Origin of the sequence: Affinundibacterium macrobrachii (assembly GCF_014652415.1) — a bacterium.
Taxonomy (GTDB): domain Bacteria; phylum Pseudomonadota; class Gammaproteobacteria; order Burkholderiales; family Burkholderiaceae_D; genus Undibacterium; species Undibacterium macrobrachii.
Map to the genome: position 1 here is coordinate 173014 of NZ_BMYT01000001.1, position 57671 is coordinate 230684.

Here is a 57671-nt window from a genome sequence, read left to right on the forward strand (position 1 = left end):
TTGAAAATTTAGATTGAGTTGAGTTTCTAATTCTGGAGTATTCATGAATTTTAAGGCGACGCCAAAAATTGGTTTGCGCTATTTTGACAGAGAAGCCAAGTTCATGTTGAAACGGCGGCAGATCGAATGATCAGCCGCCGTTGTTGATTTTACTGCTAGGATTTTGCGTTAGCTGCTCAGTCGTTCTACCACTTTGCAGCCATCGAGCAAGAACGACAAACTAATCACCAAGACGAGTTCGCCTTCAGCTGAGCGCGCAGTTCCGGATATTCCGGGTGTTGAAATGCAGGTCAAAGGTTTAATTACCAAGTCGGAAGTGCCATCAACTGAATCCACAGAAATGATGTAGGGATTCGGTGCCGCAATCACAATGCCGACGCGTTCCGTGCTCTTTTCATAGCCCAATACTTGTCCAAGTGAACGGATAGGTAGAGGGCGACCGAGATCGCGCAATACTGGTTGGCCACCAACACTTTCGAAGGTTTCTGGCAACTCGACTACGCGTTGTACGGTTGACATAGGCAAAGCAAGCGAGGCACCTGCGGTACGCACTAACATCGTTGGAACAATCGATAACTCGATCGGCAAGCGAATAATAAAGGTCGTTCCTTTACCAAGCTGCGAGTTAATACGAATAGCTCCGCGATGTCTCTCGACCGCCGTCTTGACCACGTCCATGCCGACACCACGGCCAGAAACACTAGAAGCAACTTCCTTGGTGGAGAATCCAGGCAAGAATACTAATTGAAACGCTTCATCGTCGCTGCGCGCTTCGTGTGCATTGATTAAGCCTTTAGAGATGGCTTTCTCGCGCAAACGATTAGCATCCATGCCTTTGCCGTCATCGGTCACTTCGATCATGACGCTACTAGCTTCTTGCCATGCTTTGAGTAAAATTTTGGCACGAGCTGGTTTGCTTGTTTGCGCACGTTCTTCGCTTGATTCAATACCGTGATCAAGTGAATTACGTAACATGTGCACTAAAGGATCATACAAACTATCGACGACCACGCGATCAACTTCAGTTTCAGCACCAGAAATTTCCAAATCGACTTCTTTGCCGAGATCTTTTGCAAGTTCGCGAATTAAACGAGGGAATTTTTGGAATAAGCGACCAACTGGTTGCATTCGAGTTGCTAAGGTCGCTCGTTGCAATTCGGTGGAGTAGCGAGAAGCTCGATTTAACGTCTCTGTGAGCGCGGTCATCAAAGGCGCTGCATCTCCATCAAATGAAAACTGCGATAATTTCTCTAATAATACGGCTGCTTGATTTGCTGCTTGCACCGATTCACCCGCAACTTCGAGCAAAACATCGAGCTTAACTGCATCAATACGAATACTTTCTTCTTTAACTGGCGCGTTCTGCTTGATTTCATTGCTTGCCAAAGAAGACTTAACTGCTTCTTGCTCTTGCTTGATGACGGGATTAACCACCACCGGTTCAGGCAAGGTGCCTGCTGGAGTGACGGCGCGGTAATAAGCCTCCCAAGGCACTTCGCCTTCCGCTACTTCAACTTGCGCGGCCGGCGCGGCAACCGCACTGCTTACCTTAGGCTCAGTCGTTTTGCTTGATGGCGCATTTGAAGTTGACTTACCTTCAATTGCGTCATTCAGCAATTGCTCCAGTGCGGCGGGCATGGTTGATAGCTGATCAGGATCTGTGCCATTTGAGAGAGCAGTTAATTGATCAGAAACGAAACCGCTTGCCTCTAACGCGGCTTCAATCGCAATCGGCGTGACAGGCGACTTGCCAGTGCGTAATGCATCAAACAAATTTTCCGTTAAATGGCAGGCTGAAACCATTGCCGTCAGGTTCATAAAACCTGCGCCACCTTTGATTGTGTGAAAAGATCTAAATACCGCGTTGAGCGTATTCATATCCTCTGGATTTCTCTGCAAAGAAAGCAAATGCTCCTCTACATTGACGGCCAGATCTAATGCCTCAACGACAAATTCTTTGAGCATGTCATCCATTTAGAAACCCAAACTATCAAGTAGGTTGTCTACATCGTCCTGCTCGAGTGCCGCATTTGGAACGGACGGGCCTTCCATCAATTCAATGGCTTTTTCTTTCAATTCAGTTGGTGCATTATCGAGCAAGATTTGCGCTAGTTCGCGTTCAACTGCTTGCGTAATGATTAATACTTTTTTAATCAACTGACCAGTTAAATCTTGGAAGTCTTGCGCCATCATAATGTCGAGCAGGCGCGCTTTTTCTGCATCGGTCGATGCCAAGACTTTGTTGGCAAAAGATTTAGAATCAGAGGCCAATAACTTAAAGTCATCAACACTCATTTTGCCGCTGAAGAGGGCGGCCCAACGCTCATCGATATCTTTAGCATTTTTTGCTAAGCCATCTTGTTCGGGAATGCCAGCATCGGTTGCATTTAAGACTTTGTTTGCAGCTTGCTCGGTAAGTGTGGCTACGTATTCTAAGCGTCCTTGCGCGTCTGAGATTTGTGAAGCGACATCGGAGAGTGAGCGATCGTATCCCAGTTCACGCATGGAATCATGCATCATACGAACTAAGTTCCCAAGGCGATCAAACATGGGTTTCCCAGCTTCTCCGCCAGCTAAGTCCAGTGATAACTTGTTGTGAGACGCATCATGTGCTGGCGCCTCAGGTTCTGGCGCAGGAGTAGGTGGGGCACTTGTATCTCTCTGACTGGACATCTCTTCAAATAATGCATCTAGATCATCTGCTGAATCTGTCATAATCTTTTTCTCTCCTAAATGCCAATCGTGGGGTGCAAAATACGCGTGAAAGCCTTTTGTTTTTGCTCATCGAAATTGCATCAAAATCAATCCCTAGGCATAGATGCTGCCTAATCAGAATCATTCGACAATATTTATCGATGGCAAGCTGACTTATGTGTTGTAAGGATAACCCCGAGCAACAAAATTTGTCATCACTTTATTGTGTATTTAATGAAATTAGTTACGAAACTTGCGCTTTTGCAACTAGCCTCGCAACAAATTTTTCAGGCGTTTCAATAATGAATAGATTCAAGTTCTGTATTTTTCGAGCAAGCTTTAACAAAGCCTTGTCTTTTGTAACCAAAACCTGCGCGCCAGCATCTCTGCAAGTTTCTAGAAATTTTTGGTCGTCTTTGTCGCTACATACAGGAAGCTTGATTTCCTTTGTTGGATTTTCTTCCACGCAAATCAATTCATCAAAACTTGATACAATTTGCGCGCGATTGTCGTCGTTGACTGGTAAATGTTGGTAATGCAAAACTGCCAGCCACTCATCTCTGCAATCTTGACGAGTAATTGCTGTCAGGTTGTGGCTATTTAATTCGTCTAATATTTTTTGCCAACGCGGGTCTTTGAATACAAATAAGTCTAAACAGACGTTGGTATCCAGCACGATTTTAAATGACATGATTTTTATCCTGTTTTGATTGTGCAAGCTTTGAGCTTGTGCGCAATGATTGCCCTGTACGATTTGATACGCTTGAAAGTGTTTTTTAGTAATGTTGAATTTATTAGCCGTTTGTACTTAATCTTCTAATTTTTGATTTATGTTGATACTGCTGTCCCCCGCAAAAAGCCTTGATTTTGATTCACCAAGCATCGTAAAAACTTCTAGCGAAATACAATTCCCAAATGAGGTAAATTACTTAGCAGATATTGCTTCGCAATTGTCTGCGTCAGATTTACAAACTTTGATGAAAATATCGCCAAGCCTAGCCAATTTAAATGTGGAGCGTTTTACAAATCTGGTTGATAGCGAAGCGCCAAAACTGACAAGACAAGCGGTATTTGCTTTTGATGGTGATGTCTACTCTGGCTTGCAAGCGCGATCTTTGGCAAAGAAAGAAATTAATTATTTGCAAAAGAATCTGCGGATTCTATCAGGCTTGTATGGTTTGCTAAGACCTTTAGATCTTATTCAAGCTTATCGCTTGGAGATGGGAACTGCATTAAAAAATGTGGCTGGCAATAATTTATATGCATACTGGTCAGAAAAATTAACTGCGCATTTAAATGCGGAGATCGAAACGCTAGGCGCAAAATTTCTAGTTAATTTGGCTTCGGAAGAATATGCAAAAGCGATTGAGCTCAAAGCTTTAAGCATCCCCGTTATTCATCCAATTTTTCAAGATTATTCTAGTGGACGATACAAGGTCATATCGTTCTTTGCAAAAAGAGCACGTGGCAGCATGGTGAGATTTTGTGCTGTCAATCAAATTAAAAGCGCCGCAAAGCTGAAAGATTTTGCGGAGGATGGCTACCAATTCGTAGAGGAAGAATCTACTGCGTTGCAGTATGTTTTCCGTCGTAAAGAAGCCCTTTAAAAAAATAAAGCCTCAAAATAATTTGAGGCTTTATTAGTAGGTGTATCTATTTTCTTTGAATCCAATTTAGCTCACTGAGTTTTAGCTCACTGAGTTAGCTCCAAAATTTCCACCAAGCTTTTTTGCTGCCATAGGTTTCTAAAAGCGTACTTTTCGGGAAGTTGCTGGTAAACACGCGTTTCGCATCATCGCGCAATTCGACCATTCCCATTCCATCATAGGCTTTAATTAATACAACTAAAGCTTCTTCAACCGCTGGCGCATCTGGATATTCTTTGATCGCAGATTGCGCGCGGTTTGCTGCGGCAACGAAGGCATTTCTACGCAAATAGTATTTTGCTACGTGTAAGTCATATTGCGCCAATGCATTTACCAAATACTTCATGCGTGCGATCGCATCTGGCGTATACTTACTATTTGGAAATCTGACTGCTAATTCTTTAAACGCATCAAATGAATCGCGCGTCGCTTTTGGATCACGTTCGGTTACATCTTGATTGGCGATAAAGCTAAAAAAGCCCATATCGTCATTAAAATTGATTAATCCACGTAGATAGTACATGTAATCAACGTTGGCGTGATTGGGGTGTAATTTAATGAAACGATCAACTGCCGCTAAAGCTTGTGCTTGATCGCCTTGTTTATAGTGTGCATAAGCGATTTCTAATTGTGCTTGCTGAGCGTAAGCGCCAAAAGGAAAGCGGGATTCGAGTTTTTCGAATAATTGTACTGAGCGATCGTAAGATCCGGATGCTAATTCATCCTTTGCTTCAGCGTATAATTTCTCAGCGGTCCAATTCTTACTTTCCTCTACTTTGTCACCGAAAATACCGCAACCTGCCAGTGAAAAAGATAGGGCCAAACCTAACAATTTTATATATTTAATGTGCATAAACTTTGCATGTGCATGAGAATAATTTACGGATTATAGCCGATGGTAAATAATGTTATACCAAAAGACCAAATGATTTTAACCGATACTGAACTAGAACTTGATGAAATTGATCAGGAAGAATCAATTAAGTCAGATCAAGGGAATGATCCGATTAGTTTAATCTTGCCTGATAGTATTTGTGGTGATCGTTTAGATAAAGTCTTGTCAAAGTTGGTTCCACAATTTTCTCGTGGACGCCTGCAACAATGGATTGAAGACGGACACGTACAAGTTGATGGCAAAACATCGAAGATCAAAACGACGATGCTCGGTGGCGAGTTAATCACAATTCAACCGCAGCTTGCGGCTGAAGATAATGCTTTTGTGCCGGAAGATATCCCGTTAACTATTGTTTATGAAGATGATGCAATTCTGGTTATTAATAAGCCAGCAGGTTTAGTTGTGCATCCTGGGGCAGGGAACTGGTCTGGTACCTTGCTGAACGGATTATTGTTTCATCGACCAGCGCTAGCCAGTGTGCCGCGTGCCGGCATTGTGCATCGACTTGATAAGGACACCTCAGGTTTGATGGTGGTTGGTAAAACTATCATGGCGCAAACCGAATTGGTGCGTCAGTTGCAAGCACGTACGGTAAAGCGCGAGTACGCTGCTTTAGTTTGGGGAACACCTAACGCTTCGGGAACCATTGACGCGGCGATGACGAGACACTCCAGAGATCGCTTGAAGATGGCTGTTTCTCAAAGTGTTTTAGCCAAGCCAGCCATAACGCATTTTCAAAGATTGGCGACTGGCATGCTGGAAAAATTTCCGGTTTGCTTGCTTGCATGTCATTTAGAAACGGGACGTACGCACCAAATTCGTGTACATATGTCCTCGTCCGGATTTCCTTTGGTTGGCGACACTTTGTATGGCAAGCAGCATCTAGCTCGATTTTTCCCGCGCCAAGCACTACAAGCACGTAAATTAGGATTGGTTCATCCAGTAACCCATCAGACGATTGAGTGGGTGATACCTTTAGAGTCCGATTTCATTGAATTGTTAAGCCGTGCAGGAATGTCTGAATCATGGCTATGATTTTAGATGACGACACAGGCTTGATGCTAATTAAGCCTGATTGGCCCGATTGTCCAACAAATGTGCAGGCTTTTTCTAGTACGCGAGTTGGTGGGGTGAGCCTAGCACCTTATGGTGATGTGAGTGGTGATGCTGGCCTTAATCTGGGTGATCATGTTGGCGACTTAGACGAATCAGTTCAATTAAATCGCGCATGTATTGCCGAATATATGCCGCAGCCTGTCATCTTCTTATCACAAATTCATGGCAACATGGCAGTCAATCTTGCGCAACATTCGCATACGAATCCTGTGCAGGCGGATGCTTGTTATACCAATTTGCCGAATCAGACCTGTGCAGTACTAACAGCGGATTGCTTACCCATTTTGCTTGCTTCTTTAGATGGCAAATATGTTGCGGCGATTCATGCGGGTTGGCGTGGCTTAGCCAATGGAGTCATCCAAAATACTTTGCAAGAGTTACGCGTGAAAACGGATGCTGAATTTACTGCTTGGTTTGGTCCTGCAATTGGATCGAACGCGTTTGAGGTTGGTCAAGAGGTATTTGATCAATTCGTTCAACAATCGAATGAGCATCGTGCTAGCTTTAAACCAGCAAAATCAAGCGGTAAATTTTTGGCAGACATTTATGGATTAGCGCGTCATATCTTACACGGTTGTGGCGTTCAACGAATACATGGAGGCCAGTACTGTACTTATGAAGAAGAGACACTTTTTTACTCTTACCGGCGCGATGGAATCACTGGTCGTATGGCAAGTTGGATTTGGCTTGAGTAGCGTGTGCTATTGATTGTTCTCATGTCGTTGTCGCTCTTCCAAAGCAGCGCGCTCACGTTCTTTGATCTGACGTTTACGCGCAGGAGAACTGAGAATATAAAGAACTAAGCCTAGTGGTATAACGCAATAAAAAATAAAAGTCATGACCCCAGCGATAAACGAGGATTCCGCTAAAGACATCAAGAGTACGACATAAATCCACGCGATTGCGATAAGATATAAGAAAGCCATAGTTGTTCTATTAGATGTTTCGTTTTAAATGTTCGGTTTTAAATGGTCGATCGATTGTCGAAAGCATCGACAATACTCTATAACGAGGAAAATTGCATAATGAGTGACACTTCTCAGTCGATGTACATGAATTGGATGCAGGAATTAATCAAGCATAGCCCTATGCAAGAGTGGATGAAAAATGCGGGTGTGGGAGTGCAAAATCCTTTTGCGCCAGACTCATCAATTCTCGCTAGTTTAAAAGAATACGGTGCTGAAATCGATCCTGCTGTTCTCAGTCGATTGCAATCCGAGTACTTCATTGAACTTGGTAATCTTTGGAAAGATTTTATCGCTGCCAAGTTGCCACAATTTGATGATCGACGTTTTTCCGCCAGCAATTGGCATGAGCAAACAAATCATGCTTATAACGTCGCAATTTACTTATTGAATGCGCGTTTTCTCAGTTTGCTGGCTGAATCAGTGCAAGCACCAGAAAAGAAAAAACAAAAAATACGATTCGCTGTACAGCAAATGGTTGACGCGATGTCGCCAGCTAATTTTCTCGCCACCAATCCCGAAGCGCAAGCCAAGCTGATTGAAACGAAAGGCGAAAGTTTAATGTCGGGCATTGCGCTGATGCTGGAAGATTTGCAAAAGGGACGCATCTCATTGACTGATGAGTCTGCCTTCGAAGTTGGCAAAAATGTGGCGACGACGGAAGGCGCAGTCGTCTTTGAAAATCGCTTGTTCCAATTGATTCAATATAAGCCTTTAACAAAAACCGTGCATCAGCGCCCCCTGTTGATGGTGCCGCCATGTATTAACAAGTTCTACATTTTAGATCTGCAACCAGAGAATTCATTGGTGCGTTATGCCGTAGAACAAGGGCACACGGTGTTTTTGGTTTCTTGGGCTAATCCTGATCAAACTATGTCAGACCTTACGTGGGATGACTATATCGAACAAGGCGCAATCAAGGCGATTGAAGTCGCGCAAGGAATTAGTAAGCAAGACAAATTGAATGTGTTTGGTTTTTGCGTTGGCGGCACCATCGTATCAACCGCGTTGTCAGTATTAGCAGATCGGGGTATTCATCCAGCGAGCAGTTTAACTTTGTTAACGACTTTGTTAGATTTTTCCAATACTGGTGTGCTTGATGTGTTTGTCGATGAGCTACAGGTAAGCATGCGTGAACAGACACTAGGACACGGCGGCTTGATGCCAGGACGCGATTTGGCAAGTACGTTTTCTAGTTTGCGGCCAAACGATTTGGTGTGGAACTACGTTCAATCCAATTATTTGAAAGGACAAAAACCACCTGCATTTGATCTCTTGTATTGGAACTCTGACAGCACTAATTTGCCTGGGCCTATGTTTTGCTGGTACTTGCGCAACACCTATCTTGAAAATAGCCTCAAAGTTCCGGGTAAATTAACCGTGGCAGGTAATAAAGTTGATTTGTCTAAGATTGATGCCCCAGTTTTCATTTATGGCTCTAAAGAAGATCATATTGTTCCTTGGCAGGCGGCTTTCGCCTCGATGAGCTTATTAAATCCGAAGAAAAAAGCTCGAAATCGTTTTGTATTAGGTGCATCGGGTCATATCGCTGGAGTTATCAATCCAGCTTCAAAAAATAAACGCAATTACTGGATTAATGATCAATCCGCAGTCGATGCGCAATCTTGGTTGGATGCAGCTACAGAGTGTCCCGGTAGCTGGTGGCCACAATGGGCAACATTTTTAAAAGAAAATGCAGGGAAAATGGTAAAAGCGCCCGCGAAACTAGGGGCGGTAGGGTATAGTGAGTTAGAGTCCGCACCAGGACGATATGTCAAAGTACGTGCAGATTAATTGATCTGGTAAATTTGTTTACCGATTCGTGTAGTAGTGCCTTTTATAAAAACTCTGGAGATTAAGTATGTCAAAGCGAATTGCTTATGTAACAGGTGGTATGGGCGGTATTGGGACGCCAATTTGTAAACGTTTATGTAAAGATGGTTATACAGTCGTCGCAGGATGCGGTCCAAACTCTCCACGTAAAGATAAATGGTTAGCCGACATGCGTGCTGAAGGTTTTGATGTGCATGCGTCTGAAGGTAATGTGTCAGATTGGGAATCAACGCGTGCAGCTTTTGAAAAAGTACGTGCTGAAATTGGTGAAATTGATGTGTTAGTAAATAACGCAGGCATTACCCGTGATGGTCAGTTCCGTAAGATGAGCAAGGCCGATTGGGATGCCGTTATCGACACTAATTTGAATTCCTTGTTCAATGTCACGAAACAAGTAATCGAAAGCATGGTTGATCGTGGCTGGGGGCGTATCATTAATATTTCTTCTGTGAATGGGCAGAAGGGACAGTTTGGACAAACCAATTACTCCACGGCTAAAGCTGGTATCCATGGTTTTACGATGGCGTTGGCACAAGAAGTAGCGACCAAAGGAGTTACGGTTAATACAGTTTCACCAGGTTACGTTGGTACCGATATGGTTCGCGCAATTCGCCCAGACGTGTTGGAGAAAATTGTTGCGGGAATTCCTGTCAAACGATTAGCAGAACCTGAAGAGATCGCGTCGATTGTTGCGTGGATTGCATCGGATGAAGGCGGCTATGCTACCGGTTCTGACTTCTCAATTAACGGCGGTTTGCATATGGGATAAGCATTCGGCATTGGTCGAATGAACTATTTCTAAGAATTTTGCACTAAGTATAATGCTGCAAGTTAGTACATAGCTTTGCGCGAAATTCACCCAAGATGCTTATGATGAAGTGGGGATTCATAAGCATCTCAGTTTTATTCTTTAATGCAGTTTTTGAACGAGAATGCAATGAATAGTACAAAAAAAATAAGCAAGCATTTGATTAAGAAATATCCAAACCGCCGCTTATACGATACCCAAACCAGCAGCTACATCACCTTGGTCGATGTAAAGCAATTTGTGATGGAAAATGATGATTTTGCAGTAGTTGACGCAAAAACTGGTGAGGATTTGACGCGTAGTATTTTATTGCAAATCATCTTGGAAGCAGAGGCGGGCGGTGCGCCGATGTTTTCTAGTGTCGCTTTAGCGCAGATTATTCGTTATTACGGACATGCGATGCAGGGGATGATGGGTTCCTATTTGGAAAAAAACATCCAAGCGTTTATCGATATTCAAAATAAACTCACCGAAGGTGCTGCTAGTGGATTGGATGGAAAACCGTTCAGCCCTGAAATGTGGACGCAATTTATGAATGTGCAAGGGCCGATGATGCAAGGCATGATGGGCAACTACATTGATCAAAGTAAAAATCTTTTTGTACAAATGCAAGAGCAGATGCAAAATCAATCGAAGAATATGTTTGGATTTCCATTTGTTCCTGATGATAAGAAAAAGTAATGGATTCAAGCGCTTGCAGTTCATTTAGTGATGCATGTGCTGTAGTAAGTGACTCAGAAAGGGTACAATAGCGAATTGCTTTGTATCCTTTTTTTATTATGTCTAACGAAACATTCTCTTCCGCACCTCAAGCCACAGCACCAAAGGTTGGCTTTGTTTCCCTCGGGTGCCCGAAAGCCTTGGTCGACTCGGAACAAATTCTGACCCAATTGCGAGCCGAAGGCTATGAAACTGCGAAATCGTATGATGGCGCGGACTTAGTCGTCGTCAATACCTGCGGTTTCATTGATGCGGCGGTTCAAGAGTCATTGGATGCGATCGCGGAAGCGCTCAATGAAAATGGTAAGGTCATTGTGACAGGATGTTTAGGTGCAAAGAAGGATGCGGATGGTAATGATTTAATCAAAAGTGTACATCCGAAGGTATTGGCGGTTACAGGTCCCCATGCTTTGACCGAAGTGATGACGGCGGTGCACGAATATCTGCCTAAACCGCATGAGCCGTTCATTGATTTAGTGCCTGCGCAAGGTGTCAAGCTAACACCAAAGCATTTTGCTTATTTGAAAATCTCTGAAGGTTGTAATCATCGCTGTAGTTTCTGCATCATTCCATCAATGCGAGGTGACTTGGTATCGCGCCCAATTGGCGAAGTGATGGCTGAGGCGGAAAATTTATTTAAGGCTGGCGTTAAAGAACTTCTCGTTATTTCGCAAGATACAAGTGCTTATGGTGTCGATGTGAAATTCCGCACTGGATTCTGGGATGGAAAACCTGTCAAGACGCATATGACGCAATTGGTTGAGGCTTTAGGCGAACTTGCTAGGCGTTATGACGCGTGGGTGCGTCTTCATTACGTTTACCCTTATCCGCATGTCGATCAAATTATTCCGTTCATGAACAATGGACACGTACTTCCTTATCTCGATGTTCCCTTGCAACACGCACATCCTGACGTGCTTAAGCGTATGAAACGCCCAGCAAGCGGTGAGAAAAATATTGAAAGGATCAAAGCTTGGCGTGAAATGTGTCCAGAAATCACGATACGTTCGACATTCATTGCAGGATTTCCTGGAGAAACCGAGGAAGAGTTTGAATACCTACTGGACTTCTTAAAAGAAGCTGAAATTGATCGTTTAGGTTGTTTTGCTTATTCTCCAGTGGAAGGCGCTACCGCAAACGAATTAGCAGACCAATTACCAGATGAAGTGCGTGAAGATCGTCGTCGTCGCGTCATGGAGTTACAAGAATCTATTTCGAAGAAACGTTTGCAAGCTAAGGTCGGTAAAACCATGCGTGTTTTGATCGATAGTTTGGATCGCAGCGGCGGTGTGGGACGAAGTGCGGCTGACGCGCCTGAAATTGATGGTGTGGTTTATGTAAAGCCGCCATTTGAACCGCATCGCAAACTAAAAGTTGGCGAATTTGTTGAAGTGAAGATCACAGCAGCAGATGCGCATGATCTGTGGGGCGAAGCTATTTAAGTTAGAAATGAACAGAACAATAGGGGCGTAATCGCCCCTATTTTTTATCTGCGTTATATTTTTTGAGAACAGTATTATGACGAATAAACAGCAAGGTCAAAACACAAGCATTGTGCATCCTGAATATCGGGCTCCGGAAGGCTTCGCATCTTTTCCTATGGCGATTCATCATGCGTCAACTGTGCTATTTAAAGATGTTGAGGCAATGCGTTCGCGCAGTTGGTTGAACAAGTCAGCTTATACCTATGGATTACATGGCACTCCAACCAGCTTTCAACTTGAAGGTGAAATCGCACATATCGAAGGCGGAAAACATTGTGTATTAGCACCGAGTGGATTGTCAGCGATTAGTTTGGTGAGTCTGACATTTTTAAGTTCTGGCGATGATGTTCTCATTCCTGATAACGCCTATGGCCCGAACAAAGAATTTGGCATGTGGTTGAAAAATAGCTTTGGGATCAGCGTACGATTTTATGATCCTATGATCGGCAGCGCGATTGGTGAATTAATTTTGCCAAACACCCGATTGATTTGGGCAGAAACACCCGGCTCAGTTTCGATGGAAGTCGCGGATATTCCTGCAATCTGCGCTGCAGCACATAGTCGAGGTGTGCTGGTAGCAGTGGACAATACTTGGTCTGCAGGCTTGGCGTTTAAACCGTTTGAACATGGCGCAGATATTTCCATGCAGGCTTTGACGAAATATCAAAGCGGCGGCTCAGACGTGTTAATGGGAGCAGTTATCACGCGTGATTCTGAGTTGAATAACCGTATATTGATGACACACATGCGTCTCGGTTTGGGTGTCGGCATGGATGACGTGTATTTGGTACTGCGCGGATTGCAAAGTATGAAGTTACGATTCGAAGCGCATGATATTGCAGCACGCAAGATAGCAGTATGGTTAAAGACACGTCCAGAAATCACAAAGGTTCTACATCCGGCATGGGAAGATTGTCCAGGTCATACGATATGGAAACGCGATTTCACTGGCGCAGGAGGGCTATTTTCTGTTCTGTTTGATGAGAAGTTTTCAGAAGCGCAAACCGATCAATTCATAAATCAATTAAAGCTTTTTAAAATTGGTTTTAGCTGGGGTGGCTCACATAGCCTATGCGTACCCTACCGAATTGAAACGATGCGTGAAAATTGGCAAGACAAAGGAATTTTAGTGCGTTTCAATATAGGTCTAGAAGACGTCGATGATTTAATTGCGGATATCGAACAGTCATTGAACTTACTGTAAACATTTGAGAAAAAAAGGGGCATGTTTTGACAATTACTATTCGTAAAGCAGTCGCGTCAGATGCGGCGAGCATACATGGATTTATCGTCGAGTTGGCGATTTACGAGGAAGCCGAGCACGAGGTCAAAGCGAATATAGCAGACATTGAGAGCAGTATTTTTTCTGCAGAGTCACCAGCGAAGGCCTTGATTTGCGAATCGAACGGAGTCCCGATTGGTTTTGCGGTGTATTTCTATAATTACTCTACATGGCAAGGAAAAAAAGGTTTATATCTCGAAGATTTATATATTTCACCGAAACATCGTGGCTTGGGAGCAGGAAAACTATTGCTCCGTCATTTAGCGCAATTGGCGGTGGAAGAGGGCTGTGGACGTTTTGAGTGGAGTGTGCTTGATTGGAATCAGCCTGCAATTGACTTTTACCAATCTGTCGGTGCCAAGCCGCAATCTGAGTGGGTGAAGTATCGTTTAGCAGGGGATGATTTATTGAATTTTGCGAAAGCCTGAGCGCCGTCGATATGTAACAAATATCCAAAAATGATGAAGCCTGCGTTTTATACTGAACGCAGGCTTTTTTTACATAGGTCAAACTAAATACTGATTTGATTCAAATTAGATTTAATTTGATTATTTGCTTGCAGCAGATGCGCTTGCTTCCATTGTTGGCGTTGGTGCAGATGCAGGAGCCGAAGCAGTTGAGGCCGCAGCGTCGGCCGTTGGTGCTGGCACACTTGCTGCAGAAGCTGCTGCTGATGCAGAAGCTACATGTTCAGACGCTGCACCTGTATGAGCACCTGCCTCACCTTGCATGTCCATTTTGTCGCCAGATGTAAAGATAAAATATAAAGCGATTGCTGCAAAAACTAAAAATCCTACTAGTGCCTTCCACATATTGCTCTCCTTGTTATTGAATAATACTGAAAATACTTTGTTTGGGACTTAGAAAAAAGGGAATGTGCCACTTGCAGTCACATTCCCTTTTATTTAACGCACTCGCGCTACACGCGCTTAATTAAGCAGCCAATAATTGACGCAACACGAATGGCAAGATACCGCCATGCTTGTAATAGTCAACTTCGATTGGTGTATCGATACGCAACAAGACTTTTACCTCTTGTTTGCTGCCATCAGCGCGATTGATCACCAAAGTCACTTGTTGCTGTGGCTTGATGTCGTTCTCGATACCTTTCAAATCGAAAGATTCATTGCCTGTGATGCCCAATGAATCAACGCTGTCGCTGCCTAAGAATTGCAATGGCAAGACCCCCATACCAACCAAGTTGGAGCGGTGGATGCGTTCGAAAGATTTTGTAATAACTGCTTTTACGCCCAACAATTGTGTACCTTTAGCTGCCCAGTCGCGTGAAGAGCCTGTACCGTATTCTTCGCCACCGAAGATCATGGTTGGCGTGCCTTCAGCAACGTATTTCATCGCTGCATCGTAGATCGCCATTTGTTCGCCGGTTGGTTGGAACAATGTTTCGCCGCCTTCAACGCGTGAGCCGTCTGGTTTCGCAGGAATCATCAAGTTCTTAATACGTACGTTGGCAAACGTACCGCGCATCATGATCTCGTGATTACCACGACGTGAACCGTAAGAGTTAAAGTCTGCCTTCAATACTCCGTTTTCTTTCAACCATTTACCAGCTGGGCTAGATTCTTTGATCGAGCCAGCAGGGGAGATGTGGTCAGTCGTGATGGAGTCACCAAACACGCCTAAAGCACGTGCGCCAGTAATGCCAGTTGCTGCAGCCTTAGGCTCCATCGTGAAGTCAGCGAAGAACGGAGGTTCAGCGATGTAAGTGGAGCTTGGCCAGTTGTAGACTTCACCTTCTGCCACGCCTTTGATGTCTTCCCACAATTTACCTGGCGCACCTTTAACGTCCGCATAGTTCTCTTTGAATGTTTTGGAATTCATCGCGAACTTCATCAACTTGTTGATTTCTGCACTGGTTGGCCAGATATCGCCCAAGAAAATGTCTTTACCTTTGACGCGACCAACAGGCTCTGTCATCAAATCTTTAGTAACGTTGCCGGCGATTGCGTATGCAACAACCAATGGTGGAGATGCTAAGAAGTTAGAACGAATGTTTGGATGAATACGTGCTTCAAAGTTACGGTTGCCAGACAGAACCGCCGCAGCAACGATATCGTTTGCAACGATGGCTTCGTTCATCGCAGGTGTCAAATCACCAGCATTACCGATACAGGTGGTACAGCCGTAGGCAGTAACGCCGAAGCCGAGTTTTTCCAAGTATGGCAACAGACCAGCTGCTTCGAGGTATTTAGTGACCACGCGAGATCCTGGCGCCAAGGACGTCTTGATATGCGCTGGCACTTTCAAGCCTGCTTCAACTGCTTTTTTCGCCAACAAACCAGCTGCCAACAATACGCTTGGGTTTGAAGTATTCGTGCAAGAAGTGATCGCAGCGATTAAGACGTCACCGTTTTTGACTTTTACGCCATCTGCATTGGTGTAGGTCGCGCCCAAATCTTCTGCTTTTTTATTGAAACCATTTTCAGAAGTTGGCTTGCTGAACAAGTCTGCGAAAGTGGATTTTACATTGCCGATTTCGATACGATCTTGTGGGCGTTTTGGACCTGCCAAAGATGGTGCAACTGTCGACAAGTCAAGGTTCAACTCAGTGGTGTAATCGATCTCGCCTTTTTTCGGAATACCGAACATTTTCTGCGCTTTGAAATAGCCTTCGAATGCGTCGATTTCTGCTTTGGTACGACCTGTACCTTTGAAGTAGTCGATCGTTGCTTCATCCACTGGGAAGAAGCCCATCGTTGCGCCGTATTCTGGTGCCATATTGGCGATCGTTGCGCGGTCTGTCAAAGACAATGAGCGTGTACCTTCGCCGAAGAATTCGACAAATTTGCCAACCACTTTTGCCTTACGCAGCATTTCTGTGATGGTCAAAACTAAGTCGGTCGCCGTGCAGCCTTCGCGCAATGCGCCAGTCAAGTTCACACCGACTACGTCAGGTGTCAAGAAATAAACTGGTTGACCGAGCATACCAGCTTCTGCTTCGATACCACCAACACCCCAACCAACTACACCGATACCATTGATCATGGTGGTGTGGGAATCAGTACCAACCAAAGTATCTGGATAGTAAACATCGTTTTTCTTCGCATCATTTACTTTGTGCACGCCGCGTGCCAAGTATTCCAAGTTAACTTGGTGAACGATACCAAAGCCTGGAGGAACCACGCCGAAAGTATCAAATGCTTGCATACCCCATTTCATGAACTGATAACGCTCATTATTGCGTTGGAACTCCAATTTCATGTTGAGGTCGAGTGCTTTCTTTTCACGGAAGTGATCGATTTGAACAGAGTGATCAACTACCAAATCCACTGGAACCAAAGGTTCGATGTTTTTTGGATTTTTACCTTGTTTCGATGCGACATTACGCATTGCTGCCAAGTCCGCCAATAATGGAACGCCAGTAAAGTCTTGCAAAACTACGCGTGACACGACGAATGGAATTTCGTCTGTACGAGCTGCAGTTGCGCCCCAATTCGCCAATTGCTTGACGTGTTCTTCGGTCACTTTTTTGCCGTCGCAATTGCGCAAAACGGATTCTAGAACGATACGAATTGACACTGGTAAACGTGAAATTTTTACACCGAGATTTTTTTCCAATGCAGGTAGGGAGAAAAACTTACCTTTCTTGGTATCGGTGATTTTAAAATCTTTCAGCGTTTTAAACGCGTCCTGATAGTTAGCTTGGCTCATGGCTGTTCCTTATTTTCGATGATGAACAATGAAGTGAGGTGATACGGATATAAAAATAAAACGGAAAACTAAAAAATAATCTTTGATATAACTTGCAGATACTTATTTCACTACAGTGTCTGTTGTTTCTAAACTGGCGATCTTGGTACTTTTGCATTCGTTCGCTAGTTGATGCCCACGACGAGAATCGAGCAGCATGCCTTTAGAGGGAATATTGATCCACACTAAACCAATTTTTTCGTTTTCAAAACGATGTGCACCGGTTGAAGTCTCGACACGCGTCAGTTTGTACAAGCGATTTTTCCAACGCATCGCCAAACTTTTGTTGTCTTCTGGATGGGCATACATTACCAATGAATTGCCGAGTTCGCACTTGTATTCTGTATCAGAACTTTGATCGATATTTGGTTCTGGTTCGCTTGCGTCAATCTCGGCACTTTTATTACTAGCCTTGGCGACTTTTACTGGTTTTGCTTTGACTGTCTTTTTTGCTGTGCTCGTACTATTTGAAATATCATTTGCGGCTGCAGATGTCATGAGACCAGCTGCCAGCAAAGCTATAGTAGCTTTGAAAAATAATTGTAGAGAATGAGAGCTTGAATTTTTCATGATGTTTCTTCTTTGATTCGATTGCTTTATGGAGTTCTTCGGGCTTGTTCGTGTTACCGACGTTTTAAACTAAGTATTGTGCACCTTCGGGTAGATTGACGCCACTGATACTTGCTTTTTTTAAGACGGTCCAATAATAGCGATAACTGGCTCTGTCATGCAGTCGACCATGAACTTCAATTGGACCCCATTGATTTTCCTGAGCGGTACTTAAAATATGGATCGCTTCTTTAATTTCTGTGCTACGTGGTGCCATCGCCTTGATGATTGGTTTTATTTGATTGGGATGGATACTCCACATTCTCGTATAAGCGAATTCTAGCGCTGCTCTTGTGGCATCACTTAGTGTAATTGATGGATCTTTAAAGTCAGTGGAAACATTATGTGATGGAACCTTGCCGTGTAAATGACAGGCTGCTGCGATTTCTAGTTTTGCTCTCGTTACCAAAGGGTGAGTAAATTGACCAGGTGAGCGCATAGCACTTGCAGGTATCGCTCCCCAATGGGATGAAACAAAATCCATAATTCCAAAAGACAGGCATTCAACTTGAGGAACTGCTGCGAGTTCGCCTACATTGGCGAGTCCTGCTTGGCTTTCAATCAGAATATGGATAGGGATAGAAGTACGACCTTGTTGTGCCGCAATTTCATTAATGAAGTGAATCGATGTGTTCACTTCCGAAACGGTATCTACTTTTGGTAAAACTAAGTAGGCTATTTTCTTGCACACATCGGCTTGACTCAACAAGACTTCAATATCTTGTCGAAAGCATGGATGTGCGAGGTGGTGGACACGAACGCCGATTCGATTAAATTGATTATCACTAGAGGCAATAATCTTCGACAGCATGCGTATGTGTTCTAGCTCGTTACCAACTGCCGCACCATCTTCACAATCAAACGTGATATCAAACACAGGTCCTAGTTCGTTTTGTAGGCTCAATGATTTCAGCATCAACTTTTCAGAGCCTGCATAGTGATCGCATACCGGCAGAAAAATTGGCGCAGCCTGTTCTTGAAATAATGCCTGAGATGGATGCATCAGCGGTTTGAATGATAAGAATTTGCGAATAAATCTGAATACTTTTTTATCAAATTTGCGTGAATAGTGTTATCCAATAATTCAATGCAAAAAATAATAATTTTGAAATCATATAAAACAAGTGGGCCCAACTAACAAGTCAGGCCCAAATCAAATTAGCCTACCAAATGCTTCACGCCATCACGCTCTTCTTGCAATTCTTTGAGCGTCACGTTGATACGTTCACGTGAGAATTCATCGATTTCCAAACCTTGAACAATCGTGTACTCGCCGTTCTCTGTCGTTACTGGGAAGCCAAACATCGTGCCTTCTGGGATGCCATAAGAACCATCGGATGGAATACCCATAGTTGTCCATTTGCCGTTTGTACCGAGTACCCAGTCACGTACGTGATCAATCGCCGCATTCGCTGCAGACGCTGCAGAAGACAAACCGCGTGCTTCAATGATCGCTGCGCCGCGTTTACCAACTGTCGGCAAGAACACGTCTTTGTTCCATTCTTGATCATTGATCATATCTTTGACTGATTGACCAGCAACAGTTGCGAAACGGTAATCAGCGTACATAGTTGGAGAGTGATTGCCCCAAACGCAGAGTTTTTCGATATCAGCAACGGCTTTACCTGTTTTCGCAGCAACTTGTGACAATGCACGGTTATGATCCAAACGTAACATCGCTGTGAAGTTTTTCGCTGGCAAGTTCGGTGCAGATTTCATTGCGATGTAAGCGTTTGTGTTAGCTGGATTACCAACTACCAACACTTTGACGTTACGCGATGCAACTGCATCCAAGGCTTTACCTTGTACCGTGAAAATTTGTGCATTTGCTTCTAGCAAGTCTTTACGCTCCATGCCTGGACCGCGTGGACGTGCACCTACCAACAAGGCAACGTCGATATCTTTGAATGCAGTCATCGGATCACTGTGCGCGGTCATACCTGCGAGCAATGGGAATGCGCAATCATCGATTTCCATCATCACGCCCTTGAGTGCTTTTTGTGCTTTCTCATCAGGGATTTCTAATAATTGCAAAATGACTGGTTGATCTTTGCCCAGCATGTCGCCGTTAGCGATTCTGAATAAGAGGGAATAGCCGATTTGGCCAGCTGCGCCAGTAACTGCAACGCGCATTGGGGATTTAGACATGGTATTTCTCCGCAGTGGTGTAAAAATAATATTGTAATGCTTTAATCCAAGAATTACATTGAAGCAAATCTTGGATTGTCGAATTCATTCATGCTTGCAAACAATCGAAAATAAATGAAAACAGCGGCTGAAATAATAACGCTGAATCCTTGATCATTGCGATTGAATTTACAATTATGCTGCCTAACACGCGTTGAATTTGTCAAAAATTGTGATCAACATTGAGCTAGATCAGTCTAATCTACCGAAGTTTATTGCTCCCCTATGATTGTGTCAATCGATATCTTATGTCTTATATAAGACATGTTAAGTTTTTTAGTTTTCTCTAGACTTGTTGGCGGTTTTTGTGGTGAAATTGCGGACTATGAATCCAACTGTGCCATCAACTATGCCACCCAATGAATCGAAAAGTATGACAGCTTCCGATACGGATTCGTATGCTTCTGTGGCGCCGACTTTTAGTCCTTTGTATCAACAAATCAAGGGCTTAATCACACAAAGTCTACAATCTGGCGAGTGGAAGCCGGGTGAGTTAATTCCAAGTGAAATTGAATTGGCTGCGCGCTTTAAGGTCAGTCAGGGAACTGTGCGCAAAGCAATTGATGAGTTATCCGCTGAAAATCTCGTCGTTCGCAGGCAAGGTAAGGGCACGTTTGTGGCAACCCATCACGAGGCCCGTTCTCAGTTTCGCTTCTTAAGATTAGTGCCAGACAATGGCGAGAGATCTTATCCTGAAAATAAAATTATTGAAGTAAAACGATTGCGCGCGCCAGCTGAAGTTGCGCGACTTTTAGAGATGAAGTCAGGTGAATCTGTCGTTTTTCTAAAGCGTGTACAATCATTTTCTGGTGTGCCGACCATCTTAGAAGAGTTGTGGCTGCCGGGTTCCATCTTTAAGGGCTTAACGATGGAGCGATTGAATGAGTACAAAGGCCCGATGTATGCCTTGTTTGAGTCTGAGTTTGGTACACACATGATTCGAGCGCAAGAACAAATTCGAGCCGTGTGCGCTGAGGAGGAGGAGGCAGAGTTATTGAAAGTTGCGTTGGGTGTTCCGCTATTGAGTGTAGAGCGAATTTCTTTCACTTATGGTGATCGTGCGGTTGAATTGCGTCGCGGTTTGTATCTAACCAATGCGCATCACTATCGCAATGAGTTGAGTTGAACCGAGTGTGTGAAGGCAATTGACCCAACTTATTTGCTTAATCCTTGATCAAATTTAAGAATAATTTTCAGAAAACCATCAAATCTGTTGGTGCAATGCATCAAAATAGGCGAAAATTATAAAGTTGTAGTGCTGAGTCATTTTGAGGGAGTTTATTTATGTCTGAAGTTGTTAAAAATAAGAAGCGTTACGGTGTAATGCGCTTAACTGATGCACTCGGTTATCGCTTGCCCTTGGCTGGCTTCGTATCCATTTTGCATCGTGCAAGTGGGCTATTGATGTTTCTTTTGTTGCCGTTCGTTCTGTATTTGTTGGAGCAAAGTCTGCAATCAGAAGTTTCATTTGCGATGATGCATATTTTTGCTTCCTCGGTCATCGTTAAGATAGTGCTATTAGCTCTGGTTTGGGCTTATTTGCATCACTTCAGTGCTGGTGTTCGCCACTTATTCATGGATTTCCATGTCGGGGTTGATAAAGATTCTGGTCGTCGTTCAGCAGTCGCAGTTTTGTTGATTAGTTTGGGTTTGACGGCCTTAGTTGCATTGAAATTATTTGGAGTATTTTAAATGGCAAACAACAATATCGGACCTAAACGCCTAGTTGTTGGCGCTGGCTATGGCTTGCGCGATTGGATGGCGCAGCGTGTTACTGCCATTTTAATGGCGATCTATACGCTGGTTATTTTGGCTTTGTTTTTGACGGGTACCCGCTTCACGTATGAAGCTTGGGTTGGCGTATTTTCTATGCAATGGTTTAAATTATTTACCTTTGCCGTAATCGTCGCTTTGCTATATCACGCTTGGGTTGGTGTGCGTGATATTTGGATGGATTATGTAACACATTCAGTCGTGTTGCGTTTGATTTTACAGGTCGCTACTATTGTGTGGCTGATCGCTTGTGCTGGTTATGCAGCGCAAATTTTGTGGAGAGTGTAACCGTGGCTGCGATTAAATCAGCAATTCCTTCCCGTCGCTTTGATGCAGTAATCGTTGGTGCTGGTGGTTCTGGCATGCGCGCATCTTTGCAGTTGGCAGAAGCTGGCCTGAATGTGGCTGTTCTGTCGAAAGTATTCCCAACCCGCTCACACACTGTTGCTGCACAAGGCGGTATCGGTGCATCACTAGGTAATATGTCAGAAGATAATTGGTTCTGGCATATGTTCGACACTGTCAAAGGTGGCGACTATCTCGGTGATCAAGATGCAATTGAATTCATGTGCCGCGAAGCTCCAAAAGTTGTGTACGAACTAGAACATTTTGGTATGCCATTCGATCGCAATGCTGACGGTACTATTTATCAGCGTCCTTTCGGCGGCCATACTGCGAATTTTGGTGAAAAGCCAGTTCAGCGCGCTTGTGCGGCAGCAGATCGTACTGGTCACGCGCTTTTGCATACTTTGTATCAACGCAATGTGCGTGCACGTACGCATTTCTTCGTTGAGTGGATGGCGATTGATTTGATTCGTGATGCGGATGGTGATGTTTTGGGTGTTGTAGCGCTCGAAATGGAAACTGGCGAAGTCATGATGCTTGAAGCGAAGACGACGATTTTTGCAACTGGTGGTGCTGGTCGTATTTTTGCCGCTTCAACCAATGCATTTATTAATACTGGTGACGGCATGGGTATGGCAGCGCGCGCTGGCCTGCCTTTGCAAGATATGGAATTCTGGCAATTCCATCCAACTGGTGTCTCCGGTGCGGGTGTATTGATTACTGAAGGTGTTCGTGGTGAAGGCGGTATTCTGATTAATAGTCAGGGTGAGCGCTTCATGGAGCGTTATGCGCCAACGCTCAAAGATTTGGCACCACGTGACTTTGTTTCCCGTTCTATGGATCAGGAAATCAAAGAAGGTCGCGGTTGTGGTCCAAATAAAGATCACGTGTTACTCGATTTGCGTCATATCGGCGCAGATACGATTCAAAAACGTTTGCCATCGATTTTGGAAATTGGTCATAAATTTGCGAACGTTGATGCAACCAAAGAGCCAATTCCTGTTGTTCCAACGATTCACTACCAAATGGGTGGTATTCCAACCAATATTCACGGTCAAGTTGTGACAACTAAGAACGGCGTGAATGAAGTAGTAAATGGCTTGTATGCAATCGGTGAATGCGCTTGCGTATCTGTTCATGGTGCGAACCGTTTAGGTACAAATTCCTTGCTTGATTTGATCGTCTTTGGTCGTGCAGCAGGTAACCACGTTGTAGCAAGCAATTTAAAAGCACGCAGTAACAAAGATTTGCCAAAAGACGCAGCTGATTTGGCATTGTCTCGTTTGTCTAAATTGGAAAACAGCACTGGTACAGAACGTGTTCAAGATGTCGCGAATGCGATTCGTAGCACGATGCAGCAGTACTGCGGTGTGTTCCGTACCGACGATTTGTTGCAAACAGGTTTGGGCAAAATTATGGAATTGGATGAGCGTCGTAAGCACGTTTCATTTAAAGATAAGTCCAAAGTATTTAATACTGCACGCGTAGAAGCGCTGGAATTAGATAACTTGATCGAAACCGCGAAGGCAACGATTACTTCAGCAAATGCACGCAAAGAATCACGTGGTGCACATGCGCATCGTGATTACGAAAAACGCGATGATGAAAACTGGATGAAGCACACTTTGTGGTATTCCGAGGGTAATCGCTTAGATTACAAACCAGTTGTAACTAAGCCGCTGACAGTGGAAACCTTCCAACCTAAAGCACGTACATTCTAAAGAGATCACTATGGCACGTACCTTAAAATTTAAAATCTATCGCTACGATCCGGACAAGGATGCGAAGCCTTACATGCAAGACTTGACAGTCGAATTGCAAGATACCGATAAAATGTTGCTGGATGCTTTGCAGCGCATTAAAGCAGACGTTGATGATTCTTTGGCGCTGCGTCGTTCATGCCGTGAAGGTGTGTGCGGTTCCGACGCGATGAACATCAATGGTAAAAACGGTTTGGCTTGTACTACCAATTTGAATGAGTTGACTGAGCCTATCGTTTTGCGTCCATTGCCAGGCTTGCCGGTGATTCGCGATTTGATCGTCGATATGACGCAATTCTTCAAGCAATACAATTCGATCAAGCCATATCTGATCAACGATAGTATTCCGCCTGAAAAAGAGCGTTTGCAATCACCAACAGAACGCGAAGAATTGGATGGTTTGTACGAATGTATCTTGTGCGCATGTTGCTCAACTTCATGCCCATCTTTCTGGTGGAATCCTGATAAATTTGTCGGTCCAGCTGGGTTGTTGCAGGCTTATCGCTTTATTGCAGACTCTCGTGATCAAGCAACGGGTGAACGTTTAGATAATTTGGAAGATCCATATCGTTTATTCCGTTGTCACACAATTATGAATTGCGTTGATGTTTGCCCTAAAGGTTTGAACCCAACAAAAGCCATCGGTAAGATTAAAGAGTTGATGGTTCGTCGCGCAGTGTAAATGACACTAATTGCTCATTTCTGATGGTTTAACTAGGTAGCTAGCCAAACATTAATGAGTCGTTTAGGGTCTCCTGAGTCAGAATCTTCGATGTACGTTGGAGGATTCTGACCAGTTTAAGAGATAGGAAAAATCATGTCAGGTGTGATGTCTGGTTTGCATCAAAGCGATCCAGTTAATCGAGCAAGATTACGCTGGCGCGCACGCCGCGGTTTACTAGAAAATGATTTGATACTTACGCGCTTTTTAGATGCGCATGAAGAAACAATGTCAGATGACGAGGTGGATGCATTTAGTCGCCTAATGGATATCTCTGACAATGCATTAATGGATTTGTTGATGGGAAAAAAAGAGCCGGAAGATCAGCTCGATTTGCCTCATGTGAAAGCCCTGTTGACGCGTTTGCGCGCAGCTTAAGATTGTATAAAGAACGTGTAATAAGGTAGTTTATTTCGCTCGTTTTTCTCTCATTTTTTCTCACTTTTTTATTAACGACTCACCTGCAACGAAGGAAGAGCCATGACTAACTCTGAAACAAAAGCAACGCTATCATTCTCTGATGGCTCCCCATCGATCGAGATGCCAATTTACAAAGGTTCGATAGGACCTGACGTAATCGACATTCGTAAATTGTACGGTGCCACAGGTAAATTTACTTATGACCCGGGCTTCATGTCGACTGCGGCATGTAATTCATCTATCACCTACATCGATGGTGATAAAGGTGAGTTGTTGTATCGTGGTTACCCAATTGAACAATTGGCGCAAAATGGTGGCGACTTTTTGGAATCTTGCTATTTGTTGTTGAATGGCGAATTACCAAATGCTGAACAAAAGCAAAAATTCGTTGATACCGTGACCAAGCACACCATGGTTCACGAACAGATGCAATTCTTTTTCCGCGGTTTCCGTCGTGATGCGCATCCTATGTCCGTATTGGTTGGTACAGTCGGCGCATTGGCTTCGTTCTACCACGATTCTTTAGATATCAATGATGCACACCACCGCGAAGTTTCAGCAATTCGCTTGATCGCGAAAATGCCAACTTTAGTAGCGATGGCTTACAAATACTCGATTGGCCAACCATTCGTGTATCCACGCAATGATTTGTCGTATAGCGCGAACTTCATGTACATGATGTTCTCGAATCCATGTGAACCGTACAAAGTCAATGAAGTGTTGGTTCGTGCTCTTGATCGTATTTTGATTTTGCACGCAGATCACGAGCAGAATGCATCGACATCAACGGTGCGTTTGGCAGGTTCTTCAGGTGCGAATCCGTTTGCATGTATCGCTGCTGGTATTGCATGCTTATGGGGTCCTGCACACGGTGGTGCAAACGAAGCGGCTTTGAGTATGTTGGAAGAAATTGGCTCTGTTGACAATATTCCACGTTTCATCGAGCAAGTAAAAGACAAAAATTCTGGCGTGAAGTTGATGGGCTTTGGTCATCGTGTGTATAAAAACTACGATCCACGTGCGAAATTGATGCGCGAAACATGCTACGAAGTCTTGAACGAATTGGGCTTGCAAGACGATCCATTGTTTAAATTGGCAATGGCATTGGAAAAGATTGCGCTGGAAGACGAATATTTCGTATCACGCAAATTGTATCCAAACGTCGATTTCTACTCTGGCATCGTGCAACGTGCATTAGGTATTCCAACTGCATTGTTCACTGGTATTTTTGCCTTAGCGCGTACAGTAGGTTGGGTCGCGCAATGGAAAGAAATGATTTCTGATCCAGAACAAAAAATTGGCCGTCCACGTCAATTGTTTGTCGGCGCAGCAAAACGCGATGTGCCAGCAATCGATAAGCGTTAAGCAAAATTAGTTAGATTTAATTGTAAGTATTATTTAAGCGATTAAATATATTTTATAAAAGCGAGTAGAAATTACTCGCTTTTTTTATGACGAAATATGTTATTCTCGCGATTGATGTTGAAAGTCAATATTTCTCCTGTCCGTTTTAAGTGGTATTCCTTTGAATGCTGGATAAAAACTTACGTTGAAAATCGAATTTCGAATGAGTCCTTCCCCACAACTTGATGTGCAATCCGCTAACCGGTCAGGCCGTGTCGCGGAAGGTTAGATTAACCCGCTAATCTCGCGAAGCGCGAAGAAAGGTGAGCAATATGATGCAACAATATAACGCTAACTCGTATCTGTTCGGTGGCAATGCACCGTATGTCGAAGAACTGTATGAGGCGTATCTCAACAATCCTGGCTCGGTGCCAGATAATTGGCGTGCGTATTTCGACGCCATGCAACACGTTCCCGCAGTTGATGGTTCCGCTAAACCTGACGTCGCTCACGCGCCAGTCATCGCGTCTTTCGCTGAACGTGCTAAGCAAGGTCCAATCCGTACGGTAAGCGCAGCTGGTGATGCTGAAATGGGACGCAAACGCGTCGCCGCACAGCAATTAATCGCAGCTTATCGCTTCTTAGGTAGTCGCTGGGCCAATCTCGACCCGTTACAACGTCAAGAACGTCCGCCACTGCCAGAATTGGAACCAAGTTTTTACGGCTTTACCGATGCAGATATGGACACACAGTTCAATATCAGCAATACCTATTTTGGAACAGAGACAGCATCTTTACGCGACCTGCTCAACTCATTACGTGACACTTACTGCCGCTCTATCGGCGCTGAGTTCATGTACATCAGCGATCCAGCCGAAAAGCGTTGGATGCAAGAAAAACTGGAATCAATTCGCTCCACACCGAATTTCACTGCAGAGAAGAAGAAACATATTCTTGAACGCTTAACCGCAGCTGAAGGCTTGGAGCGTTATTTACATACACGTTATGTAGGTCAAAAGCGCTTCTCTCTCGAAGGTGGCGAGAGTTTTATCGCCTCTATCGACGAAACCATTCAACGCGCGGGTGAGCGCGGTATTGAAGAAATCGTCATTGGTATGGCACATCGCGGCCGTTTGAATGTGTTGGTAAACACCTTGGGCAAAATGCCACAAGATTTGTTCGCTGAGTTCGAAGGCAAACATGGTGATGATTTACCAGCGGGTGACGTGAAATATCACCAAGGCTTCTCTTCAGATATTTCTACACCAGGCGGCCCAGTTCATTTGTCTTTAGCGTTTAATCCATCTCACTTGGAAATTGTTAATCCAGTGGTAGAAGGTTCCGTGAAAGCACGTATGGATCGTCGTGGCGATAAAGATGGCTCACAAGTGTTGCCAATCTTGGTTCACGGTGATGCAGCTTTTGCTGGTCAAGGTGTGGTGATGGAGACGCTGAATTTGGCGCAAACACGTGGCTACGGCACTGGTGGTACTGTGCATATTGTTATCAATAACCAAATTGGTTTCACGACTTCTGACCCACGTGATGCGCGTTCTACGACATATTGCTCCGACGTTGTAAAAATGATCGAAGCACCAGTGTTGCACGTGAATGCAGATGATCCTGAAGCGGTTGTATTGGCAACTCAAATTGCGCTCGATTATCGCGTTGCGTTCAAAAAAGACGTAGTGGTCGATATCATTTGTTATCGCAAGCTTGGTCATAATGAGCAAGATACGCCAGCATTAACACAGCCATTGATGTACAAGAAAATCGCTAAGCATCCAGGTACACGTAAGATGTATGCGGATAAATTGGCGGCACAAGGTACGATCAGCGCAAACACTGGCGATGAAATGGCGAAGGCATTCCGCGATGCGATGGATGCGGGTAAGCATACGCATGACCCAGTGATTTCCAATTTCAAAAATAAATATGCTGTTGATTGGATCCCATTCTTAAATCGCAAGTGGACTGATGCAGCGGATACAGCGATTCCGACTACAGAATTAAAGCGTTTGGCTGAGAAAATCACCGTTGTTCCTGAAGGCTTTAAACCGCACAGCTTGGTTGAAAAAGTGTTAGCTGATCGTGCCGCAATGGGTCGCGGTGAAATGAATCTGGACTGGGGTATGGGTGAACATCTTGCATTTGCAAGCTTGGTCGCAGCTGGCTATCCAATTCGTATTACTGGTCAAGATGCCGGTCGCGGTACTTTCGTTCATCGTCATGCGGTATTGCATGATCAAAACCGTGAGCGTTGGGATGCTGGTACGTATATTCCTTTGCAAAATGTTTCTGATAAACAGGCTCCATTCACTGTGATTGATTCTGTCTTGTCTGAAGAGGCAGTATTGGGCTTCGAATATGGTTATTCCAGCGCAGAGCCAAATACCTTGACGATCTGGGAAGCCCAATTCGGTGACTTCGCAAATGGCGCGCAAGTAGTTATCGACCAATTCATTAGCTCTGGCGAAGTGAAGTGGGGCCGTGCTTGTGGTCTGGTGATGATGCTGCCACACGGCTATGAAGGTCAAGGTCCAGAGCATTCCTCAGCACGTCCAGAACGTTTCTTGCAATTGTGCGCAGATAACAATATGCAAGTTGTTCAACCAACGACAGCGTCACAAATTTTCCATTTGTTGCGTCGTCAAATGATCCGTCAATTCCGTAAGCCTTTGGTCATCATGACGCCGAAGTCTTTATTGCGTAATAAGGATGCAGGTTCTCCATTGTCAGAATTGGCAAAAGGTAGCTTCCATACCGTGATCGGTGAAGTGGACGAATCTATCGATGCGAAGAAAGTCAAACGCGTGATCGCTTGTTCCGGCAAGGTTTACTATGATTTGGTTAACGCACGTAAAGAGCGCGCTCAAACTGATACAGCGATTATTCGTGTGGAACAACTCTACCCATTCCCACATAAGAGCTTTGTCGCGGAATTGAAGAAATTCCCGAACATGGTGGAATTGGTCTGGGCACAAGATGAGCCACAAAATCAAGGCCCATGGTTCCAAATTCAACACAATATCTTTGAAAGTTTGGATGAAGGTCAGAAGCTTGCTTACGCAGGTCGTCCTGCGAGTGCATCGCCAGCTGTCGGTTACTACGACAAGCACTATGCGCAACAAAAAGCATTGCTTGATGCAGCCTTTTCAAAACTCAAGGGCTACATCTTGACCAAATAATCCTAGACGGCACTGCCAATAATAAAGAAAGCGCAGTGCCGAATTAGAAATAGACATCCTACACGGAGAATAAACATGGCAATTATCGAAGTAAAAGTTCCTCAGTTATCTGAATCTGTCGCCGAAGCGACCTTGCTCACTTGGCATAAAAAAGTCGGTGAAGCAGTTAGCCGTGACGAAAATTTAGTTGACGTTGAAACGGACAAAGTGGTGTTGGAATTGCCAGCACCTGGCGCAGGCGTAATTACGCAAATTATCAAGGGTGATGGAAGCACAGTCGTTGCTGGTGAAGTGATTGCGATGCTGGATACGGAAGCAAGTGCTGGTGCATCGACACCTGCGGCTGCAGCTCCAGTTGCAACCGCAGCGGCAGCCGCGCCGGTAGCCGCCGCTAGTGCTAGTTCAGCTGCTGGTATTGCAATGCCTGCTGCGGCAAAAATTTTAGCGGAAAACAATTTGTCTGCTGGTGCTGTTGATGGCACTGGTAAAGATGGTCGCGTAACAAAAGGTGATGCATTGGCTGCCGTTGCAGGTAAAGCAGCACCAGCAGTTGCGCCTTTGGCAGCTCCAGTAGCTGCGAAACCAGCTTTGCAACAAGTTGCAGCTCCAGCGGTTGCTAATCTTGGTGATCGTCCAGAAGAACGCGTTCCTATGAGCCGTTTGCGTGCACGTATTGCCGAACGTTTAGTGCAATCACAATCTACTAACGCAATTTTGACGACATTTAATGAAGTCAACATGGCACCAGTCATGGACTTGCGTAACAAGTACAAAGACAAGTTCGAAAAAGAACACGGCGTGAAATTGGGCTTTATGTCCTTCTTCGTTAAAGCAGCAGTTGCCGCATTGAAGAAATATCCAATTTTGAATGCTTCTGTTGATGGTAATGACATTGTGTACCACGGTTACTTTGATATTGGTATCGCAGTGGGTTCACCACGCGGTTTGGTGGTGCCAATTTTGCGCAATGCAGATCAAATGACGATCGCTGAAATTGAAAAGAAAATCGGCGAATTCGGTGCTAAAGCAAAAGACGGTAAATTGACTTTGGATGATTTGACAGGCGGTACTTTCTCTATCTCTAATGGCGGTACGTTCGGTTCTATGTTGTCGACACCGATCATCAACCCACCACAATCTGCGATCTTGGGCGTGCATGCGACGAAAGATCGTGCCGTGGTTGAAAACGGTCAAATCGTTGTTCGTCCTATGAACTACTTAGCAATGTCTTACGATCACCGTATCATCGACGGTCGTGAAGCGGTTCTTGGTCTGGTCGCGATGAAAGAAGCACTGGAAGATCCAGCACGCTTGTTGTTAGACCTCTAATCTCTCGATAAAGAGCCAGCGCATTATGAATATTGCTGACGAAATAGATCGTCTGCACAAACTGCATCAGTCGGGCGCACTGACTGATGCTGAGTTTGCACAGGCCAAAGAAAAATTATTAGCTGGATTGAATGCGGGTAATGCTGGAAATTCGGCAAATAATTCGAGTGAGGAAAATCCATTCGCGCAATTGAATTATTTGCGTCGCTCAAAAACAGACCAATGGATAGGTGGCGTTTGTGGCGGCCTCGGTAAATTCACCGGCATGCAGTCGTGGATTTGGCGTTTGGTTTTTGTGATATTCGTTGCCTGCTTTGGCTTCGGCATAATTTTCTATTTGCTGGCGTGGATCTTTATCCCAGAAGAAGACTAAGTTCTTATAAATGAGTGCCGACGTTTTGTTGGATAAAAACTGACTACTCTCATTTCCTATTATTTATTGAAAAGTAAACCTGACAAGGTAAGACTATGAGCAAACAATTTGATGTCGTCGTTATCGGCGGCGGTCCTGGTGGTTATATCGCTGCGATTCGCGCGGCACAATTAGGTTTTTCAACAGCTTGTATCGATGCATGGACTAACGACAAAGGTGGTCCAGCACCAGGCGGTACTTGCACTAACGTCGGCTGTATTCCGTCAAAAGCATTGTTGCAATCTTCCGAACACTATGAACACGCTGGTCACGCTTTTGCGGATCACGGTATCAGTGTGAGTGGCTTGGAATTAGATGTCGCGAAAATGCTCAAGCGCAAAGACATCATTGTGAAGCAAAACAATGACGGTATCGTCTATTTGTTCAAAAAGAACAAAGTCACTTTCTTCCACGGCCATGGCTCGTTTGTTAAAGCTGCTGATGGCGCTTATGAAATCAAAGTGGCGGGCAAGGCAGAAGAAACCATTACTGGCAAACATATTATCGTCGCAACAGGTTCGAATGCACGTTCATTGCCAGGTGCAGCGTTTGATGAAGAATTGATTTTGTCGAATGATGGCGCATTGAAAATCGCCGCAGTACCGAAAAAATTAGGCGTGATTGGCGCTGGCGTTATTGGTCTGGAAATGGGTAGCGTTTGGCGTCGTTGCGGTGCTGAAGTGACTGTACTCGAAGCATTGCAAACATTCTTGGGCGCGGTGGATGAGCAAATCGCTAAAGAAGCGCATAAATTGTTCGTCAAACAAGGATTGTCTATCAATCTCGGTGTCAAGATCGGTGAAATCGTTAAAGGTGCAAATGATGTCACAGTCAATTACACCGATGACAAAGGTACAGAACACAAAGCTGTATTCGACAAACTGATCATTTCGATTGGCCGTACGCCGAACACCAATGGTTTGAATGCAGAAGCGGTTGGCTTGGCTTTGGATGAACGTGGCTTCATCGCTGTTGATGGTGATTGCAAAACGAATTTGCCAAACGTTTGGGCAGTGGGTGACGTCGTTCGTGGACCTATGCTGGCACACAAAGCGGAAGAAGAGGGTGTGGCAGTTGCGGAACGTATCGCTGGTCAACATGGTCACGTCAATTTCAATACGATTCCTTGGGTCATCTACACTTCACCAGAAATCGCATGGGTTGGCCGTACAGAACAGCAATTGAAAGCGGATGGCGTCGCTTACAAAGCAGGTACATTCCCGTTCATGGCGAATGGTCGCGCGCGTGCATTGGGCGACACCTCTGGAATGGTGAAATTCTTGGCTGATGCAACGACAGATGAAATCTTGGGCGTTCACATTGTTGGTCCTATGGCTTCTGAGTTGATTTCTGAAGCGGTTGTGGCGATGGAATTCCGTGCATCTTCCGAAGATATTGCACGTATTTGCCACGCACACCCATCCTTGTCTGAAGCAACGAAAGAAGCCGCTTTGGCTGTCGATAAGCGTTCTTTGAACTTCTAATAATTCGTTTCTAAGTTTTTTTCTAATCTCTTAGAAAAAGAGAGTTCAGCCACAGAGGCGCAGAGCACGTTGAGAAAGATAATTGATTTCTCGGCGTATTCTGCGCCTCTGCGGTTTATATAGTTTCATTTTTTACGCAATGACATGAACGTTCACGAGTTCTACCAAGAAGCGATCGACAAACGCGGCTTTCAAATTGACGCTGCGCAAAAGCGTGCCGTCGATCGATTGCAACACGCTTATGACGATTGGGTCACTTTCAAAGCAAAGCGCTCCAATCGATTGGTGCGTTTGATTAGTCGCCCTGAAGTTCCGCGTGGCGTTTATATGTGGGGTGGAGTAGGTCGGGGTAAATCTTTTCTAATGGATAGCTTTTACTCCGTGGTGCCAGTGGTGCGTAAAACGCGTTTGCATTTCCATGAGTTTATGCGCGCCGTACATCGTGAATTAGATGAGCTGAAAGGTGTCGCCGATCCATTAAATGAAGTCGCCGCACGTATCGCGAAAAAGTATCGATTAATTTGTTTTGACGAGTTTCATGTATCGGATGTGGCCGATGCGATGCTTTTATATAATTTGATGAAAGCGCTATTTGATAATGGCGTGTCATTCGTGATGACTTCGAATTATCAGCCCGATACGCTTTATCCAGATGGACTGCATCGTGACCGCATGTTGCCGACGATCGCTTTGATCAAAGAACGTATGGATATTCTGAATGTCGATTCTGGCAATGATTATCGCAAACGTGCGCTCGAACAGGTAGAAGTGTATTTAACACCTTTGGGTGCTGAGACCGACAGGCAATTACGTGAAGCATTTACACGTTTAGCAGAAACCAAAGAAGAAGATCAGCATGTGGATATCGAAGGGCGTCGTTTAAAAGCTTTACGACGTGCCGGCACCACGATTTGGTTTGACTTTGCGACCTTGTGTGGCGGTCCACGATCACAAAATGATTATTTGGAAATCGCGAGTCGATTCCATACGGTGATTTTGTCGTCAATTCCACAAATGTCGGCTGGTATGTCTTCTGAAGCGCGTCGATTTACTTGGTTAATCGATGTATTTTATGATAATAAAGTTAAGTTGATCATGTCAGCAGAAGTTGCGCCGGAACTACTGTACATGCAAGGAACTTTATCGAATGAGTTTCATCGTACAGTCTCTCGGATTATCGAGATGCAATCACAAGAGTATATGAACGCCGAGCAACGCGAAATTGTAGAGATGCTAGATCATTCAAATAGCTAAGCTTTTTATGATAAAAAAAATTACGCTCGCCTTTATCTTAGGTCTGTTTATGACCGTAAATTCGCATGTCTATGCTAATGAGGCGAATGAGGCAAATAAATTAGCGATCGAGTCAGACATCGTCGCGCTGGAAAAAGAATTTTCTAGAGGCAGTATTTCTTCATCACAGTTAGCTGAAGCGGCTTTGAGCAAGCTTGATTTGGTGCAGGGCAAATTACAAACACAGCTACAGGAACGTGAATCTGCTTGTTTGGATAATTTCTTCACGAATTCTTGTTTGCAAGAAGTTCGTCTAAAGCGCCGAGAACTACAAGAAATATTGCGGGCAATTAGTGTCGAAGCAAAATCCTTCTTGCGCCGTGCTCGTGCAGATCGCGTAAAACCGGCAACGACGCAAGAGTTTTAACAAAATTTAGCTAAGCGACCAATTTTAGCTAAGCTACCAATAAAGCGCCACAGCTATATTTGTTGAAGGCGTTTTAAAGCCGCATTTAAGGTTTCTGTTTTCTTAGCAAAACAAAAACGCACCAGTTTGTTTTGTTTTTGTTCTTGATAAAAAGCGGATACCGGAATTGCCGCAACGCCAATTTCAGTGGTCAACCAAGTTGCGAATTCAAGTTCTGTTTGATCTGATATGGCGGAATAGTCGACGCATTGGAAGTAAGTTCCATCACACGGCAACAACTTAAATTTAGAATTTGCTAAAGCATTACGAAAAACATCGCGTTTCTGTTGATAAAAGTCAGGCAACTGCAAGTGATGACGATGGTCCTGCATAAAATGCGCGATGCCTACTTGCATCGGTGTATTTACCGTAAAGACATTGAATTGATGCACTTTTCGAAACTCAGCGGTCAATAATTTCGGCGCTAACACGTAACCAACTTTCCACCCTGTTACATGGTAGGTCTTGCCGAAACTAGAAATGATAAAGCTGCGCTGCGCCAATTCAGCATGCGATGCCACTGAATGGTGTTGTTTGCCATCAAATACCATGTGTTCATAGACTTCATCCGAAATCAGTAAGATTCTGGTATCGCGCAATATGTTCGCCAAGCTTGCTAAATCTTCCTTACTGAAGCTCATTCCGGTTGGATTATGTGGTGAGTTAATCAGAATGCATCGTGTTTTCGGACTAATTTTGGATGCAAGTAAATCCCAATCAACTGAAAACCGATTATTCTCAAATCGCATTCCAACTAACACCGGAATCCCACCAGCCAGTTGAATGGTCGGAATATAACTGTCATACGCGGGTTCAATGACAATGACTTCATCGCCTGGATGTACACATGCCAATATGCTTGTCATGATCGCTTGGGTTGCGCCCGCTGTGACGGTAATTTCGGTATCTGCATCATAGTGTGCGTGATAAAGCGCATTGACTTTTGTCGCTATCGCTTGGCGTAACACCGGTGTGCCTGGCATGGGAGGATATTGATTATGGCCAGCCAGCATTGCTTGATGAACGGAGTCTATTAATGCTGGATCGCAATCAAAATCGGGAAAACCTTGCCCCAAATTGATTGCTTGATGTTGTTGTGCCAGCTGAGACATGCTTGAAAAAATCGTCGTTTTTACTGCTGGCAATTTAGATTCAATTAAACCGGAAGGCGTGATCTGCATAAATGAAAGGAAATAAGAATTGAGATAATAACCAAACAAACTCGACAACAAACGAACTAATTACTGAAGCAACAATTCTACTTGCTATTTAAGTATCGAGATATCGACGATTTAGATATTCTGACTATAAGCTCATACTCATTTAAGTAAGGTCTTAAGTGAACCAAGATAAATTCGCAAAAGCGGGAATTGCAGGCTTTTTCTCATTCTTCTTCGCACTTTGTTTTCTTGTGATTGCTTGATAATTCAAGCTATATAAATCTGACTACTCAGAGATTTATCATCACTAAACGATGAGGTGTGCAATGAACGACAACCAAATGATAATCAACCGACTCTCTATGGGCTCAATGGCGTTAAACGCTGTGGATGAAGCGCATAGTCCAGCGTTGGATCTAGTCAATGATGAAAGTTTGGCTGCGCATGCTCGCATCGACATCAAAGGAATTCGCGCAGCGATAGCCCGCGTCGAAGCACAAGCGGAAGCGAGTGCAGTGGCGAAACCGATCGAGCTTGAGTCGGCTTCGACGGCGTTAGGTTCAAGTCCAATAACTGCTGATGAGCAGACTAATATTGAATCTGAAGTCGATTCAGATTCTGAAGAACATAAATCCTTGAAAGAAGAAGCGAAATTTCAAGCTGGCTTGCGCTATAAAAATGAGCAAGCAGCGAAGAAAATGGTGATTGAACAAATCAAAATCGATACGCAACTTAATTTCAAAGCAAAAATAGATGCAGAACAATTAGCAGCTGAAGCAGAAAATGCCAAGCAATGGGCGGCTGAGCGTGCTGCCGCATCGTATGCCGCGAAACAAGAAGCCATCGAACGTGCGCGCGTTGATGCAAAGATCGCAGAGCAAGCCAGAGAACGTGAACGTCAAGAGCGTGAAGCTCGCCTCAACGCAGAGCGCTTAGCAAAAATTCGTAACGAGGCACAGCAAATTAGTCGTGAACGCGATCAAGCCGAAGCAATTGCTTTAGAAGTGTCATTAAGTCGCACGCCCCTAGAAATTCGTGCTCGTGAAGAAGCAAGAGCGCGTGCCGAGTTAGAACGCGAATACGAGGCTATCGCACAAGCACGAGTTGAATCCGAAAAACGCGCAGCCGATGCAATTCAATTACGTCTACAAGCAGAAGAAGCATTGCTTGCGGCAGCAAATCGACGCGAACAAGCAGAGAAAATTGCAGCCGAAGCAGCGCTTGCACGCAGCGAGGCTGAAGAAAAAATTCGTTATGCTACCGAGTCACGCATCGAAGCCGAGAAAGAATTGCAATCTAAAGCATTAATGCGCGTTGAAACTGAACAGTATGCCGATGCTAATGCACGCGCTCGATTAGATGCAGAAGAGCAGGCGAATGAAGAAGCAAAACGTCGTCGCCAAGCGGAGTTAGAAGCAACGCAAATGGCGAAACAACGCCGTGAAGAAGAAGAGCGCGCGGAAAAATACGCTAAAGAAAAAGCCGTATTAGAACGCGAAGCCGTTCAATTAGCGCGTGAAAAAGCCGATGCTGAACAAAAAGCATTGGCAGCTATCGCATTGCAGGCAGAATATTTGAAGCAAGCAAATCAAGCAGCCAACTCCAAAGCCAAAAGTGTGATCGAATTGGCGAAGGCTGAAAAGATGCGCGCCGAAGCAGAGCAACGTGCAGCGAAAGCGATACAGGCGAAGGTCTTAGTCGAGCAAAAGGTGAAAGCAGAAGCCGAAACGATTGCCAAAGTTGAAGAAACGCAAGCTGAAGTTTTGAGCATGCAGCATCAAGCGCAGCAGGCGATTCGCATTGCGCAAGAAACTAAAGTCGTTGCTGAAAAAATTGCCTTAGAAAAGACGGTTGAAAACGTCAAGCTGGGACAACAGTTGGCAATGATCGCGATTCAGAAAAATCAAGATTCGCAGGAGCTACTAGAAACACAACAAGCGCGGGTTGAAGCCGAAGGTAAGGCTTTGGAATTAATTCAAGAAAAACTTGTATTAGAAAAACGTCGCGCTGAATCTGCTGAAAAATTGCTGCAAGCAACCCAAGAAAAGCTCGCTAGCGAAAAAGACGCTGAATTGGCTGCAGCTGCACGCCTGCAAGCTGAGGAAGAAGCAATCGCTCTCGCTGCACAAAAAGAAGAGTTGGAGCGACAACAGCAACAAGCATTAGAAGCGAGCACAGAGGCCGAGCGCCAAGCGATCGCACAAGCACAAGTACAAGCGGAGTTGCAAAGAAAAGCGGCTGCTTTAGCGCTTTTGAAGGCCCGTCAAGTGGTCGAAATGACGAAGGCAGAACAACTCCGAATCGAGGCAGAACGCAACGCAGCGATTGCCAATCAAGAAAAATTAGAAGCAGAGCGCGAAGCCGCAGAACAAGTTTTGGCACGTGCAAAAGCAGACCGCGAACACGCGCAAATGCTGTTCGCACGCCAAGAAAAAGAGAAAGAATCGAAACTCGCACGTCAGCAATTGCTGCAAGCCGAACAATTGCGTTTACAAAAAATGACGGAGCATGCGCAGTTACAAAAACAAACAGCCGACGTCGCTAAATCAAAAGCGAATGAAGCGGTTGAATTGACAAAATTAATGCGTCAACGCGAACAAGAAGAGTTGCGTAAGCTTGCATTAATCGAAGAGAAAAAGGCAGTCGAACAACAGTTGATCGCCGAGATTCAAGCAAAGACAGAAGCTGAGCAAAATCAAATCCAGTTAAATCAAGAACGTTTGGCGTCTGAACAAAAAATCCGCTTGGTTTTGGAAGAAAAAGCCCAAGCCGAACAAGCATTGCTGTTGCAAAATCAAGAAAAGATTCAACTTGAGCAGCAAATCAAAGAAGCGACCGAGTTACGCGCAAAGCGTGCTTGCGAATTGGCTGAGATCGAAAAAACGAAATTGCAAGCGCAACAAACTGCTTTAAAAACCTTAGAAGAAATTAGCAATTTAGAGCAACAGCAAAAGCAAGCTGCGATGCAAGAGGCACAGTTGCAACAACAGCGTGTAGAACAAGAACGCAAGGCAGTGGCTGAAGCAGAAGAAAAATTAGCGTTAGAAAAGCAAAATGCGAAATTAGCAGAAGAGCGCGCTCAGGCAGAACGCAATGCGAAACAATTGGAACAGGATAAATTACTTCATGAGCAGGAGCTACACGCAAAAGCTCATGCGTACGCTGACTTGCAAGATCAGGCACGTCAAGTCCTCATTCAGAAAAAACAACGCATTGCGGAATTAGAGAAGACCGCACAAGCGCGTTACGCTGCGGACCAAGCTTTGTTGATGACAACCAATGAGAAATTGGCGATCGAACAAAGTACATTAATCAGCTTGGAGCAGCAGCAAAAAGCAGAACAGCAAGCTTTGAAAACAGCTGTCATCAATGAAGAGCTTGCAGTTGTAGGTCAGGAGGAAGCGGGCAGGGCGCTCGAAAAAGAACTCGCTTTACACGAAGCATTGGCAGCCAATGTCGAGGCTCAGAATATTTTTTCACGCATTATGCAACAGCGTGTTGAAGAAGAATTGAAACTGCATCAAATGCACGAAGCGCGCATCGCGCAAGAAAAACAAGCATTAGAGGCTTTGGCGTTTTCGCAGTTGGCAGAGAAAAATGCCTTGGATGAAGCAAGTCGCTTACAAGCGAAAGAAGAAGAAAAATTAGCATTGGCGACGCAACGCCAAAAACAAGATGAACAAGCACGTATCGAGTTGGAAAAACTCAATGCAGAAGAACTAAACTATCTCGCTTTGGCTGAAAAAGAGAGCGTTGCAAGACAACAAGCGACAGCTTCCTTGGAAGAAAAGAACCAATCTCTAGCGCAAGCTTTGGCGATTGCGGAAGAGCAAGCGCGCATCGAAATGCAATTGAACGCAGAAATTCAACAAAAAATCGCAGACGAACAGCGCGCAATGTTGGCCTTGAATGAGCGCTTGCGTTTAGAAACTATGTTAGCTGAAACCGAACGTCAACGCGCCGAAGAAGAAGCGTTGGCAGCGCAAATTATTCAAGAAAAGTTTGCAATTGAAAACGCATTGTTGCTCACCTCTCGTGAACATGCTGAAGCACAAAAAACTGCCTTGAGTTTGATTGAAGCCCGATTGGCGCAAGCCCAAGAATTAAAACAGTTTGAAAAACAACGTGTTGCGCTTGAGTCTCAAGAAATGCAAGTGTTGGCGCAAAAAACAGTCGCCGAACAATGCCTCGCAGAAGAGACACAAAAACGTATCGAAGCAGAGCAAGCGTACTTGGCAGAGTGTGAACGTCGTATTTGCGCAGAACAAGAAGCCAGAATCGCGATGCAAAACCGTTTCGCTGCTGAAAATGAAGTCAAGGTGTTGGCGCAACAACAAGCAGAAGCAGATACAACTGCGGCAATCACTGCACAAGATAATGCAAATCAGTTATTTAGCTTGCAGCAAGCACAGTTAAATCGTATGGAATTGGAAGCAGAAGTCGCAACTAAGTTAGCAGCACAATTGGCTGCTGAAGAGGAATTAAGCGCGCTGCATCAAGCGACTTTGCGTGACATCGAATTGAAATTGGAAGCAGAAACCTTGCTCATTGAAGAATCAAAACGTCGTGCTGAATTAGAATCGCAAGCATTGATGCAAGCACAAGCACGTTTGGAAGCTGAGCGTCTTGCCGCTGATAGTGAACAAGCTAAGTTCGAAATGGAATTAGCGTTAACGATCGCCGCCAATGCAAAGTCTGAGCAAGATGTAGTACAAACTGAGGCGATGTTGAAGAATCGCGATCAACAAACTTTGTTGACGCAATTGGAACAAGATAACACCGAGGCAGAAAAACATATCGCCCGTTTGTTGGCAGAGCAAATTATTGAAGCACAAACAATACGTCAAACCAATGCAGAGCGTTTGCAACGCGAGCAAGAAGCACAAAAATTAATGCAAGAACGTCTGCAACAAGAACAAACCGCCTTAGCTTTGGCTGAGCAAAAATGTGCAGAAGAACAAGCATTGATGGAGCAAAGCAAAGTCTTGGAAGCGCAATTGCAGCAAGAGGTGAGCTTGCAAAAAGAAAATTCATTGGCTTTGCAACAGCAAATTGATAATGAAAAACGGGCAGCAGAAGAATTGACCAAGCAATTATTGGATCGTTTGACTTTGGAACAAGGTAATCACCAGCAATGGTGTGATCGCGCCAAAGAAGTATTGCAGGCATCACCAATTCCGGTGGAACTGAATGCATTTACGCCTGTGAACAAACGCCGTAGTTTGCGCTCACCGGTGCTATTTAGTGTCTTAATGAGTATTGGTATGGTTGGCGCTGCAAGTTGGGGAATGTTACAAGCGCAAACCAGTAATGCTGCGAATGTCAGCTTGCCTAAACTGGCAAAAGCAAGCGTTCCAACAGCAAACCTTAAAGTCAATCAGACACCAGTTAATGACAACTTGCGTATGAGCTATCAGTTAGCTGATCAGTCAGCAGTTCAGTTAGGAGATAAGTTGACAGCCAAAGATGTGAGCAAGTGATTCTAGTGATTGCTAAATCCTCTTAAACGATTTTTCACCAGCATAGAAGCTGACTGCTTAGCAATCAAAAGAGGGCGCATAAAGAAAAAACGAAAGGGTGGAAGCTAGAACTTTCCACCCTTTTTTTTTGCTTCAAGCAAAACACTTCAGCTTGTTATTTTAAATAGGTCTCAGGCAAACTTAATTGCACCCTTTCTGCTTCAAACAGCAAAGAAACAATCCACCATCTTGTACCATCATTCATTAGTTGCACGCTATTGATGCCACGTTGTGCAGTTTTACTTTTTTCGGTATTGGTTTCATAGGTTGTGAAGACATGAGCTAATTCACCCCAAACTTCGGTTTTACGGCTTAACTCTTTCTCGCGAAATCCCGTTTCAATCAAAATCGGCCCAGAGTTGGCAATATAATCACTGACCGTCATGATACGAAGAGCGAGATCTTTAGAGTCACGTTTAGGCCCAATCGCCATGATCCTTGCTTCGGGAATGAATAAAGACCGCATCCGATTCCAATCACGTGGCTGGCCAATGCCGCCAGAAATTACATCGTAAAGAGCCGCGACAATGCCATCAATCGTTTGAACATCAGCAACACGTGCTGCAGGTGAAGTTACGAGAACTGGTGAATTTTGTTGCAGCATGGCTGGTTTATCTGAGGCAAAGCTTGGGGCACTAAATAAAGTTGCACCAAGCAAGATTGAGCTAGCGATCATTTTTGAATACATTTTATTTTTACTCCTAATGGTGATGGATGCATTGAGATTGGACTTGATCAAATAGCGTACGAGTAGAACATTAATTTGGTCACGTCAGTTCGACGTTCGTGATGAGATAAAGTTCATAGCTGCTTTTTGCGAATCTTTGTTTGCTTGGATTGATAGTTAGTGGTCTTGTTTGCCGTTGGTATTGAGTTGGTTTTGTGTGGAGCAGCTTTAAATACTTACACAAAAGCACTATACAGGATAATGCATCAGTTCGTATAATTTATATTATGTCAAATTAAGTTTTGTGGGATTTCGCCCCTTTGATCTTGCATTGTTTATGTAGATTACTCTTTTCGAATTTCGATCAATTAAGCAGGAACGCCAATAATAACGCTTGATGCTTTGAAAACGCCGGCTGCTGCTCGTCCAACAGCTAGACCTAAGCTTTCGACACTTTGATTGGTGATGGTTGCTGCCAACGAGCTGGCTTCACCCATCTCAATCACGATTTCTGTGTTGACTGCGCCAACTTGGATGCGCGAAATTAGGCCAGTCAGTTGATTGCGTGCCGATAGTTTCACATCGTCACTAACATCAGTCATTACAATAATCGATGAAGCTGCTACCAAGGCAAATACTTCTGTGCCGACACGTAAGCCTAGTTCTTCTGTACTTTCGTGTGTGATAACCGCGATTAGTTTTTGATTGCCGCCGATTTGTAGTTCTATCTCATCATTGACTGCACCATATTGTAGGTGTGTAATCGTGCCGCGATATTGATTGCGTACGCTCGTTTTCATATTCATTTTCTTGATCAATAAAAAATCGTCAGCAATACCTTCTGCATGCTTGCCTAATTGTGAAATGAATTCGCGGTGTTCTTTGTCGATAATTTTGAAGTTATCAACCAGTTGTTGACCTCGTTTTGTGAGACGTGTGCCACCACCTCCTTTACCACCAGTTAGGCGTTCAACTAATGGCTCGCCAGCCAAATTATTCATGTTATCAATTGCATCCCACGCGGCCTTGTAGCTCATCTTAATTGCTTTTGCTGCTTGCGTGATTGATCCACATTCTGCAATTTGCGCCAATAGCTCTATGCGACCTTTGCCACCAAAATTTTCACCATCGACCGTCATCCAGACTGAGCCATTGATTTCGATATTTGTATTGGATTTGTTTTCCATATTGATCAAAGCAGGAATTTAACGACGATTGACTGCATGAGATGTGCTTGGCGATGAGTAGGAGCCAATAACTCTAGGGAGTATTACCATTTATTCGCCCTTCGTGCATAGATAGGATATGTTCGCCAAATACATGGGCATCTTCAGGGTCATGCGTAATCAACATCATCGGTACCTTCAGTGAGCGCTGTAGTTCATCTAATTCTTTACGCATGATGACGCGCAAAGCAGGATCGAGTGCGGCAAATGGTTCGTCTAATAACAAGGCTGCAGGTTCTGAGATCAAGGCTCGCGCTAAAGCAGTACGTTGTTTTTGACCGCCGGAGAGCTCGTGCGGCAATTGATCTGCAACGGCATGTAATTGAAATGCGTCTAGCCAGTAAGATACTCTTGGATCTTGTGTTCGATTTGAGGGATTGAACCACCCTTTTGCTAAGCCAAAAGCAATGTTTTGCCTAACATTTAAGTGTGGGAACAGCGCGTAATCTTGAAATAGGTAGGCAAGCTGTCTTCGCTGTGGAGATTTGTTGATGCCTTGATGTTTATCGAAAAAAACTTGATTATCTAAAGCAATATATCCCGTGTCAGGAGTAATTAATCCCGCGATGGCTTTTAAAGTCAGACTCTTTCCTGAACCTGATTCTCCTAGAATCACAATACGCTGACTATCGGTATTCAAGCGAACATCCAAATCAAAAACACGTTGATTCGAACTCAGTCGTTTTTGAATATGAAAATTAAATCGCATCCTTTTGCCTTTAATTTTGGTCATGTTGACCTATTGCTGTACAGCGAATCGCCTCAAGAATTTCTCAATTCGCTGTTGGGTTTATTTGTTGCGATGTTCAGTTGTGATTTCTACTGGCCACGCGGCCGGGAGCTAATTTATTCGCCACCATCAACACCACAATACAAATCACCGATGTTAGTACTACTAAACTATTCGCGACATCGTCGTTTCCTGCTTGGACCGCTTCATAAATCGCGATAGATAGGGTTTGGGTCTGCCCTGGAATGCTACCAGCCACCATCAAGGTCGCTCCAAATTCACCCAGTGCACGTGCGAATCCCAACAACACCCCTGCCAAAATTCCACGCCATGCAATAGGTAATGTCACTCTAAAAAAAAGTGCAAACTCGGATACACCTAACACCCGTGCAGCTTGTTCAAGTTGCCCATCAACCGCTTCAAACGCGGCGCGTGCAGGTTTAAATACCAAGGGAAATGCCACAATCGATGCCGCCACAACAGCACCCTGCCAAGTAAAGATAAAACTAAAACCAAAGTGGTCTTGCAACCAAGCCCCCAACCAACTCCGCCTTCCCATTAATACCAATAAATAATAGCCCAACACTGTCGGTGGCATCACCATAGGCAAGGTCAATACGGTGTCTAGTAAATCTCTGCCGGGAAATCGTGTTCGTGCCAATAAATAGCCGACCGCCACACCTAAAAACAAATTAAGTAGTGTTGCGATGCCGGCGACTTTTAACGACAGCAAGACGGCAGACCATTCAAAATTTATCATTGGTTAGGATGTATTGTCTTTTTATTCAGTGCTTAGTGGATGTCGATTAGCTGTTTATCTAGAACTAAGGCTTTTGAAAACCATACTTGCTCAAGATCGCTTGACTTTGTGCTGAGGCTAAAAAGCGAATGAATCGTTTTGCTTCTTCCCTATTCTTGCTATCTTTGACAATTGCAATCGGATAGCTAATCGCGACATCCAATGGCACTTCGAACGCCACAGTCACTTTGTCACTCATAATCGACGCATCTGTTGCATAGACAAATCCTGCATCGACTTCGCCACGCGCGACATAATCTAGTGATTGGCGCACATTTTGTGTGTTAATTGCCTTGCTCTCCAGCCCGGGCCACAGTTTTACTGATGCTAAGGCGTGTACGGTATAGCGCCCAACGGGAACACTCGCCGGATTTCCAATCGCGATGCGTTTTACCTGCACTTGCGTTAAGTCTTGTAGGCGCTTTGGGCTAAATTGACTGTCCTTCGGCACAATTAGCACTAAATTATTTTTTACAAAGTTATGACGATCTATGTTTGCTACCAAGCCTTGTTTTTCTGCCGCATCCATGGTTTCTTGGTCAGCTGAGGCAAAAACATCAACCGGAGCACCTTTAGCAATTTGTTGTAGTAGCGCACCTGATCCGCCAAAGTTTAAAGCGACTTTGGCATTGGGATGCTGTGTCTGATAGATTTGCGCAATTTCCTTAAACGCATTCGTCAAACTTGCCGCTGCCGAAACGGTGATGTCTCCTGCCTGAGCAATAGATGTCGTTGTGACTAGCAAGGCAGTCGCAAATATTGCTCTCAGATTACTCTTTCGCATTATGGTCTCAATCAGTTTGCCAAGTTCGTAATATACACTGAGATATAACGGTTTGCGAAATCGCCGACCAAAGGAAACTGAATTCACTTGATTATGCTCATGAATCAAGAAATTTTGCTTTACATGCTAACTAGCTCATAGCCACCGAGGAAAATCTGATCAGGTTGACACAACATCACTCTCAATATTGCCATCGACCAGCTTAATGGTTCGATCACATTGTTCAGATAAGCGCGGATCGTGCGTGACCAAAAGTACCGCGCAGCCAGACTCTTGATTGAATTTACGAAACAATTGAAACACTTCAGCAGCAGACTTGGTATCGAGATTGCCGGTAGGCTCATCTGCTAATAACAGTGCCGGATTAGTGACCAGTGCGCGAGCGACTGCGACGCGTTGTTGCTGCCCACCTGAAAGTTGATCTGGCTTGCGCTGCTCTAATCCTTCTAAGCCCACCTGGCTTAGTAAATTTCGCGCACGTTCAATTTGTTCCTTGGTTGGCTTGCCGTTTGCCACCATCAGCGGCATCAAGACGTTTTCTAATGCGGTAAATGCTTGGATTAAATGATGAAACTGGAAGACAAAACCGATGGTGCTACCACGCAGTGCTGTGCGGCGCGCATCGTCCATCGATCGAGTCGGTTCACCCAGTAGATATAATTCACCTGCAGTTGGTCGATCTAGCAAACCAATGATGTTGAGCAGCGAACTCTTTCCCGAACCGGATGCGCCAACTAATGAAGCGAAATCACGTCGCTGTAAAATCAAATCCAAGCCATGCAACACTTCAGCTTCGGTTGGTTTGCCGACGTTGTAACTTTTTCGCAGACCTTCAAGGCGTAATATCTGTTCATTGACATCATGTTTAGACATGGCGAATCGCCTCCACTGGATCGAGTGCAGCCGCGCGTCGTGCAGGTATCGTTGCCGAGAAGATACCAGTTACTGCTGCAATCGCAGTTGCCGCTACAGGTAGCCATGCATCGATGGGAATATAAAACAGTTTGGGACCAAAAGTATTAAATGCACCAACCAAGGCATAGCCGACCGCCACGCCGAGTATAGAGCCGCTCAAGCCAAATAAAGCACCTTGCACTAAAAATACGCGCAACATTTGTTGTCGTGTGCTACCCATCGCCCGCAAGATGCCGATCTCACGCGTTCGTTGCACCACACTGACGGTCAAGACACTGGCAATGCCCAAGGCAACACTGAGTGCCACGAAAACGCTAATCATCTGAGTCGATAGACTTTGCGAACGTAAGGCATTCATTAATTGGGTATTGGTTTCCATCCAACTTTCAACTTTTAAACCGGTGAGACGCGCAACTCGTTCAGCAATTTTTTGTGCTTCGAAAATATCATCGACCGTCACATCAATGACTGTTGCCGCACCAGGTAGATCAAGTAGAGATTGCGCTTGCTTCATATCTAAATACACATAACGGGCATCAAGCTCACGCACACCCAACTCGAAAATTCCTGCGACATTTAAAATACTCTCACGCCCTTGCCCGCCATCTAGACGTAATTTATCGCCCACCCGCATTCCTAGATCGGTCGCCAATTGTTTGCCGATCACAGTATCGCCAGCACCGATACGAAATACACCTGCAATCATGTCGTCTTTGACGGGGATAATGCGTAAGTAACGCGGCGCATCAATACCAACCAGCGCAACCGATTGTAAGGATTCGCCACGCCGTGCAAATGCAGGTCCGGAAATGATCGGCGATACGGCGGTAACGCGAGGCAGCGTGTCGAGCACATCACGCACCTGCTGCCAATTATTAATTGAACGTAGGCGTTGTGCGCGTTTACTTTCGATGGTCAGTTGTACGCTATCGGGATCAGGAGCCACGATACGATTAAGTTCTTCGGTTTGTTGCACTTTGATATGTGCTTGCGTGCCCAATGTGCGCTGAATGATGTTTGATTGTAGTCCGGTAATGAGCGCAGTAAGAAAAACAATCACTGCAACACCGATAGCTATCCCCACCAAAATCAAGGTACTTTGCGCTTTGCCTTCACGCAGAAACTTGGTTGCAATTGTCCATTCAGTCCACATTGGCATCAGTCCAATTTGACAGGTAATTCTTTACGTGTTGCAGGATCGATGGACAAACTAGTCGCGACCAATCTAACCCGATCGCCGTCTGTCAAATTAGCAGGAATTGCGGTAAGAACCCAATCACCAGCGCGCAAGCCTGCGGTAACTTCAGTTTGGATAAGCCCGCGCAAACCAAGCTGAACTTGACGCCGTACCGCTCGACCATCTTCAATCACCCAAACAGTGGCGTTGTTGTCATTCGTCGCAAATAACACGTCATTAGGAACAACGAGCGCACGATCGCGTCGACCGGTTTCTACGTTGACCGAGATCGTCATTCCTTGACGTACGAATTCAGGAACTGGATCAACGGTTAAACGCACTTCAACCGTGCCGCGCTGCGGATCGATCCCTGGCGCGATAAAGCTGACTTTGGCAGGAAATGGGCGATTGGGAAAAGCATCTGCGATGCAAGTAGCTGCTTGACCAATCGCTAGCACCCCGAGATTTTTTTCATCTAGAGGCATAAGGACTTCGGTATCACCTGCACGTGCAATTTCAAATAGCACACGTCCCGGTTGAGCCAAATCGCCTGGTTCTGCATTGCGAGTTAATACAATACCAGCCACTTCGGCACGAATAATGGTTTTTGCCAACTGTGCTTTCGCGCTGGCGATACGAGCACGAGCAGCGGTCTCACTAGCTTTGCCGACACCGACAGCATTATTCGCTAATAAGGCTTGCTCGACTGCTGTGCGCGCAGCGGTCTCGATCTGTATCGCCTGTTCCATCGATTCGTTTGTGATCATTTTTTGTTGAAAAAGATCACGACGTCGATTTACCTCGCGACTGGCTTGCGCTAATCGTGACTGTGCTTCACGCAGACTTGCCTGTGCTTGCGGTCGAGTTGCTTGTTGTAATTGCGCTAGCGCAGCTTCAGCTTCTCGAACAGCAGCCGCTAAGTCATCTGCGCGCAATATTGCTAATACGTCGCCTGGCTTGACCATATCGCCTTCACGCACACGTCGTTCTACAACAACACCCGTGATCGGACTGCTAACTTGCGCCCGAGATACTGCTGCCACGCGACCAGTGGCGACTACGGTTTGCACTAGTGCTTGTGCCTGAACTTGATAGCCAGACAACGCTGGTCCTCGCATCTTCTGCATACCACTCCATGCGAGCATGACTAAGAGCAAACAAACTGCGGTAAGAAGAAAGCGATAGCGTTTCATAGTATGAATTAGGATGTACGTGAATACCTCAGACAATGATTTTAACCTGTTTTAACGCCCCACTATTTAGGTGTTTTACTCAATGATCGAAGTCGAACGCATCTTATATTTCCCGACACAGATGATTTTGCTTTATAAGTATGCTCAATAACCTAGCTCATGAACTTAGCTCAATAACCAAGCTAACTAAGCAAGCTCTCACAAAATGAAAATTTTCGGTACAATGAGCTTTCCTTAATTACTGGGGGTAATCGAGCAAGCGACCTACCCTCTCACAATGGACATACTGATTATTTTAGGTCTGATTTTGGTCAATGGCTTGTTCGCCATGTCTGAAATTGCGGTAGTTTCTTCCAAGCGCATACGCTTACAAAAAATGTCAGAAAATGGCAGCCGAGGCGCGCAGGCCGCACTCGAACTTTCTGATAGTCCCAGTCGTTTCCTTTCGACGATACAGGTCGGTATCACCTTAATCGGCATTTTTAATGGTGCTTTTGGTGAAGCATCACTTGTCGCGCAACTCAGTCCAAAATTAGAAAACATCCCAATGATTGGTGAATTCTCAAGAGAAATCGCCTTGGCACTGGTGGTAGTTGGTATCACATTCTCTTCCTTGATACTTGGCGAATTGCTGCCTAAGCGCATCGCGATGCAGTATCCCGAAACGGTTGCTTCTTTAATTGCTGCGCCTATGCAATGGTTGTCAGGCGTGATGGGGCCTTTTGTCAAAATCCTGACATTCACAACAGAAGCCTTATTACGTTTGATGGGCTTACATCAAACCAAAAACAATGCGGTCACAGAAGAAGAAATCGCCGGTATGCTGCAAGAAGGAACCGATGCAGGGTTGTTTGAAAAGACCGAGCACGATATTGTTTCGCGCGCTTTGCGACTAGATGACCAACGTGTCGCTGCCTTAATGACGCCGCGTATGGATATCGACTTTATCGATATCGAAGAATCCTTAGAAACCAATTTGGCAAAAATCAAAACTAGCCCGTACAGTAGATTTCCTGTCTGCAAAGGAGATTTATCGAATGTGCTAGGGATTGTGCATGGCGGACATTTATTCGATCAAGCGATTGAGTCCAAATCTTTGCTGGCGGTTGATATTGCCACTGCTTTGAAACCGGCTTTATACATTCCTGAAACCCTCAGTGCGATGCAGTTGCTTGAAGCATTGAAGAAAAATCGCGCTGAATTTGCGTTGGTAGTTAACGAATATGGAGAGATCGAAGGTATCGTGACCTTGAGCGATGTACTCGGCGCACTGGTCGGCGATGTAGTGGCAGTCGATAGCGATGAAGAATCTGATGCAATTCAGCGTGAAGATGGTTCTTGGCTAATTGATGGTGGAATTTCCTTTGATCGTTTCCGAGAAATTCTGAATACCGATGTCAAGTTTCCAGAAGAGACATCGGGTTCGTATCACACCTTAGCAGGCTTTGTACTGACGCACTTTGGCTATATCCCAAGAGAGTCAGAACATTTTGAGTGGGAAGGCTTCCGCATTGAAGTGGTCGATATGGATAAAAACCGCATTGATCGTTTATTGATCTCTGAAATCTTACCGCCGACGCTGCTTTAACGACGCTACTTTAAACTAAGTTCCTCACTCGAACAGCGTCGTTCAGATTCGATTTAGAACAGATACTCAAAGAGCTAAATTAATTGCTTGTTTGTGCTGGCCATCACAGAAACTACTTGTTGCGCAACTTATCATGTGCACACGTTGTTCACCACTTATCACAAACAAGGAATATGAAGATGTTAGCCGCAATCAAAGACTACAAAGAATGGCGCAGTTATAAAGTCCCAGTTGGACAAGCGCTACGCTTAACTTTGAAAAGTTCATTAGCAATTCGCTCGAAATAAGCGCTCAGTTGCAATCACTCGGGAATCTGAATAGAAGTCCCCTTTTCACTACGATTGCTGCTTACTTATTAGCAGCACAATCACTCAAAATCTTTATCAATTTTATTGATTAGTTACTGACTCAATTGGATACTGTTCTGCAACGGTGTCCAATTTTGCGGATCAAGTATGCTGTAACTCTTGATGTGATCTTCGTATTTCACCGTGATGATTTGCGAGGTGTGCGCATTTGTGTTTGAGAAGTCGTGCACTTGCCCCATACGTCCAGGTAATAGCAAAACTAGCTTCTCGATCAACAAACCAACTAATCGCTGACCTATGCGGGTGATTAAAATCTTCGATTCAGAATTCATTTCGGACGGTTTTTGCACGGATAATAAACCCAGATCCCATAACGCTAGCGTTTTATTATTCCAGACAATGTTCCCAACTTGAGCAGGCTGAATTGCGGTAAGCGTATCAATTTGCTCGGGCAAATTAATGATCGACTCTAGATGCTGGATATTAATCGCCCACGCATGACCTGCTTGAATCACCACAAAGATTTCTTTGTTGCGCGTTAATTCTTTCTGATCAATGTCTTCCGTTTCGCTTAAGGCACTCATAGGGCAATTGCCAATTAAGCCTGTACCACTAACGACCAGCGCTTTCGACTTATCTGCTAAATTACAAACACCTTGTAGCGCAGAATTGATGGGCAAGCCAGCTTCTGCAGAACCCTGTAAGGTGTCGAGATGGAGCGTCTCTACTTTACTCACATCATCGACTGGCAAACCAACGCAACGACCTTCATGCGTCAAGATAAGTAAGAGATTAGTGAGACTAGAATTGGTGTCAATGCGCTCGAAACCTATGCTGGGTAATGTAGCTAGTACAGGGACGTCGCGATTACGCCACTTCACTAAGCCCAACCAACTTGCATCCGCGCCTAAAATTTTCTGTATTGGTGGCATTGGCAAAACAGCGGCCACTTCATCGGTTGAGATCGCAAGAATTTGAGTATCTATTTTAAAACTGGCAAATAGTTTTTTTTGAGACTCGCTGTATAGCCCATTTTCCAACGGCTTTGAAAATGGCGAGTGTTCGAAAAGCGCATCACTTTGCCCCACGCTAGACCAAATTTGACTGAGTTTAAGTAGTGCCGGAACATCCAATACGCCGACTGTTTTTGCTTGATATTTGGTGTCGCTGATATCACGCATATCAGTAATTTCAGCAGCATTAGAATTTTCAAGAGATTGATACTGCTTAATCTGTATGCTGGTGTGAAAAAGTTCATCAGCATCCTCAGCATGAATAAGGCGATGTATTTGGCCTATGGTAGTTTTTTGCAAACCTTCAACCAAGTCGATTGCAATACCAATCGATTTTTTTTTCCATCTTTAGCAATAACACTTGCGGCGGAGAGTTATGTAACTCTCCCGGCCAAGGTAACCAACGTCGTAGATCAATGAGTGGGATCGATTGTTCTCGATAAGTCAAAATGCCGAGCACCGCGCTGTCTCGTCTAGGGATATGCGAAAAATCCTTAGGCATCTCAATCGCCTGCATGACAAATTCGAGAGGAACCGCAAATTGAAGGTCATTTAACTTACATAGAATGAAGTTTTGGATGACATCCGTACGCACAGCTGCCATCGTCATGGTCACAAATACTCCGTTGTTTGGTTTAACTCGTTCAACAGTTTTGATACGTTTCTGGTTGCTTCTGCTTGTTCTGTCGTTGCTGTATGAATTAATGAAATCGATTCGGTCGTACTTGTCATCGAATTGAGAATTTTTGAGAACGAGTCACTCACCTGCTCCGTTAATCGACCACCTTCATCAACTCGTGTTACCGTCTGCGTAACAAGCTTCGCAATTTCACGCGCTGCCATGGTAGATTTTTCTGCTAATTTTCTTACTTCATCTGCAACCACAGAAAATCCCAGGCCTTGTTCACCAGCACGCGCTGCTTCAATCGCCGCATTAAACGCTAATAAATTGGTTTGATTTGCGATATTCGCGATGGTATTAATAATCTCGTTGATATCCTTGGATGACTGCTGAATCGCCATGATCGCGTCTTGGGATCGTTGCAAGACCGCACTACCATCCATCGCGTGTTGTTGCGTTCGTTCCGCTAGATCGTTTGAATGTTCAGAACTCTTAGAAATGCTGTCGATTGATGTGGTGAGCTCATCCAAAATCTTAGTGATGAGATCGACCTTTTCACGGATGGTATTTTCACGTTGTACTTGCTCACTGATATCCATCGCATACTTCACTACCTTGTAGGGCTTACCATGCAAGTCGATAACTGGGTTGTACGTCGCTTGTATCCAAACTTCGGCATCATGTTTGCCTAGACGTTTAAATCTGCCGCTCTTAAATTGTCCCTCACCTAAATCGGCCCAGAAATTTCTATATTCAGCGGATTTAATTAAAGTCTCTTCGCAGAACATCTTTTGGTGCTGTCCGATGACTTCATCGCGGGTATAACCCATGGTGCGTAAGAAGTTATTATTGACATCAAGTACATAGCCTCGCAAATCAAATTCAATCACTGCTTGGGAACGTGATATCGCGGCAATCTTCTCTTCGAACTCAGATTCTTGAATACGTTGAGCGGTAATATCTGTTGCGAACTTAATGACCTTGTAGGGTTTTCCGGAAGCATCTAGTACGGGATTGTAGGATGCCTGTATCCACACGTCTTTACCGTGTACATCGACCCGATGGTAGACGCCAGCACTATGTTCGCCACGTCCTAGCTTATCCCAAAAGATTTGATAATCGCGACTACTTGATTCTTCCCTAGTGCAAAATAATTTGTGATGTTGACCAACGACGTGCTCAGCTGAGTAGCCAAAAATGCGCAGAAAATTCTCATTCGCATGTAATATTTGCCCTTATAAGTCAAATTGAACAATGGCTTGAACTTGGTTTAAAGCTTGAAGCAAATCTTCTTGAATGAATGAGTTGTGTGCAGTCATGATTGATCTCACATTTAAATTGCTACATGGAAATATTAAATTGAGTTTATCTTGCTTTAGTTTTGCCAAGCAATAGTTCGCAAAGTTAAAGAATGTTAAGTCTTCGAAGCTTTGTCTTTGAATGTCTTGACTTAAACAAATCAAATGTCGCAAATAAAAATCAAGAATTTAAGCCCAATTCCCCATAACAGATTACCACGCTAGCGCTGCTTATTTACACAATTTGATAGCGCAAGCACATAGACAATTTCGAATGTAAATTTATGTTAATTTCAGAAAATATTTGCTTTAACGATATTCAACTCGCCCACCAACGTATCGCGGCGCATGTTAAAAGAACACCAGTTCAGCGTTCATCTGTCGCTAATCAATTAGCAGGTGCAGAACTATTTTTTAAATGTGAGAATTTTCAAGATACCGGCGCTTTTAAATTTCGCGGTGCTTGCAATGCACTAATACAGTTTTCTCCGCAACAAAAGCAACGAGGGGTGGTGAGTTTTTCGTCGGGCAATCATGCGCAAGCAATTGCGAAAGCAGCACGCTTGTTTGGAATACGTGCGGTGATCGTGATGCCGCATGATGCTCCCGAAATAAAAGTCGCAGCGACACGCGGATATAGTGCCGAGATCGTGATGTATGACCGATACAAAGAAGATCGTGAAGAAATTGGTCGACGCTTGGCTCAAGATCAAGGCTTAACATTAATTCCGCCCTACGATCATCCGCATGTGATGGCTGGACAAGGTACCAGCGCCAAAGAATTGATTGAAGAAGTGGGTCAACTGGATTACTTATTTGTTCCCTTGGGTGGTGGTGGTCTGCTCTCAGGTTGTGCACTTGCGGCAAAATCATTAAGCCCACAATGCCAGGTAATTGGTGTTGAACCAGAAGCAGGTAATGACGGGCAGCGTAGTTTTCAAAGCGGCAGTATCGTCCACATTGAAACGCCAAACACGATTGCCGATGGTGCGCAAACGCAGCACCTTGGAAACTATACCTTCCCAATAATTCAACAATATGTGGATGCAATTGAAACAGTCAGCGACGCGCAATTAATCGATACCATGAAATTCTTCGCCAACCGAACGAAGATGATGGTGGAACCGACTGGTTGCCTAGGTGCCGCCTTGGCAATGAGTGGCAAATATGATTTACGTGGACGCCGAGTCGGCATCATTATTTCTGGAGGTAATGTGGATTTACGGCGCTTTGCACGATTTGTTTTAGATTCTGAGGCTTAGTTAGCAATACTTATGTAGCAATACTTAGTTTGCTGTGGTTGTGTATGATTGGCGACCAATACGCCAATTTGATTTTTGAAATAAACTTGCTACTCGCCGCGATATTCACTAGTCTGAGTAAGCAATGAGTACGCAATGAATAAGCAATAAATAAGCATCAAAAAAATAGATCCGTCGAAGTCACCTTTTTACGCGCATCAAATATGAGAAAAGGAATATAGAAATGCTAAAACTTAACGTCAATATGAAAGAAAGCGCGCTAGATCTCGCGCCAGATACTCCTGTATTGTGGGCAATTCGTGATGGACTCGGATTGAGTGGAACGAAATTCGGTTGTGGTGTTGCCCAATGTGGTGCCTGTACGGTACATGTCGATGGTCAAGCGATACGTTCATGCATTACACCCGTATCTGCGGTCAGCGGCCGCAAGATTACGACGATCGAAGCGATTACGAATGACAAAGTGGGTAAAGCCGTCCATGCAGTATGGGTAGCGCATGATGTGGCGCAATGCGGATACTGTCAGAGCGGGCAAATTATGAGTGCTACTGCTCTACTGAAGTCAAATAAAAAACCAAGTGATGCAGATATTGATGCGGCGATGTCGGGCAATATTTGTCGCTGCGGAACTTATCAGCGTATACGCAGCGCCATCAAGGCGGCGTCTGCCGCTCTAGCTTAATTGAATCGGTCCAGAAGATCGCAATTAAATCACCGCACATAAAGGAATTCATATGCATTTCGATTCGAAAAATAGTGATCTGAGTCAGATCCCAAAAGGCATTGCTAGTTTAATTGAACAACAGAATTCTTCATTTGGAAAATCAGCCGAATTGTCGCGTCGTCAGTTTCTCAAGATGACAGTCGCTAGCGGTTTCGCCTTAGGCGTATTCCCTGCTCAGGCTCAAGACACGCCGCAAAACAAGGCCAATGCTGCCGGTTTGAAAGCTTTTCAACAACCAACCGCATTCGTGCAAATCACCCGCGATGGAAGTATCACTGTCACCATTAATCGGCTGGAGTTTGGACAAGGTGTACACACTGCTTTACCCATGATTCTGGCAGAAGAATTGGATGCTGATTGGGGCAAAGTCCATGCGGTTCATGGTAGCGCCGACCCTGCTTATGTCGATCCTGCGTTTGGTATGCATTTGACTGGTGGGTCGGGATCCATCAAAAATTCTTATACACAATATCGCGAACTTGGCGCTCGAGTACGCGCCATGTTAATCAGCGCGGCAGCTGCACAGTGGAATGTGAGTCCCGACATTTTACGCACAGATCGTAGTACGGTGATTCGTGCCGATGGAAAAACTTTGAGCTATGGTGAGCTGGCTGAAGCAGCGATGAAAGTCGTTGTTCCAACAAAAGTTAGCTTAAAAGATCCAAAAAATTTCAAGATCATCGGCAAGCAAGTTGGTCGTCTTGATGCGAAAGATAAATCAAGCGGCAAGCAAGATTTTGGTATCGATGTGCGTCTGCCCGGCATGCTTACTGCTGTCATTGCCCATCCTATGGTGTTTGGTGCCAGCATTAAATCATTTGACGACAATGCGGCGAAACAAGTTAAAGGTGTACGTGCGATTGTTAAAATTAAAGTAGATCGCGGTGGCGAAGGAGTTGCGGTGATCGCTGATGGGTATTGGCCAGCTAAACAAGCACGTGATCTTTTGAAAATTGATTGGGATGCTAGTCAAGTAGAAAAAGTTGACTCGACAGCGCAATTAAAAAAATATCGAGAATTAGCACAAACCACGGGTAATCTGCACTTTAAAGCGGATGTCAGTCAACTATCCAGTGCGCCGAAAAAAATCCAAGCCGAATATACTTTCCCTTATCTCGCGCATGCACCAATGGAGCCGCTCAATTGCACGGTGCACATTAATGCGGATGCTAGCAAAGCAGAATTGTGGGTAGGCACGCAAATGCCAGGCTTAGAAGCGATGGCAGCGGCACAAGTATTAGGCGTATCTCCACAGAATCTACAGATACATGTGCAAATGGCTGGCGGTGGTTTTGGGCGTCGCGCGGTTCCAAGTTGTGATTATGTTGTGGAGTCCTGTCAAGTTGCCAAAGCCGCTCGTAGCGCTGGTATCCAAGCACCGATACGCACTATTTGGAGCCGCGAAGATGACATCAAAGGCGGCTATTATCGACCCATGCACGTGCATAAAGCGCAGATCGGTTTTGATGAGCAAGGCCAAGTGCAGGCTTGGGATCACGTGATTGTTGGTCAATCCATTGTTGCAGGCACGCCATTTGAAGGATTCTTGATGAAAGATGGTGTCGATGGCACGGCGATTGAAGGAATGCGCGATCCCTATCCGATTCCCATGCGTTTGTCGGTGCATCATCCTAAAGTCAATGTGCCGGTGCTTTGGTGGCGCAGCGTGGGGTCAACCCACACAGCTTATGTGATGGAAACATTAATCGATGAAATCGCGAGAGCTGCCAAACAAGATCCCGTCGCTTATCGCTTAAAACAGTTTGGCGACAAACATCCACGCCACACTGCCGCATTGAAATTAGCGGTGGAAAAATCGGGCTACAGCAAACGTCGCTTACCAAAGGGACAAGCTTGGGGCGTGGCGGTACATGAATCATTCCAAACTGTGGTTGCTTATGTCGTGACCGCATCGGTCAAAAATGGACAAGCAAAACTCCATACAGCAACTGCGGGCGTACATTGCAATTTGGCGGTCAATCCCAAGACGATCGAAGCGCAAATTCAAGGTGCGGCTTTAATGGGCTTGGGCATGTGTCTAGAAAATGCAGCGATCACTTTGAAAGACGGTGTCGTTGAACAAGACAACTTTGGACAATATGCGGTCGCACGAATCACTGATATGCCGCAAATGACGGTGCACATCGTTCCTAGCGCAGACCCACCAACTGGTATCGGTGAGCCTGGTTTGCCTCCGCTTGCACCAGCATTTGCCAATGCGATTGCACAATTAACTGGCAAAGTGCCACGTAGCTTGCCGTTTA

General features: G+C 44.7%; 50 protein-coding genes (2 of these 50 only partly in view). 27 read left to right on the forward strand and 23 right to left on the reverse strand.

Annotated elements, in window-relative coordinates:
• The 4 genes from IE103_RS00765 to IE103_RS00780 form a co-directional block, all read right to left on the reverse strand.
• Window positions 1-45, reverse strand: the beginning of a protein-coding gene (locus IE103_RS00765; RefSeq protein WP_189344118.1) for a protein adenylyltransferase SelO. The gene continues 1455 nt to the left of window position 1, outside the view; 45 of the gene's 1500 nt are visible here — the first part of the coding sequence; its start codon is at window positions 43-45; its stop codon lies beyond the left edge, outside the window.
• 123 nt (window positions 46-168) lie between these two features.
• Entirely contained in the window at window positions 169-1974 is a 1806-nt protein-coding gene (locus tag IE103_RS00770) for a chemotaxis protein CheA (RefSeq protein ID WP_189344119.1), read from the reverse strand.
• Window positions 1975-2715, reverse strand: a complete 741-nt coding sequence (locus tag IE103_RS00775; protein ID WP_189344120.1) for a protein phosphatase CheZ — start codon at window positions 2713-2715, stop codon at window positions 1975-1977.
• 223 nt (window positions 2716-2938) lie between these two features.
• On the reverse strand, window positions 2939-3412 hold the full coding sequence (locus IE103_RS00780; RefSeq protein ID WP_308426953.1) for a putative toxin-antitoxin system toxin component, PIN family: 474 nt from the start codon (window positions 3410-3412) through the stop codon (window positions 2939-2941).
• A gap of 112 nt (window positions 3413-3524) precedes the next feature.
• Between IE103_RS00780 and yaaA the strand changes: the two genes are divergently transcribed.
• A complete protein-coding gene (gene yaaA, locus IE103_RS00785) occupies window positions 3525-4301 on the forward strand; it encodes a peroxide stress protein YaaA (protein ID WP_189344121.1) in 777 nt (258 codons plus the stop codon).
• A 94-nt stretch (window positions 4302-4395) separates the two neighbouring features.
• On the opposite strand, the gene IE103_RS00790 is transcribed toward yaaA, so the two are convergent.
• Window positions 4396-5193 (reverse strand): outer membrane protein assembly factor BamD, encoded by a 798-nt coding sequence (locus tag IE103_RS00790; protein WP_189344122.1) that lies wholly within the window; start codon window positions 5191-5193, stop codon window positions 4396-4398.
• Between the two features lie 42 nt (window positions 5194-5235).
• On the opposite strand from IE103_RS00790, the gene IE103_RS00795 reads away from it, so the two are divergent.
• The gene (locus IE103_RS00795) at window positions 5236-6270 is read left to right on the forward strand and encodes an RluA family pseudouridine synthase (RefSeq protein ID WP_229826989.1); all 1035 of its coding nucleotides are present in this window, start codon (window positions 5236-5238) and stop codon (window positions 6268-6270) included.
• Complete coding sequence (pgeF, locus tag IE103_RS00800) at window positions 6261-7046, forward strand: peptidoglycan editing factor PgeF (protein WP_229826990.1); 786 nt, start codon at window positions 6261-6263, stop codon at window positions 7044-7046. Before IE103_RS00795 ends, pgeF begins: the two co-directional genes overlap by 10 nt.
• A 6-nt stretch (window positions 7047-7052) precedes the next feature.
• Here the strand turns inward: pgeF and IE103_RS00805 are convergent, their stop codons facing one another.
• On the reverse strand, window positions 7053-7277 hold the full coding sequence (locus IE103_RS00805) for a hypothetical protein (protein WP_189344123.1): 225 nt from the start codon (window positions 7275-7277) through the stop codon (window positions 7053-7055).
• Between the two features lie 99 nt (window positions 7278-7376).
• On the opposite strand from IE103_RS00805, the gene phaC reads away from it, so the two are divergent.
• The 6 genes from phaC to IE103_RS00835 all read left to right on the forward strand — a co-directional run bounded on the left by phaC (window position 7377) and on the right by IE103_RS00835 (window position 13871).
• A complete protein-coding gene (gene phaC, locus IE103_RS00810) occupies window positions 7377-9110 on the forward strand; it encodes a class I poly(R)-hydroxyalkanoic acid synthase (RefSeq protein ID WP_373295215.1) in 1734 nt (577 codons plus the stop codon).
• A 67-nt stretch (window positions 9111-9177) separates the two neighbouring features.
• Window positions 9178-9918, forward strand: a complete 741-nt coding sequence (locus IE103_RS00815; RefSeq protein WP_189344124.1) for a 3-ketoacyl-ACP reductase — start codon at window positions 9178-9180, stop codon at window positions 9916-9918.
• 168 nt (window positions 9919-10086) lie between these two features.
• Complete coding sequence (phaR, locus tag IE103_RS00820) at window positions 10087-10638, forward strand: polyhydroxyalkanoate synthesis repressor PhaR (RefSeq protein WP_189344125.1); 552 nt, start codon at window positions 10087-10089, stop codon at window positions 10636-10638.
• Window positions 10639-10736: 98 nt separating this feature from the next.
• Window positions 10737-12119 carry a 30S ribosomal protein S12 methylthiotransferase RimO gene (rimO, locus tag IE103_RS00825; protein ID WP_189344126.1) on the forward strand — a complete coding sequence of 461 codons (1383 nt, stop codon included), beginning with the start codon at window positions 10737-10739 and terminating at the stop codon, window positions 12117-12119.
• 76 nt (window positions 12120-12195) lie between these two features.
• The gene (locus IE103_RS00830) at window positions 12196-13365 is read left to right on the forward strand and encodes a cystathionine beta-lyase (protein WP_189344127.1); all 1170 of its coding nucleotides are present in this window, start codon (window positions 12196-12198) and stop codon (window positions 13363-13365) included.
• A 26-nt stretch (window positions 13366-13391) separates the two neighbouring features.
• Window positions 13392-13871 carry a GNAT family N-acetyltransferase gene (locus IE103_RS00835; protein WP_189344128.1) on the forward strand — a complete coding sequence of 160 codons (480 nt, stop codon included), beginning with the start codon at window positions 13392-13394 and terminating at the stop codon, window positions 13869-13871.
• Between the two features lie 120 nt (window positions 13872-13991).
• Here the strand turns inward: IE103_RS00835 and IE103_RS00840 are convergent, their stop codons facing one another.
• The 5 genes from IE103_RS00840 to IE103_RS00860 all read right to left on the reverse strand — a co-directional run bounded on the left by IE103_RS00840 (window position 13992) and on the right by IE103_RS00860 (window position 19908).
• Window positions 13992-14255, reverse strand: a complete 264-nt coding sequence (locus IE103_RS00840; RefSeq protein ID WP_189344129.1) for a hypothetical protein — start codon at window positions 14253-14255, stop codon at window positions 13992-13994.
• 121 nt (window positions 14256-14376) lie between these two features.
• On the reverse strand, window positions 14377-17112 hold the full coding sequence (gene acnA / locus IE103_RS00845) for an aconitate hydratase AcnA (RefSeq protein WP_189344130.1): 2736 nt from the start codon (window positions 17110-17112) through the stop codon (window positions 14377-14379).
• Between the two features lie 102 nt (window positions 17113-17214).
• Window positions 17215-17649 (reverse strand): hypothetical protein, encoded by a 435-nt coding sequence (locus tag IE103_RS00850; protein WP_189344131.1) that lies wholly within the window; start codon window positions 17647-17649, stop codon window positions 17215-17217.
• Between the two features lie 136 nt (window positions 17650-17785).
• Window positions 17786-18763: an HpcH/HpaI aldolase/citrate lyase family protein gene (locus IE103_RS00855; protein ID WP_189344132.1), complete on the reverse strand. Its 978-nt coding sequence runs from the start codon at window positions 18761-18763 to the stop codon at window positions 17786-17788.
• Window positions 18764-18918: 155 nt separating this feature from the next.
• Window positions 18919-19908: a malate dehydrogenase gene (locus IE103_RS00860; RefSeq protein WP_189344133.1), complete on the reverse strand. Its 990-nt coding sequence runs from the start codon at window positions 19906-19908 to the stop codon at window positions 18919-18921.
• A gap of 412 nt (window positions 19909-20320) precedes the next feature.
• Between IE103_RS00860 and IE103_RS00865 the strand changes: the two genes are divergently transcribed.
• From IE103_RS00865 to IE103_RS00925, 13 genes are all read left to right on the forward strand, one after another.
• On the forward strand, window positions 20321-21073 hold the full coding sequence (locus IE103_RS00865; protein ID WP_229826991.1) for a GntR family transcriptional regulator: 753 nt from the start codon (window positions 20321-20323) through the stop codon (window positions 21071-21073).
• 158 nt (window positions 21074-21231) lie between these two features.
• The gene (sdhC, locus tag IE103_RS00870) at window positions 21232-21639 is read left to right on the forward strand and encodes a succinate dehydrogenase, cytochrome b556 subunit (protein WP_189344134.1); all 408 of its coding nucleotides are present in this window, start codon (window positions 21232-21234) and stop codon (window positions 21637-21639) included.
• Window positions 21640-22008, forward strand: a complete 369-nt coding sequence (sdhD, locus tag IE103_RS00875) for a succinate dehydrogenase, hydrophobic membrane anchor protein (protein WP_189344135.1) — start codon at window positions 21640-21642, stop codon at window positions 22006-22008.
• A 2-nt stretch (window positions 22009-22010) separates the two neighbouring features.
• Window positions 22011-23786 carry a succinate dehydrogenase flavoprotein subunit gene (gene sdhA / locus IE103_RS00880; protein WP_189344136.1) on the forward strand — a complete coding sequence of 592 codons (1776 nt, stop codon included), beginning with the start codon at window positions 22011-22013 and terminating at the stop codon, window positions 23784-23786.
• 10 nt (window positions 23787-23796) lie between these two features.
• Window positions 23797-24507 (forward strand): succinate dehydrogenase iron-sulfur subunit, encoded by a 711-nt coding sequence (locus IE103_RS00885; protein WP_189344137.1) that lies wholly within the window; start codon window positions 23797-23799, stop codon window positions 24505-24507.
• 147 nt (window positions 24508-24654) lie between these two features.
• Window positions 24655-24924, forward strand: a complete 270-nt coding sequence (locus IE103_RS00890) for an FAD assembly factor SdhE (RefSeq protein WP_189345040.1) — start codon at window positions 24655-24657, stop codon at window positions 24922-24924.
• 102 nt (window positions 24925-25026) lie between these two features.
• A complete protein-coding gene (gene gltA / locus IE103_RS00895) occupies window positions 25027-26331 on the forward strand; it encodes a citrate synthase (RefSeq protein WP_189344138.1) in 1305 nt (434 codons plus the stop codon).
• 311 nt (window positions 26332-26642) lie between these two features.
• Complete coding sequence (locus IE103_RS00900; RefSeq protein ID WP_189344139.1) at window positions 26643-29498, forward strand: 2-oxoglutarate dehydrogenase E1 component; 2856 nt, start codon at window positions 26643-26645, stop codon at window positions 29496-29498.
• Between the two features lie 75 nt (window positions 29499-29573).
• A complete protein-coding gene (gene odhB, locus IE103_RS00905) occupies window positions 29574-30827 on the forward strand; it encodes a 2-oxoglutarate dehydrogenase complex dihydrolipoyllysine-residue succinyltransferase (RefSeq protein WP_189344140.1) in 1254 nt (417 codons plus the stop codon).
• Window positions 30828-30852: 25 nt separating this feature from the next.
• Window positions 30853-31200: a PspC domain-containing protein gene (locus IE103_RS00910; RefSeq protein WP_189344141.1), complete on the forward strand. Its 348-nt coding sequence runs from the start codon at window positions 30853-30855 to the stop codon at window positions 31198-31200.
• 95 nt (window positions 31201-31295) lie between these two features.
• The gene (gene lpdA / locus IE103_RS00915; protein WP_189344142.1) at window positions 31296-32723 is read left to right on the forward strand and encodes a dihydrolipoyl dehydrogenase; all 1428 of its coding nucleotides are present in this window, start codon (window positions 31296-31298) and stop codon (window positions 32721-32723) included.
• Between the two features lie 144 nt (window positions 32724-32867).
• Window positions 32868-33977, forward strand: coding sequence for a cell division protein ZapE (gene zapE, locus IE103_RS00920; protein WP_189344143.1), 1110 nt, complete (start codon window positions 32868-32870; stop codon window positions 33975-33977).
• Between the two features lie 49 nt (window positions 33978-34026).
• Window positions 34027-34383, forward strand: coding sequence for a hypothetical protein (locus IE103_RS00925; RefSeq protein ID WP_189344144.1), 357 nt, complete (start codon window positions 34027-34029; stop codon window positions 34381-34383).
• 53 nt (window positions 34384-34436) lie between these two features.
• On the opposite strand, the gene IE103_RS00930 is transcribed toward IE103_RS00925, so the two are convergent.
• Window positions 34437-35603: a pyridoxal phosphate-dependent aminotransferase gene (locus IE103_RS00930; protein WP_308426957.1), complete on the reverse strand. Its 1167-nt coding sequence runs from the start codon at window positions 35601-35603 to the stop codon at window positions 34437-34439.
• 305 nt (window positions 35604-35908) lie between these two features.
• On the opposite strand from IE103_RS00930, the gene IE103_RS00935 reads away from it, so the two are divergent.
• Window positions 35909-41062 carry a hypothetical protein gene (locus IE103_RS00935; RefSeq protein WP_189344145.1) on the forward strand — a complete coding sequence of 1718 codons (5154 nt, stop codon included), beginning with the start codon at window positions 35909-35911 and terminating at the stop codon, window positions 41060-41062.
• A 154-nt stretch (window positions 41063-41216) separates the two neighbouring features.
• Here the strand turns inward: IE103_RS00935 and IE103_RS00940 are convergent, their stop codons facing one another.
• The 8 genes from IE103_RS00940 to IE103_RS00975 form a co-directional block, all read right to left on the reverse strand.
• Window positions 41217-41789 (reverse strand): hypothetical protein, encoded by a 573-nt coding sequence (locus IE103_RS00940; protein WP_189344146.1) that lies wholly within the window; start codon window positions 41787-41789, stop codon window positions 41217-41219.
• A gap of 347 nt (window positions 41790-42136) precedes the next feature.
• Window positions 42137-42955, reverse strand: coding sequence for a TOBE domain-containing protein (locus IE103_RS00945; protein WP_189344147.1), 819 nt, complete (start codon window positions 42953-42955; stop codon window positions 42137-42139).
• Between the two features lie 73 nt (window positions 42956-43028).
• Complete coding sequence (locus IE103_RS00950) at window positions 43029-43703, reverse strand: sulfate/molybdate ABC transporter ATP-binding protein (protein ID WP_189344148.1); 675 nt, start codon at window positions 43701-43703, stop codon at window positions 43029-43031.
• 97 nt (window positions 43704-43800) lie between these two features.
• Window positions 43801-44484 carry a molybdate ABC transporter permease subunit gene (gene modB / locus IE103_RS00955; protein WP_229826992.1) on the reverse strand — a complete coding sequence of 228 codons (684 nt, stop codon included), beginning with the start codon at window positions 44482-44484 and terminating at the stop codon, window positions 43801-43803.
• Window positions 44485-44548: 64 nt separating this feature from the next.
• On the reverse strand, window positions 44549-45307 hold the full coding sequence (gene modA, locus IE103_RS00960) for a molybdate ABC transporter substrate-binding protein (RefSeq protein ID WP_189344149.1): 759 nt from the start codon (window positions 45305-45307) through the stop codon (window positions 44549-44551).
• A 159-nt stretch (window positions 45308-45466) separates the two neighbouring features.
• The gene (locus IE103_RS00965) at window positions 45467-46180 is read right to left on the reverse strand and encodes an ABC transporter ATP-binding protein (protein WP_189344150.1); all 714 of its coding nucleotides are present in this window, start codon (window positions 46178-46180) and stop codon (window positions 45467-45469) included.
• Entirely contained in the window at window positions 46173-47381 is a 1209-nt protein-coding gene (locus IE103_RS00970; RefSeq protein WP_229826994.1) for an ABC transporter permease, read from the reverse strand. Before IE103_RS00970 ends, IE103_RS00965 begins: the two co-directional genes overlap by 8 nt.
• Window positions 47381-48526 carry an efflux RND transporter periplasmic adaptor subunit gene (locus IE103_RS00975; protein ID WP_229826995.1) on the reverse strand — a complete coding sequence of 382 codons (1146 nt, stop codon included), beginning with the start codon at window positions 48524-48526 and terminating at the stop codon, window positions 47381-47383. Before IE103_RS00975 ends, IE103_RS00970 begins: the two co-directional genes overlap by 1 nt.
• Window positions 48527-48869: 343 nt before the next feature.
• Here IE103_RS00975 and IE103_RS00980 point away from each other — a divergent pair, with 343 nt between their 5' ends.
• Window positions 48870-50180 carry a hemolysin family protein gene (locus IE103_RS00980; protein WP_189344152.1) on the forward strand — a complete coding sequence of 437 codons (1311 nt, stop codon included), beginning with the start codon at window positions 48870-48872 and terminating at the stop codon, window positions 50178-50180.
• Window positions 50181-50580: 400 nt separating this feature from the next.
• Here the strand turns inward: IE103_RS00980 and IE103_RS00985 are convergent, their stop codons facing one another.
• From IE103_RS00985 to IE103_RS00995, 3 genes are read right to left on the reverse strand one after another with little or no spacing between them, the layout of a single operon-like run.
• Entirely contained in the window at window positions 50581-51801 is a 1221-nt protein-coding gene (locus IE103_RS00985; protein ID WP_189344153.1) for a CheW domain-containing protein, read from the reverse strand.
• 4 nt (window positions 51802-51805) lie between these two features.
• The gene (locus IE103_RS00990) at window positions 51806-52111 is read right to left on the reverse strand and encodes a chemotaxis protein CheW (protein ID WP_189344154.1); all 306 of its coding nucleotides are present in this window, start codon (window positions 52109-52111) and stop codon (window positions 51806-51808) included.
• Window positions 52112-52113: 2 nt separating this feature from the next.
• Entirely contained in the window at window positions 52114-53352 is a 1239-nt protein-coding gene (locus IE103_RS00995; protein WP_189345044.1) for a methyl-accepting chemotaxis protein, read from the reverse strand.
• Window positions 53353-53705: 353 nt separating this feature from the next.
• On the opposite strand from IE103_RS00995, the gene IE103_RS01000 reads away from it, so the two are divergent.
• From IE103_RS01000 to IE103_RS01010, 3 genes are all read left to right on the forward strand, one after another.
• A complete protein-coding gene (locus IE103_RS01000; protein WP_189344155.1) occupies window positions 53706-54683 on the forward strand; it encodes a threo-3-hydroxy-L-aspartate ammonia-lyase in 978 nt (325 codons plus the stop codon).
• Window positions 54684-54906: 223 nt separating this feature from the next.
• Window positions 54907-55365, forward strand: a complete 459-nt coding sequence (locus IE103_RS01005) for a (2Fe-2S)-binding protein (RefSeq protein WP_189344156.1) — start codon at window positions 54907-54909, stop codon at window positions 55363-55365.
• A 52-nt stretch (window positions 55366-55417) separates the two neighbouring features.
• A protein-coding gene (locus IE103_RS01010) for a xanthine dehydrogenase family protein molybdopterin-binding subunit (protein ID WP_189344157.1) crosses the window boundary here: on the forward strand, window positions 55418-57671 show its 5' portion. Its footprint extends 11 nt past the window's final position; the window shows 2254 of its 2265 coding nt (coding positions 1-2254); it begins with the start codon at window positions 55418-55420; its stop codon lies off the right edge, out of view.

Coding starts and splice junctions, on each gene's coding strand:
- IE103_RS00950 (WP_189344148.1), bottom strand. CDS start 43,703: ATGCGATTTAATTTTCATATTCAAAAACGACTGAGTTCGAATCAACGT.
- pgeF (WP_229826990.1), top strand. CDS start 6,261: ATGGCTATGATTTTAGATGACGACACAGGCTTGATGCTAATTAAGCCT.
- IE103_RS00830 (WP_189344127.1), top strand. CDS start 12,196: ATGACGAATAAACAGCAAGGTCAAAACACAAGCATTGTGCATCCTGAA.
- IE103_RS00975 (WP_229826995.1), bottom strand. CDS start 48,526: ATGCAGAAGATGCGAGGACCAGCGTTGTCTGGCTATCAAGTTCAGGCA.
- IE103_RS00980 (WP_189344152.1), top strand. CDS start 48,870: ATGGACATACTGATTATTTTAGGTCTGATTTTGGTCAATGGCTTGTTC.
- acnA (WP_189344130.1), bottom strand. CDS start 17,112: ATGAGCCAAGCTAACTATCAGGACGCGTTTAAAACGCTGAAAGATTTT.
- lpdA (WP_189344142.1), top strand. CDS start 31,296: ATGAGCAAACAATTTGATGTCGTCGTTATCGGCGGCGGTCCTGGTGGT.
- IE103_RS00990 (WP_189344154.1), bottom strand. CDS start 52,111: ATGACGATGGCAGCTGTGCGTACGGATGTCATCCAAAACTTCATTCTA.
- IE103_RS00770 (WP_189344119.1), bottom strand. CDS start 1,974: ATGGATGACATGCTCAAAGAATTTGTCGTTGAGGCATTAGATCTGGCC.
- sdhD (WP_189344135.1), top strand. CDS start 21,640: ATGGCAAACAACAATATCGGACCTAAACGCCTAGTTGTTGGCGCTGGC.
- IE103_RS00900 (WP_189344139.1), top strand. CDS start 26,643: ATGATGCAACAATATAACGCTAACTCGTATCTGTTCGGTGGCAATGCA.
- IE103_RS00965 (WP_189344150.1), bottom strand. CDS start 46,180: ATGTCTAAACATGATGTCAATGAACAGATATTACGCCTTGAAGGTCTG.
- IE103_RS00865 (WP_229826991.1), top strand. CDS start 20,321: ATGACAGCTTCCGATACGGATTCGTATGCTTCTGTGGCGCCGACTTTT.
- IE103_RS00940 (WP_189344146.1), bottom strand. CDS start 41,789: ATGTATTCAAAAATGATCGCTAGCTCAATCTTGCTTGGTGCAACTTTA.
- IE103_RS00970 (WP_229826994.1), bottom strand. CDS start 47,381: ATGCCAATGTGGACTGAATGGACAATTGCAACCAAGTTTCTGCGTGAA.
- phaC (WP_373295215.1), top strand. CDS start 7,377: ATGAGTGACACTTCTCAGTCGATGTACATGAATTGGATGCAGGAATTA.
- IE103_RS00935 (WP_189344145.1), top strand. CDS start 35,909: ATGAACGACAACCAAATGATAATCAACCGACTCTCTATGGGCTCAATG.
- IE103_RS00775 (WP_189344120.1), bottom strand. CDS start 2,715: ATGACAGATTCAGCAGATGATCTAGATGCATTATTTGAAGAGATGTCC.
- IE103_RS00910 (WP_189344141.1), top strand. CDS start 30,853: ATGAATATTGCTGACGAAATAGATCGTCTGCACAAACTGCATCAGTCG.
- IE103_RS00860 (WP_189344133.1), bottom strand. CDS start 19,908: ATGTCTAAATCCCCAATGCGCGTTGCAGTTACTGGCGCAGCTGGCCAA.
- IE103_RS00795 (WP_229826989.1), top strand. CDS start 5,236: ATGGTAAATAATGTTATACCAAAAGACCAAATGATTTTAACCGATACT.
- IE103_RS00945 (WP_189344147.1), bottom strand. CDS start 42,955: ATGGAAAACAAATCCAATACAAATATCGAAATCAATGGCTCAGTCTGG.
- gltA (WP_189344138.1), top strand. CDS start 25,027: ATGACTAACTCTGAAACAAAAGCAACGCTATCATTCTCTGATGGCTCC.
- IE103_RS01000 (WP_189344155.1), top strand. CDS start 53,706: ATGTTAATTTCAGAAAATATTTGCTTTAACGATATTCAACTCGCCCAC.
- odhB (WP_189344140.1), top strand. CDS start 29,574: ATGGCAATTATCGAAGTAAAAGTTCCTCAGTTATCTGAATCTGTCGCC.
- IE103_RS00890 (WP_189345040.1), top strand. CDS start 24,655: ATGTCTGGTTTGCATCAAAGCGATCCAGTTAATCGAGCAAGATTACGC.
- IE103_RS00885 (WP_189344137.1), top strand. CDS start 23,797: ATGGCACGTACCTTAAAATTTAAAATCTATCGCTACGATCCGGACAAG.
- modB (WP_229826992.1), bottom strand. CDS start 44,484: ATGATAAATTTTGAATGGTCTGCCGTCTTGCTGTCGTTAAAAGTCGCC.
- IE103_RS01005 (WP_189344156.1), top strand. CDS start 54,907: ATGCTAAAACTTAACGTCAATATGAAAGAAAGCGCGCTAGATCTCGCG.
- zapE (WP_189344143.1), top strand. CDS start 32,868: ATGAACGTTCACGAGTTCTACCAAGAAGCGATCGACAAACGCGGCTTT.
- IE103_RS00805 (WP_189344123.1), bottom strand. CDS start 7,277: ATGGCTTTCTTATATCTTATCGCAATCGCGTGGATTTATGTCGTACTC.
- IE103_RS00855 (WP_189344132.1), bottom strand. CDS start 18,763: ATGCATCCATCTCAGGCATTATTTCAAGAACAGGCTGCGCCAATTTTT.
- yaaA (WP_189344121.1), top strand. CDS start 3,525: ATGTTGATACTGCTGTCCCCCGCAAAAAGCCTTGATTTTGATTCACCA.
- IE103_RS00790 (WP_189344122.1), bottom strand. CDS start 5,193: ATGCACATTAAATATATAAAATTGTTAGGTTTGGCCCTATCTTTTTCA.
- IE103_RS00925 (WP_189344144.1), top strand. CDS start 34,027: ATGACCGTAAATTCGCATGTCTATGCTAATGAGGCGAATGAGGCAAAT.
- phaR (WP_189344125.1), top strand. CDS start 10,087: ATGAATAGTACAAAAAAAATAAGCAAGCATTTGATTAAGAAATATCCA.
- IE103_RS00815 (WP_189344124.1), top strand. CDS start 9,178: ATGTCAAAGCGAATTGCTTATGTAACAGGTGGTATGGGCGGTATTGGG.
- IE103_RS00840 (WP_189344129.1), bottom strand. CDS start 14,255: ATGTGGAAGGCACTAGTAGGATTTTTAGTTTTTGCAGCAATCGCTTTA.
- sdhC (WP_189344134.1), top strand. CDS start 21,232: ATGTCTGAAGTTGTTAAAAATAAGAAGCGTTACGGTGTAATGCGCTTA.
- modA (WP_189344149.1), bottom strand. CDS start 45,307: ATGCGAAAGAGTAATCTGAGAGCAATATTTGCGACTGCCTTGCTAGTC.
- IE103_RS00930 (WP_308426957.1), bottom strand. CDS start 35,603: ATGCAGATCACGCCTTCCGGTTTAATTGAATCTAAATTGCCAGCAGTA.
- IE103_RS00850 (WP_189344131.1), bottom strand. CDS start 17,649: ATGACATCTGCAGCCGCAAATGATATTTCAAATAGTACGAGCACAGCA.
- rimO (WP_189344126.1), top strand. CDS start 10,737: ATGTCTAACGAAACATTCTCTTCCGCACCTCAAGCCACAGCACCAAAG.